The sequence below is a fragment of the Streptomyces sp. NPDC030021 genome (genome assembly GCF_055574035.1).
In genome coordinates this window covers 245,915-301,192 of sequence record NZ_JBVIAH010000001.1, presented here as the reverse complement: position 1 = coordinate 301,192, position 55,278 = coordinate 245,915, and the positions used below count along the sequence as shown (strand labels likewise).

Here is a 55,278-nt window from a genome sequence, read left to right as displayed (position 1 = left end):
GCGACGACCGATCGCAGGAGCGGGTCGCGCCAGTTGTGCCGCAGGGCCGGCAGCTTGAAGGCGAGTGAGACCGCCATCGCGGCCGCCGGTATGTAGTAGTCCTTACCGTTCAACGTTCGTTCCTGTGCCCCCGGTAGCCCAGCGAAGCCTCGATCCGGCCCGCCAATTGATCACGCTGGACCGGAGCGCGGTGGCCGGCCGATCCGGCGAGCCAGTTCCGACACCGACTACCCAGCAGTAAGCCGAAGGTCTCGGCCTCGGTCTCCTCCCGGACGTCGGCGCGCGTGCGCGCGGCGACGCGGCGCACGGTCTCGCCGATGTCGGCCTCGTCGGTCAGCAGCCGCGCGGCGACGGCGGCGCCGTCGACGTGGTGACTGCAGTGGCCGGCCTTCATGTGCCACAGCTCGTGGCCCAGGATCACCAGTTGGTGGTCCGGCGCGGTGCGCTCCTCGATGACCACGAGATCGCGATCCGCCATGTCGAGCCACAGGCCGCTGGCCGTCCGCGGCGGGAACGAGGCCATCCGGAAGTCCACCCGGCGGCCTCGGTGTCTGCTCATGCCCTCGCAGAGGGCAGCGTAGAGGTCCACGGGCTCCACGGGCGCGGTCAGCCGGATCCCGGCCACCAGCTCCCCGCACAACCGCCGCTGCTCTCTGCCTATGCTCACCGTTCTCCCCGTCGGCGCGGATCCGGATCAGGACTCAAGGATCAGACCCAGACTTTCGACTGGGTCAGGATTCGTTCGGTTTGACGCTTTCGAGGAGCATGTCCAGCCATTCGGTCACCTTGTCCCGGTGCTTGTCGCTGGGCAGTTGGGCGGCGCGCCAGGCGATGCCCCGTACACCGTGGTTCTGGAGGAGTCTTGCCAGTGGATCGCCCGCCGATGCGGCCGAGGCCGGTACGGTTTCCCGCGCCCGCCCCGCGAAGTCCTGGAGCAGCTGTTGCTCGGTCCGCTGGAGCGCGTCGGTGAGGGCGTCGGAGTCGTGCGCCGTGAGGAACCCCGCGTGCACTCCGAAGAACCGCTGGATCGCGTCGCAGTGTTCCATGGTGGGCCGCCGGTCGCCGTTGATCAGTGCTCCGGCCTGCTGCCGGGACATGCCGGCGCCGTCCGCGATCTCCTGCTGCGTGTAGCGGCGGCCGTTCGGTTTGACACGTGTCCGCCGGAGCAGGTCGAGACGCTGGAGGAACCGGGTCTGCAGATCGGGTTCGCCGGCCGGCCTGCCGTCGAGCAGGTTCCTGACCACGTCCGTGGGTACGCCGGAGGCCTCGGAGAGCCGCCGCAGGTCGAAGACCTGGTTCAGGTCGCGGCCCATCTTGCCCGCGAGTTCGGCGACCCGCGTGATGGTGGCTGCCATGGGTGCGTCGGCCACCGCGACGGGAGCCGGGAAGCCGTCTGTCACCAGTGGTTCTCCTAGATCGCGCGAAGTCGGTATGGGCACATGGTCGGCTTCTGGAATCTAGCCGCTCTCGCCCGGAAGGGCTAGAACGTGCCACAGCTGTGGCGGGAATGAGCTGTCAAGAGGCTGGAATTGCCACAATAGTTGACACTCGAATGAAGTCGGTAGCAGGATCGCCACACGGAAATGAAGATCCAGACCGGAGGAGGGGGAGCTCTCAGTGCCACATCTCGCAGCGGTGGGCCCGTCCGATGGACTCGCCCGAGCCGGTGAAGAGCGTCTGGCGGGCGAGGAACCCGCCCGTGGCGCCGTGCGGTCGGAGCGACGCAAGGAGATTTTGCGCCAGCGCCGCGAGGAGCTGGGCCTGAGCCAGGAAGACCTCGCCGCCCGGCTGCGCATCAGCGTCCGCGCGTACGGGAACTGGGAAAGAGGTCTGGTCAAGGAGTGGACGGATCGCAAACTCCTCGCCCTGGCCGAGGCCTTGGAGATGAGCGAACGCCAGTGCTTCTGGCTGTTCCGCGTCATGGTCGACCGCGATCCGCCGCCCACGTGGCGGGCCGCCGAGGAGAACCGGCTGCCCGAGGACCCGGCGCACCGCGACTACCTGTGCGACTACGCGGCCCTCATGGAGTCCGTGCCGTACCCGAGCTTCCTGGTGGACCACCGCTGGGACGTCGCCCTGACCAACTCGGCCTTCGACCAGCTCTTCCAGTCGGTGAGACCGCACCCGACGGCCCTGCCGGACGACAACTTCCTGCGCTTCGTGCTGTTCCACCCGGACGCGGCCGCCGTGCTGGAGGACCACGAACCGGCCTGGTGCGTACCGCTGCTGGCCCAGTTCGCGACCGCGCTGGCCGGGGCTCCCGAGGACGAGGGGCTGCGCAGCATCCGCCAGGAGGTGGCCCGTGACCCGTTCATGGAGGCGGCCTACCGGTACGGGGTGCCGCACTGGCTGAGCACGCACGGGATCGACGCAGCCGAGCTCGACGGGGCGGTGCGCACCGTGCGCCACCCCGACCCGCGGTGGGGGCTGGTGCGGTGCCGGATGGTGGCCGAGACCAGCCGGATGCTGGGCGAGATGGGGCTGACCCGGATCACCCTGATCCTGTCGACGCCCACGGGCGCACCGAGGGGCCCCGTCCGCGGCGGTGCCGGCTTCACGCAGCAGCAGGGCGCCAGGCTGCGCGCCGTGCCGTCGCCGGTGGAGTGACCGACCGGGGCAGACTGGTGCCGGCGGACGTGTGCCGTGGCTTTTCGTGTCACCGATCGTGTCATCGATCGTGGCACCGGCCGTCACGGTGGCGCCGGCAACGGGATCTGCACTGGCGAAAGGCGGTAGGGGCGTGCGGCTGACGATCCTCGGCGGGGGCGGCTTCCGGGTACCGCTCGTCTACGGAGCTCTGCTCGGCGACCGAGCCGAGGGCAGGGTGTCCCATGTGACGCTGTACGACGAGGACCCTGCGCGGCTCACCGCCATGGCCCGTGTGCTCCGGGATCAGGCCGCGGCCGCGTCTGCGGCCGATCCGGCGGTGGACGCCCCGGCCGTCACGGTCACCGGGGACCTCGACGAGGCCCTGCGCGGGGCCGATTTCGTGTTCTCCGCCATCCGCGTCGGCGGCCTGGACGGGCGCGCCGCGGACGAGCGGATCGCCTTGGCCGAGGGAGTCCTGGGCCAGGAGACGGTGGGCGCGGGCGGGATCGCGTACGGCCTGCGGACCGTGCCGGTGGCGCGCGCGATCGCCCGCAGGATCGCCCGTACCGCCCCTGAGGCGTGGGTCATCAACTTCACCAACCCGGCCGGGCTGGTCACCGAGGCCATGGCCGAGGAGCTCGGCGAGCGGGTGATCGGCATCTGCGATTCCCCCGTGGGCCTCGGCCGGCGCATCGCCCGGCTGCTGGGCGCCCGCCCGCAGGAGGCCTGGATCGACTACGTCGGCCTCAACCACCTGGGCTGGGTACGCGGGCTGCGCATCGGCGGCCGTGACGAGCTGCCCCGGCTGCTGGCCGACACCGAGGCCCTGGAGTCCTTCGAGGAGGGCCGGCTCTTCGGGGCCGAATGGCTGCGCTCGCTCGGTGCGATCCCCAACGAGTACCTGCACTACTACTACTTCAACCGTGACACGGTACGGGCGTACCAGGAGGCCAAGCAGACGCGCGGGGCCTTCCTGCGCGACCAGCAGCGCGGCTTCTACACCGAGGCCGGCCGGTCCGGCGCGCCGGCCGGGGCGGCGCTGGCCGCCTGGGACCGTACCCGGGCCGAGCGCGAGGCCACGTACATGGCCGAGAACCGCGAGGCGGCCGGTGCCCCGGAGCGCGAGGAGAGCGACCTCGAATCCGGGGGCTACGAGAAGGTCGCGCTCGCGCTCATGCGGGCCATCGCCCGCGACGAGCGGGCCACGCTGATCCTGAACGTCCGGAACCGCTCGACGCTGTCCGTCCTCGACGCCGAGGCCGTCATCGAGGTGCCCTGCCTGGTCGACGCGAACGGCGCCCACCCGGTGGGCGTCGCACAGCTGCCCCTGCACGCGGTGGGGCTGGTGACGGCGGTCAAGGCGGTCGAGCGGGAGATCCTGGCGGCGGCCGCGAGCGGTTCGCGGGCGGCCGCGGTCAAGGCCTTCGCACTCCATCCGCTGGTCGACTCGGTGGGGGTGGCCCGGCGGCTGCTCGACGGATACGCGGCGGAGCACCCGGGCCTGGCCTACCTGCGCTGATCCCGGCGCGTGCGGCCCGCCCGGCCGGGGCGGCGGGGATCCTCGGTTCGGCCCGGCGCGCGTCCCCCGTTCGGCTCGGCGCCGCATGCGCCCCGGCGGGCGCGCTGTGACAGTGCGAGGGTGACCACTGCCCCCGCCACGGCCCCCGCACCCCCCGAGATCGACCGGCGGCGGCGCAACGTCATCTTCGGCACGATCATGCTCGGCGTGCTGCTGGCGGCGCTCGACCAGACGATCGTCGGGACCGCGCTGCCCACCATCGTGGGGGATCTGGGCGGCGGCGACCACATGTCGTGGGTGGTGACCTCCTACCTGCTCGCCGAGACCGTGGCGACGGTCCTGGTCGGCAAGTTCGGCGACCTCTTCGGCCGGAAACTGATCTTCCAGATCTCCGCCATCGTCTTCATCAGCGGCTCCTTCCTGTGCGGCCTGTCCGGCAACATGACCTTCCTGATCGTGTGGCGCGGCGTCCAGGGCATCGGGGCGGGCGGCCTGATGGTCACCGCGATGGCACTGATCGCCGATGTGGTGCCCCTGCGCGAACGCGGCAAGTACCAGGGCATGATCGGCGCCGTCTTCGGGGTCGCCACCGTGATCGGCCCGCTGCTCGGCGGGTTCTTCACCGACCAGCTGACGTGGCGCTGGTGCTTCTACGTCAACGTCCCGATCGCGATCCTCGTCGTCATCGCGGCGGCCAGGACGATCCCGGCGGTCCGGGCCTCGGGCAAGCCGGTGATCGACTACCTGGGCATCGCGCTGGTCGCCGTCGGCGCCAGCGCGCTGATCCTGGCCACCAGCTGGGGCGGGAACGAGTACGCCTGGACCTCGCCGGTCATCATCGGCCTGTTCGCGGGCGGCGCGGTCGCGCTGGCGCTGTTCTGCCTGGCCGAGACCCGCGCCGCTGAACCGATGCTGCCGATGCGGCTCTTCCGCAATCCGGTCTTCTCCGTGTGCTCCGTACTGAGCTTCGTCGTCGGATTCGCGATGCTCGGCGCGATGACCTTCCTGCCGACCTACCTCCAGTACGTGGACGGGGACTCGGCCACGATCTCGGGCGTCCGGACCCTGCCCATGGTCATCGGCCTGCTCATCGCCTCGGTCTTCAGCGGCAACGTCGTGAGCAAGACCGGCCGGTACCGGATCTTCCCGATCGTCGGCAACGCCGTCATGGGCGTCGGCCTGTACCTGCTGTCGAGGATGGGGCCGGGGACCAGCACCCTGCTCGAATCGCTGTACATGTTCGTGCTCGGTGCGGGCATCGGCCTGTCCATGCAGGTGCTGACCATCGCCGTGCAGAACACCGTCGACTACGCCGACCTGGGCACGGCCACCTCCGGCGTCACCTTCTTCCGTACGCTCGGAAGCGCCTTCGGGACGGCGGTCTTCGGGACGATCTACGCGAACCACCTGGGGCCCGGACTGGAGGCGGCGTACGTGGAGGCGGCACGGCTCTCCGGGCAGGATCCGGAGCAGCTGGCCAGGGCTGCGTCCACCCCGGAAGGGGTGCACCAGCTCGATCCGGCGGTCGCGGCCCCGGTGATCGACGCGTACGCGCAGGCCCTGCAGACCGTGTTCCTGTACACCGTTCCGGTCGCCGTGTTCGGCTTCGTCGTGGCGCTCTTCCTCAAGCAGGTGCGGCTGCGTGACAGCGCCCGGGCCGGGTCCACGGACATGGGCGACGGGTTCGGCTCACCGGCCACGGCCTCCGGGGATTCGGCCAAGCTGCTGGAGCTGGCCGTCGGCAAACTCGTACGGAACATGGGCACGGACACGGCGCGGGGGATCGTCGAGGGCTCCGACACCCGGCTGGACATCGCGGGCGCCTGGGCGGTGATGCAGGTGGAGCTGATGACCCGGACCGTCGGCCACGCCAGCATCGGACTGATCGCCGGCCGCCGGTCCCTGCCACCGGAGGTGCTGATCCCGGTCTACGAGCGGATGGCGGACGAGGGCTTCGTCAGCCGCGAGGACGGCTTCGTCACCCTCACCGCGGCCGGGCAGCGGGAGGCCGGCGTCATCTCGAAGGCGTGGGCCCGGTGGCTCGGGGACCAGTTGGAGAAGGACCGGGGGCGGCCGCGGAGCGCCGAGCTGAGGGTGGCGGCGGACGCGATCGCCAAGCGGTTGCTCGCGGAGGACCTGGGGGAGGGCAACTTCGCGCCAAAGGTGGTGGTGCGGCGGTAGACCCGGGCCCGGAAGGGAACCTCGCGGGTCGGTCGCTCGTCATCCCCTGCGAGGCAGTAGGACAGCCGGACCGGCAGACGGACGACGGGGGGCCGCTCGTGAGGATCACACTGGCCGAGGAGATCATGCTGCTGTCCCTGGACGACGAGTCCGGGGCGGCGCGGCAGCGGCAGTCGGCGGGCTGGGCCGTGGCGGGCGCGCTCCTGCTCGAACTCGTCATGGCGGAGCGGGTGTCGGTGTCGGGCAAGTACCTGGAGCTCAGGAACACCGAGTCCACCGGGGAAGAACTGCTCGACGGCCGGATCCGGTTGATGGAGGCCTGGCTGCGGGGCCGCGGCAAGCGCCGGGTGACGGACTGGCTGACGAAGGACCAGCCCAAGGCGGTCGGTGCCGCCCTGGAGAGACTGGGCGAGCGCGGGCTGGTGGTGGCGCAGGTGCACAAGGTGTTCGGGGTGTTCCCGCAGCGCCGCTACCCGGAGGCGGACGGCACGGTCGAGCGCGCCCTGCGCGAGCGGCTCCGCGACGTCGTGCTCGGCGGCGCCGAGCCGGACGAGCGCACGGCGGGCCTCATCGCCCTGATCCACTCGGCCAAGCTGCACCGGCTTGCCTTCCCCGGCCGGCGCTCCGACGAGGTGACCGCGAGGACGGCGGAGATAGCCGCCGGCCAGTGGGCGGCCGAGAGCGTCCGGGCGGCCATCCGGGACATGCAGGCCGCGATGGTGGCCGTGACCGCGGTGACGGTCCTCACCGCCACCAGCTAGCGAGGCCGGGAAGGCCCGTCGGCCACGGCACCGGGCCGTCCGGGCGGGCGGGCGCGCGGCGGACGTTCAGGCGGTCGGTGCCGGGCCCGAGATCGGGTAGTCGTACGAGGGGACGTGCGGCAGCGTGGTGAGGTCCGGGCGCCAGGCGCGCAGCACGGCCGCCGACGGGGCGTAGAGGGCCGAGGGGATCTCGGCGGGGGCGAACCACTGCCAGCGGGTGATCTTGTGGGGCTCGGTGACGGCCGGGACGCCCTCCGCCGAGGTGGTGACGGCGGCTGCCGTCAGCCGGGTCAGGCCGGACTGCGCCTGGATCTGCACGGACAGGACCCGGATCGCCTCGGGGGCCGCCCTCAGGTCCGTCTCCTCGGCGAGTTCCCGGGCGGCGGCCTGCTCGAAGCCCTCCCCGGGGTCGACCTTGCCGCCAGGCAGCTCCCAGCGGCCGTCGTGCGCCTGGCCGAGCAGCACCCGGCCGTCCGCCGCCAGGACGACCAGTCCGACGCCGACCACGGCATGGGGCTGCGGCACGGCCCGCTCGGGGCGTTCGTGGGTGGTGCTCATGGACGTCCTTCCGATGGAGGGGTGGGCCGGGCCCGGACATGGATCCGCTCGCCCTGGGGACCGAAGAGGCTGAGGAACTCCGCAGGCTGCGGACCCGCGTTGAAGAAGGCGTGCGGGGTGCGCGTGTCGAACTCGGCGGCCTCGCCGGGGCCGAGGACGAGGTCGTGCCTGCCGAGCAGCAGCCGGATGCGTCCGGAGAGCACGTACAGCCACTCGTAGCCCTCGTGGACCTGCAGCTCGGGCTCGGGCGGCGGACCGTCGAGGGGCGGGAGGATCTGCTTGAAGGCGTGCACCCCGCTGAAGTTCCGCGTCAGCGGCACATATGTGCTGCCGTGCCGGACGAAGGGGCGCGGGCGGATCCGGGGGTCCCCGGTCTCCGGGGCGCCGACCAGCTCGTCGAGCGCCACCCGGTGCGCCCTGGCCAGCGGCAGCAGCAGCTCCAGCGTCGGCCTGCGCTGCCCGGACTCCAGCCGGGAGAGGGTCGAGAGCGAGATGCCGGTGGTCTCGCTGAGCTGGGCCAGCGTGGTGCCGCGCTGCCGGCGCAGGGCGCGCAGCCGCGGACCCACGGCGGTGAGCACGCCGGCGAGTTCCTCGTCCTGCTCCTCGGTGGCCATGGATCCATTTGCCACTTCGGCAACAACATTTGTCAAGCGGGCCGCCGTGGGCTGACCCTCGCAGATATGGACAACGCAAGGGACAGCTCCTTCGACGTGGTGGTCGTGGGCGGTGGGGCCGCAGGGCTGGCCGGGGCACTCACCCTGGTCCGGGCCCGCCGTTCGGTACTGGTCATCGACTCCGGCAGCCCGCGCAACGCCCCGGCCGCGCACATGCACGGGTACCTGGGGCAGGACGGGGAGAGCCCCGCCGCACTGCTGGCCAGGGGGCGCGCGGAGGTGACCGGCTACGGCGGGGAGATCCGGCCGGGCACGGCCGTCGCCGCGGACCGGCTGCCCGACGGGAGTTTCCTGGTCCGCTGCGGGGACGGCAGGACCGTCCGGGCGGGCCGGCTGCTGGTCGCCACCGGCCTGGTGGACGAGCTTCCCGCCGTGCCGGGACTCGGGGCGCGCTGGGGGCGGGACGTGCTGCACTGCCCGTACTGCCACGGCTGGGAGGTCCGGGACTGGCCGATCGCGGTGCTGGCTGACGGGCCCCTCGCCGTGCACCAGGCGCAGCTCTGGCGGCAGTGGAGCGGGCGGACCACCCTGCTCGCCCACACCTGGCGGCTCACCGCCGAGGACCGGGAACTGCTGGCCGCCCTCGGCGTCCGGGTCGTCGAGGGCGAGGTGACCGGGCTCGGGGTCCAGGGCGACCGGCTGACCGGCGTGACCCTGGCGGGCGGCGCCGTGGTGGAGTGCCGGGCCCTGGTGGTCGCCCCGCGGTTCACCGCCCGTTCGGGTGTCCTGACCGGCCTCGGCCTGCCGACCACGGTGGTGGAACGGGACGGCCGGACGATCGGCACCTGCGTTGGGTCGGATCCCGACACCGGAGCCACCGCCCTGCACGGCGTCTGGGTCGCGGGCAATGTGACCTCACCGCTGGAGAAGGTCCCGGGCGCGGCCGCCCAGGGGGTGCGGGCGGCGATGGCCATCAATACCGACCTGATCGAGGCGGAGACCCGGCGGGCTGTTCAGGCCCACCGCGCAGGCGCCGGCGTGTGAGCGGGTGCGCGCGCTGAGCGGGACGAGCGGGGACGGGGACGGGGCATCTGGGGCGTCTGGGGAGTCGGGGGAGTCTGGGGCGTCGGGGACGAGCGCTGGAGCGATTCTCGGACATCTGTGCGGGTTTCGGTCGGCTTCCGTTCGCGCAGGCTCTGGGCGGTGTGATCGTCGTACGGTCCAACGGCTCGGGGGGACGCTCCATGGCACATGTGCTGGTCATCGGCGGAGGTGTCGCGGGGGCCGCCACCGCGCTGCTCACGGCGCGGCGCGGACACACGGCGGAGGTCTTCGAGCGCGATACACGGGCCCCGGGCACGGCGCTCGACCGTGACTTCTTCGGCTGGCGGCGGCCGACCGTACCGCAGGCGGCCCAGCCGCACGTGCTGCTCGGAGCCGCCCGCAACGTCCTGCGCGGTGATCTGCCCGACGTCCACGAGGAGATGCTCCGGCTCGGCGCCCGCGAACGGCACGAGCTGGACTGGTTCGACGTACGTCCGCCCGCGCGGCCGGGCGACGAGGACCTCGTGATGCTGCAGGCCCGCCGCATCGTGCTGGAGAGCGCGCTGGCCACGGCGCTGCGCGCGGAACCGGGGGTCGTCGTCCGGTACGGGGAGCCGGTCACCGGGCTGATCACGGTCCCGGAGGCGGCCGAGGGTGCCGGGATCCAGGTGACGGGAGTGACCACCGAGAGCGGGAGCTACCCCGGGGACCTCGTCGTGGACGCCGGCGGGCGGCGCGGCGGCACCGAGCGCAGGCTGGCCGAGGCGGGCTGCCGGGCGCCCGTCGTGGAACGGCACCGCACCGGGCTCGCGTACTTCTGCCGCTGGTACCGGCTGCCCGCGGGCATGGACGAGGGGCCGCGCAGGCCGTGGGCGGTGACCGGCGGGCCCTTCGCCGGATGTGCCGTCTTCCCGGCCGACAACCGGGTGTTCGCCGTGACGCTGTTCGTGCACACCGCCGACTCCACACGGTCGGCGCTGCGCGACCCCGCCGTCTTCGAGGCGGCGGCGCGCGCCTTCCCGCCCGGCGCGGCCTGGCTGGGACTGGGCGCCGAGCCGCTGTCGGGCGTCCTGGCCACGGCGAGCCTGGACAACCGGTGGAGCGCGCTGGTCGACGAAGCGGGCCCGGTGGTGAGCGGGCTGGTGCCGGTCGGGGACTCGATCACGCACACCAACCCGACCCTCGGGCAGGGCACCTCGCTCGCGCTGTGGGCCGCGCGCAGGGTGGCCCGTACGGCGCACCTGGACCCGGGATCGGCGCGGTACGCCGCCGATCACCACGCCTGGGCGGAGCGCATCCTGAAGCCGTGGTTCGACTTCCAGGTCGTCGCGGATGCGGCCATCGGGGAGCGCTTCGCGACCCGGGCGGTCCGCGGCGGGACGGCGCGCGAGGTGTCCGCGCTGTTCGACTGCGCGCTGGAGGATCCGGAGGTGATGCGGGCGCGGGCGAGGGTCCGGCACCTGGCGGATCCGCCGGAGCGCGCGTACGCGGATCCGGAGATCCGCGCCAGGGTGGCGCGCTGGCTGGCGGCCCGGCCGCACTACGCGCCGAACGCGACGGGGCCGGACCGGGAGGAGTGGGAGAAGCTGACGGCGGGCTGAGGCGGGCTGAGGCGGGCTGAGGCGGGGTGGTGCCTGCGTGGTGTCTGCGTGGTGGTGGCCGCTCAGCCGGGGGCGCCGTCGGTATCGGCGGCGCCGGCGGTGGGGCCGAGCACCTCGGCGAGGTCGTAGCCGACGACCTCCTCCAACTGGGCGTAGGTGCAGCTCTCGGGCGTCCGGTCGGCGCGCCAGCGGTGGAACTGGGCGGTGTGCCGGAAGCGGTCGCCCTCCATGTGGTCGTACTTCACCTCGACGACCCGTTCGGGGCGCAGCGGCACCCAGGACAGGTCCTTCTTGCCGGTCCAGCGGCTCTGCGCGCCGGGCAGCCGGGCACTCTCGTGGGCGGACTCCTCGGCCCAGGCGGCCCAGGGGTGGCCGGTCGGGTCGGGCATCCGCAGGGGTTCGAGTTCCTCCACCAGCTCGGCGCGACGCTTCATGGGGAAGGCGGCGCACACGCCCACGTGCTGGAGGGTGCCGTGGGTGTCGTACAGGCCGAGCAGCAGTGATCCGACAATCGGACCGCTCTTGTGGAAACGGAAACCCGCGACGACGACGTCGGCGGTACGTTCGTGTTTGACCTTGAACATGAGGCGGGCATCGGGCCGGTAGAGGAGATCGAGGGGTTTGGCGATCACCCCGTCGAGCCCGGCGCCCTCGAATCGCTCGAACCACTCCTGCGCGAGCGCGGGATCGGTGGTCGCGGGCGCGAGATGAACGGGGGGCCGAGCGGTGGAGAGGGAGCGGACGAGGGCGGCACGGCGGTCGGCGAGCGGGGTGTCGAGCAGCGCGTCGTCGCCCAGGGCGAGCAGGTCGAAGGCGACGAAGCTGGCGGGGGTCGTCTCTGCCAGCAGGGCGACGCGGGACTGCGCAGGATGGATCCGCTCGGTCAGCCGGTCGAAATCGAGGCGCCCGCCATGGACGATGACGATCTCACCGTCCATGACGCAACGGGCGGGCAGGTTGTTCTTGAGAGCCGTGACCAGCTCGGGAAAATACCTGGTCAGGGACTTACCCGTGCGGCTGCCGAGCTCGACCTCGTCGCCGTCGCGATGCACGATGGCCCGGAAGCCGTCCCATTTGGCCTCGTACTGCATCCCGGGCGGGATCTTTGCGACGGACTTGGCGAGCATCGGTTTCACGGGCGGCATCACTGGCAGATCCATGCCTTCGATTCTGCGGTGGTACGTCCGGACCTGCCCGGTATGCGCACATGACCGGGCCCGCCTACCGTGGCGCACATGGGTGCTGCCGGTAATGCGATCGAGCTGGACGCGGGCGGGCGGAAGGTACGGCTGTCCAGCCCGGACAAGGTGTACTTCCCGGAGCGCGGCCTCACCAAGCGGCACGTGGCCGAGTACTACCTGGCGGTCGCGCCCGGCATCACGCGCGCCCTGCGCAACCGGCCGACGACGCTGGAGCGCTTCCCGGACGGGGTGGAGGGCGAGTCCTTCTTCCAGAAGCGGGCACCGAAGAACCTTCCCGACTGGATCCCCACCGCCCACATCGCCTTCCCGAGCGGCCGCACGGCCGACGAGATCTGCCCCACCGAACCGGCCGCCGTCCTGTGGGCGGCCAACCTGGGGTGCCTCACCTTCCATCCCTGGCCGGTGCGGCGCGAGGACACCGACCGTCCCGACGAGCTCCGGATCGACCTGGACCCGCAGCCGGGCACCGACTACCACCACGCCGTGGCGGCCGCCCATGAACTGCGAGCCCTGCTGGAGGAGTTGGGCCTGCGTGGCTGGCCCAAGACCTCGGGCGGCCGCGGACTGCACGTCTTCGTGCCGATCGAGCCGCGCTGGACCTTCACCGAGGTCCGGCGCTGCGCCATCGCCCTCGGCCGGGAACTGGAACGCCGCATGCCGGGCAAGGTCACGACGGCCTGGTGGAAGGAGGAACGCGGCGAGCGGATCTTCGTCGACTACAACCAGACGGCACGCGACCGCACGATCGCCTCCGCCTACTCCGTACGCCCCCGCCCGCACGCGCCGGTATCGGCGCCGCTGCGCTGGGACGAGGTGGACGACGCGGAGCCCCGCGACTTCGACATCGTGACGATGCCGGCCCGCTTCGCCGAACTGGGCGATCTGCACGCGGACATGGACGAGCACGCCTTCTCCCTGGACGCGGTGCTGGAACTCGCGGCCCGCGATGAACACGAGCACGGCCTGGGGGACATGCCCTACCCCCCGGACTACCCGAAGATGCCGGGCGAGCCCAAGCGCGTCCAGCCCAGCCGGGCGAAGCACGAGGACTGACACGGGAGGCGGGTGTTACGCGGCGGCGTCCTGCCCGGGGAAGGGGGCGAGGTCGGGTTCCACCCAGCCGTCCTTCGCCCGCGGGGCGGCGAGCGTGGCCGGACGGTAGTAGTGCGTCAGCAGGCGCTTGTCGAGCAGGGCGGGGTGGTGGTCGACGAAGGCGGCGTAGTCGTCGCCGCCGGACTCGGCCGCGTGGTACCCGACCAGCTCCACCCAGGCGCGGCTGACGGTCGCGTGGTACTTCTGCGGCGCACCCGCGTAGCGGGCGGTCCGTCGGATGCCGTCGCTGACCATGCCGATCGCCGCGGGTATGCCGCAGCGGCGCACGGCCAGCCAGGTCAGGTGGACATGCTCCCGGTGGCCGAACCGCCCGGCGGTCGCCATCACTTCGGCCATCAATGTGTCAAAGGTGGGTTCAGTCATCGGGTCACCTCGGTCAGCGCTTGCAGCGCTGCGCGCAGCCCGGCGACGGCCTTGGCGGACAGATCGCCGAGCGCGCGGCGCTCCAGGTCGGCGATCGCCCGCCGGATCGTCGCGGCGGCCAGCTGCCCGGAATCGGTGAGCTCGACGAGCACCGCCCGGCGGTCTCCGGGACGGGCGCTCCGGGTGATGTGCCCACGCCGCTCCAGGCGGTCCAGCACGCTGGTCAGCGTGCTCGGCCGGGTCCCCACGGCCGTTCCCAGCTCGGACACGGTACGCCCGCGGCCGTCGGCGAGATTGGCCAGCGCGTTGATCTCGGAGGCCGTGAGATCCAGGTCGACCAGCTCGGTGGCGAGCACCTGGAGGGTGGCATGGGTGGCCCGCTGGAGCGCCAGCAGGGCCGACCATTCGGATGGCACGCTTTCGGACTTCACGCTTTCGAACTATACGATTTCGTTGTATCTGCTGCAAGCAGCCAGGTCTGGCGTCAGGCGACCTGCTGCCGCTCGGGCGCTTTCCGCGTCTTCACTCCGCCGGCGATGAGCGCCAGCCCCACGGCGATGACGCCGAGGTAAGCGGTGGACGGAAGGTCGACGACCTTGTGCATCCAGCCCCACTCCGTGCCGAAGAAGGTCTGCGAAGCGAAGCTGACGAGCCCCTGGGCTCCTATGACGTAGCCGATGCTTTCGACGGTGTATCCGATGGTTGTTCGCACGGATCAACCCTCTCGCGGCGGTGCCGCAGGATCGTCCTCCGCAGGACCGAAAACGCAGTAGGCCAAAGGATGCAGTCGCTTGCGTCGCTTGGCGCGCACTTCGCTGAGGCAGGCCGCGAAGGGTGCTGCCCGGGGAGGGGGTTGGCTCATGAAATAACACGAACGGTCGTGCTAATATCCCCTCATTGGCTCGCCATCGGCATCTGGCTGCCCTGAGGAGAATTCCGGAGAACCCGCACATGCACCCCATGGCTTCACTCCTGAGCACCACCCTCAACATCACCAGCCGGCTAGCCCCGGGACTGGCCGGGCCCCGGGCCTTCGCGCTCTTCGTCCGCCCCCTCGGACGCGCGCGACTACGGCCCGAGGAGGCGGAGGTGATGGCGCGGGCGGAGAGCGGGCGGATGGTCGTACACGGCACGGCCGTGACCACTTACCGCTGGGGGGACGGGGACCGGCCCGTGCTGCTCGTGCACGGCTGGTCCTCGCGGGCCTCGCGGTTCGCCGGCTTCGTCGAGGCCCTGCGCGCCCAGGGGCGTACCGTGATCGCCTTCGACGCGCCGGGGCACGGGGAGTCGGACGGCCGGGCCTCCACCATCCGCGACTACCGCGCCATCATCGGCCGACTGCACGCGGAGCACGGCGACTTCTCGGCCGTCGTGGCCCACTCCTTCGGCGTGCTCGCCACCTTCTCCATGCTGCACGACGGCATGCAGGCCGACCGCGTCGTCGGCATCGGGGGCGTGGCCCACTTCGACTACCTGGTGGAGCGGTTCCGGGCCGGGCTGAACCTCGGCGAGGGAGTCGGGCGCGCCCTGCGCACCCATGTCGAGCGCCGCCTCTTCCCCGGCGACCCCGACATCTGGCGCCGCCTCGACGCCCGCCGTCGCCTCCCCGGCACGCGGGCGCCGATCCTCCTCTTCCACGACACGGAGGACGATGTGATCGACCCCGCCCAGTCCCGCGCGATCGCCGCCGCCTACGGCCCGCAGGCCCGCCTGATCGAGACCACGGGCCTCGGCCACCGCCGCATCCTGTCCGACCCCGACATCATCGCGAAAACAGTCGATTTCGCACTTTCCGAACCCGAACCCGAACCCGAGCCCGTGTCCGCGCCCGCGACCGTGCGACGGGCGTGAGGATCCGGGTCAGGAAGGCGAGCTGAACGCAGGCGGTCGTTCCGGGAGTTCGTCCGGAGCGGCCGCCACCGCGCGCAGTCGGCGCAGGATCCCCCGGCCGGCCCGCTCGTACGCCAGAGGGTCGCCGTGCAGGACGGAGTGCGCGTTGGCCAGTTCCATCAGGGCCGTCAACTCGAAGGCGACCTGCGGTACCTCGTCCGCGTCGGACGCGTCCCGGAACCCGCCCGTCAGCCGCGCCTCGTCCAGCAGCCGCTCGATGTAGCGCGTCCAGTCGGACCGCGCCTTGGCGATCTCGTCCCGTACAGGGCCGGGGCGGGCATCGAACTCCGCGGAGACGGAGTAGAAGAAGCATCCGCCGGGGAAGACCCGGCGCCCGGAGTAGTCGAGCCAGCGCTCGCACAGCCGCCACACCTTGGCGAGACCCTCGGGGTCACGGTGTACGGGCCGCACCACTTCGTCCTTGAACACGTCCACGGCGGCACGGACAGTGGCGAGCTGCAGATCCTCCTTGGAGCCGAAGAGCGCGAACACCCCGCTCTTGCTCAGGCCGAGATCCGCGGCGATCTTCCCCAGGGACAGACCTTCCAGACCGTCCACGGAGGCGATGCTCATCGTCCGGTCGAGAACCGCCCGCCGCGTCTGGTTGCCGCGTTCCACGCGTCCGTCAGCCATGGCGCCATCTTACCGAACGCACGGTCGTTCACTCGGTGGAGGAAGGGGTCCGCTGTCAGTGACGGGTGCGATGCTCGAAGAGGAAGGACAGCCCTCGAAGAACCGAAGAACCGGGGCCGGAAGGAGTGCGGACCATGCTCACCACTGACTACAAGGACGGCTCCCCGAACTGGGTGGACCTCGGCACACCCGACATCGGAGGCGCAGCCGACTTCTACGGGGCACTGTTCGGCTGGGACTTCCAGGCGGGCAGCGAGGAGGTCGGCGGGTACGGGATGTTCCACCTCGGCGGCAAGACCGTCGCGGGCGGTATGACCGTTCCGGCGGAGCAGGGCCCCTGCGCCTGGCAGGTGTACTTCCAGAGCGCGGACGCGGACGCGACGGCCGCGGCCGTGACGAAGGCCGGCGGCACGGTGACGTTCGAGCCGATGAGCGTCCTGGACTACGGCCGGATGGCGATATGCGCCGACCCGGCGGGCGTGGGCTTCGGGGTGTGGCAGCCGAGGGCGAACGCCGGCCTGGGCGCGGTGACGGACGTGGGCACCCTGTGCTGGACGGAGCTGTACACGGGCGACGTGGCCGGCGCCGCCGAGTTCTACCGCGCGGTCTTCGGCTGGGAGACCGGCGAGATGGCCTACGAGGGCGGTACGTACACGACGGCCAAGCCGGCCGGCACGTCGGACGAGGAGGCCTTCGCCGGCCTGGTGCCGATCTCGACGGACCCGGTGGAGGATGCCGAACGGCCCTACTGGACGCCGTACTTCGAGGTGGCCGACTGTGACGCGGCGGCGGCGAAGGCGGAAGAGGCGGGCGGCAAGGTGCGCCTCACCCCGGAGTCCATGGAAGGAGTCGGCCGGTTCGCCAAGCTGGCGGACCCCTTCGGGGCGCGGTTCGCGGTCATAGCCAGCGCACCCGCACCCGGGTCATGACGAGCTGTTGATCAGTCGTTGATCGGACGTCCATCGGCGACGGTCAGGATCTCCGGCATGTCGATTAATACCACTGCCGCAACCACTGACACCGCTTGGTACGACCTCGCCCTGTGCGCCCAGACAGGCCCCGGCTTCTTCTTCCCGGAGCCCGGCTCCTCACTGCGCGACGCGAAGCGGCTCTGCGGGGCCTGCGAGGGGCGGACGTCGTGCTTGGAGTACGCCCTGGCCAACGACGAGCGCTTCGGAGTCTGGGGCGGCCTCTCGGAGGCCGAGCGCCAGGCCTTGCGTTCCCGCCGCAGCTGATCAGGTGCGCGTCCCCTTCCCGCTCCCACGGACCAGCCCCACACGCCGCGCGAGGTCGAACCCCTCACCACCGCACTCCTCCCGGCGCGGCGTGTGGGGCACGACGCGCACGGGATAGTGCCCCCCGACGGGAGATACGACGCCACCGAAGCGGGGGTCTCCGGCGAACCAGATCCGGTCCGGGTGTTTGTCTTCCAACGTTGCGAGGGGTACGGGGAACGGGATGATCCGGAACATGGCTGTGAAGTCCTCCCGGAAGGGGATGGCGATGGTCCGGGGGCTTCCGGGCGGCCTGCGCGGGTGTCGGCACGGCAACTCGCGCCAGGGGTAGGCCTGGAGGACGGCAGCGACCCGGCGTCGGCGGAAGTAGGCGACGATCACCCAGGGCAAGTAGGGGATGACGAGAATGATCATGAGGGCGAGGGCCATTCCCGCGTAGGGAACGAAGCCGATGCAGGCGAGGGCGGCCAGTGGAGGACCACCGAGGCTGAGCACCCAATTGAAGCGGCGGACAGCCAGCCGTTTGTAGCCGACCACCGTCGGAGGGTGGTCCCAGGCCGCCTCGGTGAGCGTGACACTCATAGGAGTACCTCCAGGATGCGTGAGGTCCCGGAGGCCTTCGGGACACTCGGGTCGGGGTCGGTGAACTGGAGGGTGTGCGCGACCGCTTCGAGGATGTCCGTATAGCTGGCGGCATGCTCGGTGCACGCGCTCGTCAGATCGAGGACGAGCAAGTGGAGTCCATCCGGATGCACCGTCGCGACCCTGGCCTGAAACAGGTGATGCTCGATATCTGGAACGGAAATGATCCCGGCGACGAGACAGCACGGAAGAGCCGACGGCAGGTCGATGAACCTGCGGACTGCGCTGGTCCACAGCGTTGAGCGGGCGATGGCCAAAGCCGTACGTGCCACGGTAAGTCGGGGGTTGGGCTGCTCGACCCGCCGGATCGTCAGGGAGAACAGTGAGGTCGTGACCCCGACCGGCTCCTCAGGATGGAAGCCGAGGGCGGTGTGTACGACGTCGTGCCCCGCCAGTTCCTCAAGGCTGTCCACGAGCTCGGACAGTTCCCGTTGGGCGGCCGAGCTGTCCAAGACTTCCGCGAACGCCTCCAAGGATGCTGCGTCGCCAGGGCCGATGTCATGGAAGCCCGGGGGCAGGCGGAACCAGACCGGCGGGGAGTTACTGTCCTTTGTCATGGCCGCAGCGCCGACCAGACGTGGCCCGTTTTCCTGATGGCCGAGGGAGCATCGTCGAGAACCCCTCGGGCGCCGTCCACTGCTGTTGAGCCTTGTTCGACTGCTTCGCTGTCTGAGCCGTAGTCTCCTGCGGCGGTCAGCGCACCGGTACCCGCCACTGCCACGCCCACCCGGTCTCTGGCGTCCTGGCTCGATGAACGCATGGCCCATCCGGTGAGTGGACTGTCCAGTTGCCGCAGGTCGTCCGAGGTGCTCCATGCCGCCTGCCTGAACGCGGTGGCCCCGGGAGCCAGCCCCACCACCGCGCTGCCTTCCGGAGCGGCGGCCATCGCCGCTCGGGCGGCTGCCGTGCCCGCCTTGGCGCCGGAGGCGACCGCTGCGACACCCGGTACCGCGCCGACCGTGTCTCCGAGGAGCGTCACGCTGCTCTTCCAGAAGTCCGCGTCGAACTGGCCCTTCGTGAAGCCGTCGGACAGGGACTTGCGGAACTTCGGGTCCGAGGTGTGCATCGCCAGAGCCGCCAAGGACAGGCCGCTCCCGACGAGCATGATCGCGAGTCCCGCCGGCGGGCAGACGAGGGCCACGCCCGCCCCGATCGCGCCCAGGATTGCCGACGCGTTCGACATCGCGTCCGCCGGGTCGTCGACGATCTTGTTCCAGATGGAGGCCAGCAGGCCTGGTTCCTTCGGGGCCAGTCGGTCCGTCGCCGCGTTCAGGGTCTGGGCCACTGGGCGGGCGGCCGCGCCGTGCTCGGCGGCGAGTTCGCGGGCCAGGCGGCGGGCATCGGTGAGGGCCTCCTCCGTCTTCGCCGCCGCGGCCTGTGCCTCGTACCGGGTGGCCAGTGCGCGGTGGGAGACCAGGGTGTCGTGCCACCCCGTGAGCCGGCGGGCCGCCTCCGCGAGGGAGGTATGGGCCGCGCCGAGGTAGCGGGGGAGGTCATGCGAGAGGGAGGCGCGGAAGGCGGTGGCGGCCTCGCCCTGCCAGGACGAGCTGTGGGAGACCAGGTCCTTCACCACCCGGGAGGCCTCCCCGAGTGAGGTGGCCGAGGCGCTGAGCTTCTTGGCCAGGGCCAGGACCGTCGCGGGATTTCCGGGGGCCGGGTCGAAGCCCAGCGCCGCGTGCTCAGTCACGCGCGGCCGCCGCCCGGAGGAAGGCCGCACGGACGGCCTGATCGAGCTCCGCGTACTCCGCGGCGCTGCGGTCCACGCCTTCCCGTACGTCCTTGACGCGTTTGGTCAGCTCCTGCGTGCCGTAGGCCCAGCGTTCCTGGAAGCCGTCACACGCCGCGTCGAGGTCCGCGGTGCCCAGCTGGTCGGGCCGTACGTGGTCCAGTGCGCGCCGGGCCTCCCGCAGGGAGACCAGGGAGGAGTCTAGGGCGCGTGTCAGACGGGTCAGCTGGTCGATGTCCACCTGGAGCGAGGTCATGACGCGAAACCCTGGCAGAGCGCGGCTCTGCCAGGGCAATCGGCATCACTCGCCCGAGCGAGCGGAAATCGGTCAGCCCTTGCGGGCGGCGAGGCGGGCCGCGCGGGCGGCCAGCTTCTCGTCGAACTTGCGGGCCTCGGAGTCCAGGCCGTTCATGAACAGCCCGAGCTCCTCCTGGGCCTTCTGGCCCTCGGGGCCGAGGCCGTCGATGTCCATGATCTTGAGGAAGCGGATCACGGGGCTCAGTACGTCGTCGTGGTGGATCCGCAGGTTGTAGACCCCGCCGATGGCCATCTGCGCGGCCATCCGCTCGAAGCCGGGCATGCCGTGTCCGGGCATCCGGAAGTTGACGACGACGTCCCGCACGGCCTGCATGGTCAGGTCCGGGGCGAGCTCGAAGGCCGCGCCGAGCAGGTTGCGGTAGAAGACCATGTGCAGGTTCTCGTCCTGCGCGATGCGTGCCAGCATCCGGTCGCAGACCGGGTCACCGGACTGGTGGCCGGTGTTGCGGTGCGAGATGCGGGTCGCGAGCTCCTGGAAGGCCACGTACGCCACCGAGTGCAGCATCGAGTGGCGGTTGTCGGACTCGAACCCCTCCGACATGTGCTGCATGCGGAAGGCTTCCAGCTTGTCCGGGTCCACGGCGCGCGAGGCCAGCAGGTAGTCGCGCATCACGATGCCGTGGCGGCCCTCCTCGGCGGTCCAGCGGTGCACCCACGTGCCCCAGGCGCCGTTGCGGCCGAAGAGCGACGCGATCTCGTGGTGGTAGCTGGGGAGGTTGTCCTCGGTCAGCAGGTTCACGACCAGCGCGATCTTGCCGATGTCGGTGACCTTGGACTGCTGCGGGTCCCAGGCTTCGCCGTCCTCGAAGAAGCCCGGGAAGTTCCGGCCCTCGCTCCACGGGACGTACTCGTGGGGCATCCAGTCCTTGGTGACCTTCAGATGGCGGTTGAGCTCCTTTTCGACCACCTCTTCCAGCGCGAACAGCAGCTTGGCGTCCGTCCACGCCTCCGAGCTGCCGAGGTGGGGAGAGGTGATCGTCACGGGTACTCCTGGGTGTAAAGCGAACTACCTACGGTTCCGTAGCCTACGGAGTCGTAGGTTAAGCGTGACATCAAGGCCAGCCAACCCCCCGGCAGGTGTATGTCCGGTTACATCCAGTTATCTATGCAGTTTACGGCGGGCGTGAGAGGGGTTTGAGGGGCCAAAATCACGCCGACAGGTGGTTTGCCGCCCCCGTTTTTGACGGAAGAAATCGGTTCCGCTTCACCCGGGGGCGCGGCGATCCGGCCCTCGCCGCTCACGCGCAGGCAGGCCGATGGGGGTCGAGCCCGGGTGCGGGACCCAGCTCGAATGCGCAGATCTCCATCCCCGCGAACGAGGTGTGCCCGTGGTCGAGCTGCAGCCGGACGAGTGGGGTGTCCCTCTCGTCGAGATGGATCCAGGCGTTGTCGGCGCGGTCCGCGGGTGCGGTGCGGAGGTGGTTGCAGGTCCGGCTGCATGTGCACCAGCCGTGGAACCGCAACCGCGCCACCGCCTGTGCCAGGGCCGGCTCGCCCTCGGCCGCCAGCTGCGAAGCCAGGAACGACACCAGCGCGGGACAGACGTCCGCGAGCAGCGGCAGCGGCAGCGGTGCCCCCGCCCCCGCCCCCGCCGCCGGGGCCGGTACCGGCCCCGGCACCGGCCCCGGCACCGGCCCGGTCTCACTCACTCGACCACAGCCTCTCCCGGACCTCCTCGGCCGTCGTCGGCCGCAGCTCGCCGTCCAGCAGGAGCCATCGGGTGATGCCGATCGACTCCAGGAACGGCACGTCGTGGCTCGCCACCACGAGTGCGCCCTCGTACGACTCCAGCGCATCGGTCAGCTGCCGCACGCTCGACAGGTCCAGGTTGTTCGTCGGCTCGTCCAGCATGAGCAGTTGCGGAGCCGGCTCCGCCAGCAGCAGGGCCGCCAGTGCCGCCCGGAAGCGTTCGCCGCCCGACAGCGTGCCGGCCGGGCGGTCCGCCCGGGCGCCGCGGAACAGGAAGTGCGCGAGCCGGGCCCGGATCAGGTTGTTGGTGGCCTGCGGGGCGAACCGCGCCACGTTCTCCACCACCGAACGGCTCTCGTCCAGTACGTCGAGGCGCTGCGGCAGGAACCGCGTCGTCACATGCGCCACCACCGCCCCGGACACCGGCGGCAGCTGCCCGGCGATCGTGCGCAGCAGCGTGGTCTTGCCCGAGCCGTTGCGGCCCACCAGGGCGATCCGCTCCGGCCCCCGCAGTTCCCACTCACCCGGTACGGCGGCTCCGTGGGCCAGGCGCAGATCGCTCAGGGTCAGGACCTGCCGCCCCGGCGGGACCTGGGTGGCGGGCAGCTGGATCCGGATCTCGTCGTCGTCGCGCACCGCCTCCACCGCCTGGTCCAGGCGTTCCTTCGCCTGCGCCAGCTTCTCGGTGTGCATGATCCGGTGCTTGCCCGCCGATTCCTGGGCTGCGCGCTTGCGCGCACCCATCACGATCTTCGGTTCGCGCTTGTTGTCGTACATCTTCTGCCCGTACCGCTTGCGCCGCGCCAATTTGACCTGCGCGTCCGCCAGTTCGCGCTTCTGCCGCTGTACGTCGGCCTCCGCGACCCGGACCATCCGCTCGGCGGACTCCTGCTCGGCGGCGAGCATGTCCTCGTACGCCGTGAAGTTGCCCCCGTACCAGCGGACTTCGCCGTCGCGCAGGTCTGCGATCTGGTCGACCCGCTCCAGCAGTTCCCGGTCGTGGCTGACCAGGAGCATCACCCCGGACCAGGACTCGACCGCCGCGTACAGGCGGCTGCGGGCCCGCAGGTCCAGGTTGTTGGTGGGTTCGTCCAGCAGCAGGACGTCGGGGCGGGCGAGCAGCAGGGCGGCCAGCCGAAGCAGCACGGACTCGCCGCCCGAGAGCTCGCCGACGGTACGCTCCAGGCCGATCCGGGCGAGTCCGAGCTGGTCGAGCGTGGCCAGGGCCCGCTCCTCCACGTCCCAGTCGTCGCCGACGGCGGTGAAGTTCGCCTCGGTGGCCTCGCCCGCCTCGATGGCGTGCAGCGCGGCCCGGGTGGTGTGGATGCCGAGCGCCTCGTCCACGCGCAGCGCGGTGTCGAGGGTGACGTTCTGCGGGAGGTAGCCGACCGAGCCGGCGACGGAGGACTGGCCCTCGGTCGGGGTCAGTTCGCCGGCGATCAGCTTCAGCAGGGTGGATTTCCCGCAGCCGTTGAGCCCGATCAGGCCGGTGCGGCCGGGGCCGACGGCGAGTTGGAACCCGTCGAAGACGGGAGTGCCGTCGGGCCAGTCGAAGGACAGTGCGGAGCAGGTGATGAAAGAAGGGGCGTTACTCATGGAGGCCTCCAGGTTGCGTGAGTGGTGCGTGCAACGCGGGGAGACAGCCGACGGCTCAGCCGTGGGGCGTGGTGGTCGGTGTCTCGAACCTCAGACGAGCAATGTCCTGCTCCGTTTCGACGGTGATGGGCCGTCTTCGAAGCTACGGGCGGCCGCAGCCGCCCGCAAACGAATTAACTCAGCAGGTGTCGCGCATCAGCTCGGCCAGGCTGTGGTCCATGTCCAGGTAGAGGTGTTCGAGGCCGGGCGGCACCACGGTCGCCGCCCGCTCCAGGAAGCGGTGCAGCTCGGCCGTCAGCATCAGCACGATCGCGACACCCTCCGTCGCGTGGAACTCGATGGTGGTCCGGTCGCCGTCGTACGGGCGTACGCGTACGTCGCCACAGCCCGACGGGCGGTCCAGCCCGGACTCCAGCAGCTCGCGCGAGAAGGTCCACGAGACCTCGACGCCCTCCAGCGTGGCCGGGGCGGGGAATGCCATGCGCACGGCGAACGGATCCGCGCGGTCGTAGCAGAGGGTGACGGGCACGGTCTCGACCTTCGGCGCGGTGGCGACCAGACGGGCCTGTGCGGCCTGCTCGATGACAGTGATCAAGGCTCACTCCCTTGCGGCGGATCTGCTGCCGGACTGTGGGGTGGGCCCGGCAACCCGATAGACGCCGGAATCGGCAAATCCGTGCATGGGCCGTTGAGTGAGCTGTGTCACCGATTGGCTTGAACCGATCCGTGTGATCGCACAGAGTGACCGGACGGTGGATGTGCCCGAAGGCGGCCCCGATCCGCAGCGGGTTCCGGGCGCCTCGGAGAAGGGCTGGTTACCGATCACTCCACAGGCGTAAGGGTGCGCATCAAGGCCGCGTAGAAGGCGGCGGAGACGACCATGCCGACGGGCAGGGAGAGGTCGAGGCCGCCCAGGGCCGAGGCGATCGGCCCGGTGTAGAGCGTGTCGACGCAGAGGGCGGCCGCGCCCACCCCGGCCGCGAGCGCGAGGGCGCCCGCCGGGCTGACGCCGCCGGTGTACCGGAAGGGGCTGCCGGGGGACTCGTCCGCCAGCGCCCGGCCGTCGTAGCGGAACCGGCGCAGCAGGATGTCGGTCGCGTAGATCGCCATCCAGCCGGCCGCGCCAGCCGGCCGCGCCAGCCGGCCGCGCCAGCCGGCCTCCTGTTCGGCGACCCGGTCGCGCAGGAGGGGCCGGTAGCGGCTGAGGTGGCGGGCGTTGATCCAGAGCCGGGCCCCGAGCAGGCCCGCACCGCCCTGCAGGCACTCCAGGGCATGACCGTCAACGCCGCCCGTGCGGCGGGCGAGGAGCACATCGCGGGCCGGATCGCCCTCGGCCACCGCGCCGGCCTGACGGTCCTCGCCGACAATCCGCTCACCGTCGCCGCCACCGAACTGCCGGACCTGCCCGTGCTCCTCACCGCCCTCGACGGCGGCATGACCCACCGCGACGCGAGCCTGTGACCTGAGAACGAGGGCGGTGGCGGGTGTGGTGGCAGGGGCCGGAAGGCGCTCTGGACGGCGTATCCGGGGTGCGTTAGCTTCCGGCGCCATGAGACTTCTGGAACTCGGAATCGGCATGTGCGCGGCAGCCCTGGTCGTGGGTGTACTGGCGGCCCCCGCCCAGGCCGATGCGGCCCCGGCCCCCGACCCGGCCCCGGTGGCACAGGACTTACGCGGCGCCGGCTGGGCGCTGAAGGACACCGGGAAGGACGTACGCTTCCGCGGGCTCGCGGCGGTCGGCCGGACCACGGCCTGGGTGGCCGGTTCCAAGGGGACCGTGCTGCGCACGGTGGACGGCGGCCGCAGCTGGCGTGACGTTTCGCCGCCCGGCGCGGTCGCGGAGGCCCTGGAGTTCCGCGACATCGAGGCCTTCGACGCGCGGCGCGCGGTGGCCCTGTCCATCGGGGAGGGCGAGGCCTCCAGGGTGCTGCGCACCGAGGACGGCGGAGCCACCTGGACCGAGCCCTTCCGCAACCCCGACCCGCGCGCCTTCTACGACTGCCTCACCTTCTCCGACGCCCGGCACGGCCTGGCGATGAGCGATCCGGTGGACGGGAAGTTCCGCATCCTGGCCACCGACGACGGCGGACGGAACTGGCGGGTCCTGCCGAACGCGGGCATGCCCGAGGCGCTGCCCGGCGAGGCGGGCTTCGCCGCGAGCGGCCAGTGCCTGGTCAGCTCCGGCCCGCGCGACGTCTGGCTGGCCACCGGCGGAGGGGCGCAGGCCCGGATCCTGCACTCCGCGGACCGCGGTCTGACCTGGCGGGTCGCCGAATCCACCGTCCCGGCGGGCGATCCGGCGCGCGGGGTCTTCGCCCTGGCCTTCCGGGACCGTACGAGGGGACTCGCGGTCGGCGGTGACTACCGCACCGGGCAGGCCTCCCCGCAGGCCGCGGCCGTGTCCGCCGACGGAGGACGCACCTGGCGCCAGGCGGCGACGCCGCCGCCGGCCTACCGATCGGGCGCGGCCTGGTTCCCGTACGGCGGGGGGACGGCGCTCGCGGTGGGGCCCACGGGCACCGATGTGACCACGGACGGCGGCCGCAGCTGGCGGTCCCTGGACGCGGGATCCTTCGACACGGTCGACTGCGCGGCCGACACGGGATGCTGGGCGGCGGGGGAGAAGGGACGGGTGGCGCGGCTGGAACGTCGGCGCTGATCAGCCTGCGGGAGCGGGCGGAGCGGCCGGGGGCGCCGGGGCGGTGACGAGGTCCATGCCCGGGTAGCGCCCGGCCGTGAAGCCCGCGGCCCGGTAGACGGGCTCGCCGTCGGGGCTGGCGTGCAGCTGGACGTAGTGGATGCCGATGCCGTCGAGCCAGGCGACCAGCGCGTCGACGATCCGGCGGCCGTGGCCGCGCCCGCGGGCGGGCGCGTCGGTGACGATCCCGTCGAGGTAGCCGCGCCGGCCGTCGGTCCACCGGGGGCCGGGCAGGTGGTGGGTGACCCAGGCCATGCCGGTGGCGAGCAGCGGTTCGCCGGGAGCCCCGCCGACGACCAGGCAGTGCATGTCGGGACGGTCGCCGACGCGTTCGAGGAACCAGGCGCGGGCGACCTGCCGCCAGGCGGCGTCGACGGGCCCGGGATCGACCCCGAGGGCGTCGAGGGCGACGGCGCGCAGGCGTATGAGCTCGGGGACATCGGCGGGAACGGCGAGGCGGGGCTGCATGAACACTCCGGCGGGCAGGGGTGGTCGAGCGGGTCGAGGGAGGCGGGCGGGTCGAGCCCGCCGAACGGGTCGGACGAGGGCGGAGGAGGGCGGGCCTGCCAGGGCCGGCGCCGTCCCCGCGCGGCCGGTGCTGTGGCCGGTGCGGTGGCCGGAAGGGTGCCGGTCGCGGCGTCCGGTGCGGTGCGGTGCGTCTTCCCCGGCCACCGCTGGGAGGGGCCCCGGGCGGAGGGCCACGGCTCGTACGGGACGTACGCGCATGGCGGCGCCGTTCCCGTGCGGCTACGCGACCGGGTTCTCCCGCACCGTCGACAGGTCCGCCGAGGTCTTCGTGGCGATGAACTCGGTGATGGTGTAGGCGCACACGCCCGCCACGGTGAAGGGGTCCTCGGCCGCGATCCGCTCGATCTCGGCCCGGGACACCCCGCCGGCCAGGATCACGCCCCCGTCGCGCGGGACCTTGCGCCCCGACGCGAGGAAGACGCCGGCGGCGTAGTAGCCGTCCAGCCAGGCGATGTGAGCGTCCATCTGCTCTTCGACGGACTCGACGGGGGCGGTGTAGGTGAGCTCCATGACGAACATGATCGCCAGGCTACTCTCGCTCCATCATGACGAGTGTGAAGACCCCCGCCGACGAGGCCGAGGCCCGGGCGATACAGGACGAACTGCGCCATCAGGTCGTGCTCACCGAGCCCGGCCCGCCACCCGGCCGCGGCCTTGTCGCGGGCGTGGACGTCGCCTACGACGACGCGCGCGACCTGGTCGCCGCCGCGGCCGTGGTGCTCGACGCCGCCACCCTGGAGGTCGTCGAGGAGGCCACCGCCGTCGGGCACGTCAGCTTCCCCTACGTGCCCGGGCTGCTCGCCTTCCGCGAGCTGCCGACCGTACTGGCCGCCCTCGACTCCCTGAAGAACGAGCCCGGCCTCGTCGTCTGCGACGGCTACGGCCTCGCGCACCCCCGCGGCTTCGGCCTCGCCTGCCACCTCGGGGTGGTCACCGGGCTCCCGGCCATCGGCGTCGCGAAGAATCCGTTCACCTTCACCTACGAGGAACCGGGCGCCCGGCGGGGCGACGCCGCCGCCCTGCTCGCGGCCGACGGGGCCGAGGTCGGGCGGGCGCTGCGCACGCAGGACGGGATCAAGCCGGTCTACGTCTCCGTCGGGCACCGGGTCTCGCTGGACAACGCCTGCGCGCACGCCCTGGCGCTGAGCCCCCGCTTCCGGATCCCCGAGACCACCCGCCACGCCGACTCCCTGTGCCGCAGGGCGCTGCGGGAGGCCTCCTGAGGCACCCGGCCGGCGGGCCCGCCCGTCAGCGGGCGTCCGCCACCCGGAAGGTGATCCCCGCCTTCTGGAGGCGGGCGATCAGGGCGTCGCCCATCGCCACGGCCGTGGTCAGCTGACCGGCCGCCTCCGGCAGGGCGTCGTGGGCCAGGCAGAGCGCCGACTCGGCCAGCATCTTCGCCGTCTCGCCGTAGCCGGGGTCGCCGCCCGCCACCTCGGTGAGCACGCGCCGGCCGCCGCCCTCGCCCACGAACCGCACGGTGAACCAGCTGCGCGCGCGGCGTTCCGCGTCCGGCCCCTGGCCCGGCTCCCAGCGGTTCATCAGCCACCGCCGGGCCGGCGGCACCTGGGCCAGGGCCACCGTCGCACCCAGCGCCGCCGTACCGCCCACCGCGACGGGCAGGTGCTTGACGGAGGCGTAGTGCCGGTAGCGGAAGTCCGGGCCGTACCGCTCCAGCGCGGCCGCCGACCGGGCCACGATCCGCGGGTCCAGCGAGGGCAGCGGCAGCGCCCAGGTCCCGGTCTCCCGGCTGAACCGCGGCGCCCCCACCGGCCCGCGGGCCCGCCGCCCCAGCAGACGGGGCTCGTGCAGCCGGCGGGCGTGCGCGGCCGCCAGGGTCTGGGGGCCGCGGCTCAGCGCGGTCAGCGCGGAGGCCAGGGTGCCGCCGGAGAAGAAGGCGTTGGACCGCATGAACCCGTCGACCGCCAGCGGGACCCCCTGCGGCAGCTGCCGGACCGTGAAGTACGCCCCGAGGTCGGCCGGGATCGAGTCGAAGCCGCAGGCGTGCACGATCCGGGCCCCGGTCTCCCGCGCCCGTGCGTCGTGCTCGACGTACATGCGGTCCACGAACTCCGGCTCGCCGGTGAGGTCCACGTAGTCCGTGCCCGCCTCGGCGCAGGCGGCCACGAGCTCCGCCCCATACCAGATGTACGGGCCCACCGTCGTGGCCAGCACCCGGGTGGACGCGGCCAGCTCGCGCACGGCCGCGGGGTCCTGGGCGTCGGCCCGCAGCAGCGGCAGCCGCGCGCACGCCGGATCGATCGAGGCCAGCCGTTCGCGCAGCCGCTCCAGCTTCGCGGTGTCCCGGCCGGCGAGGGCCCACCGGCAGCCGGCGGGCGCGTGCGCGGCGAGGTACTCGGCGGTGAGCGCGCCCACGAACCCGGTGGCGCCGAACAGTACGACGTCGTAGGCGCGTTCCGGCCGGTCGTGCGGGACAGTTGCGTTCATGAACGGCTCCTCCCAGGGGGTTTCGGTGGCCGAGGCTAGCGTGATGCCCGGCCGTCAGTGCGAGCGGGTGCGGCGCGCCGCCCCGGGGAGCACGGTGCCCCGGCGACAGTCCGCAGGTCCCTCCGGGGACGCCGCGCGGGCCGCCCGCGCCACCTGCGGACGGCCGGGGCGGCACCCCACCCGATCGCGCGGAGCCGGACACTCCGGGGCCGGGCGATCCGCCGGGAGCCCCGCACGGGGGCTTGTGTTCGATGGAACACGTTCCTAGCATCACTGGTGTTACATCAGTTGTGTCACATAGCCGCACACCACGCACACCATGCACACCAGAGCCGCTGGGGGCCCGATGGCAGTGACAGGGAACGGGAACCGGGACGCGAGCGGGCCCGGCCCGCTCGCCGGGGTGCGCGTCGTCGAACTGGCGGGCATCGGCCCCGGACCGTTCGCCGCCATGCTCCTCGCCGACCTGGGCGCCGACGTCGTACGGGTGGACCGGCCCGGCGGCGGCGGACTCGCGGTCGATCCGGCCTACGACCTCACCAATCGCGGCAAACGCTCCGTCCTGGTCGACCTCAAGTCCGCCGACGGGCCCGCCCGCGTCCTGGACCTGGTCGAGCGGGCCGACGTACTCGTCGAGGGGTTCCGGCCCGGGGTGGCCGAGCGCCTCGGCGTCGGACCGGCCGAGTGCCACGCCCGCAATCCGAAGCTCGTCTACGGCCGGATGACCGGCTGGGGCCAGGACGGTCCGCTCGCCGAGACCGCCGGGCACGACATCGCGTACATCGCCGTCACCGGCGCCCTCGGCATGATCGGGAAGCCGGGAGAGCCGCCGGCCGTCCCCGCCAACCTGATCGGGGACTACGCGGGAGGCTCGCTCTACCTGGTCATCGGGGTCCTCGCCGCCCTGCACCACGCCCGCGCCACCGGCACCGGCCAGGTCGTCGACGCGGCCATCGTCGACGGCACCGCCCACCTCACCGCCATGATCCACGGAATGATGGCGGCGGGCGGCTGGCAGGACCGCCGCGGGGCCAACCTCCTCGACGGAGGCTGCCCCTTCTACGGCACCTACGAGACCTCCGACGGCCAGTACATGGCGGTCGGCGCGCTGGAGCAGCAGTTCTACGACACCTTCGTGGAGCTCCTCGGCATCCGCGACCAGGCCCCGGCCCGCAAGGACCTCGCCCGCTGGGGCGAGCTGCGGGAGGCCGTCGCCGCGCGCTTCAGGACCCGTACCCGCGCGCAGTGGACGGCCGTCTTCGAGGGGAGCGACGCCTGCGTGGCGCCCGTGCTCTCGCTGCGCGAGGCCCCGGACCACCCGCACCTGGCCGCCCGCGGGACCTTCACCGACTTCGGCGGGATCGTCCAGCCCGCGCCCGCGCCGCGCTTCTCGGCGACCCCGGGCGCCGTCACCACGGGCCCGGCGCAGCCCGGAGCGCACGCCGAGTCGGTCGCGGCCGACTGGGACGTGCCGGCCCTGCTCGGGAAGGAGAGGGAGAACTGATGGAACTGTCCATGATGCTCGACTACGCCGGGGACCCGCGCCGGGCCGCCGACCAGGCCGCCGCGCTGGAGTCGGCCGGGCTCGACGCCGTGTGGGTGGCCGAGGCCTGGGGGTTCGACTCCCCGACGATCATGGGCTATCTCGCCGCCCGCACCGAGCGGCTGAGGATCGGCTCGGCCATCCTCAACGTCTACTCGCGCACCCCCGGCCTCATCGCCCAGACGGCCGCCGGCCTGGACGCGCTCTCGGGCGGCCGGGCGCTGCTCGGCCTCGGCGCCTCCGGCCCGCAGGTCGTCGAGGGCTGGCACGGGATGCCGTACGACAAGCCGCTCGGCCGCACGCGCGAGACGGTCGAACTGTGCCGGCGCATCTGGCGCCGCGAGACGATCGACCACCACGGCATCACCGACATGCCGCTGCCGCCCGGGAAGGGCGGCCGGCACGGCAAGCCGCTGAAGATCCTCACCCGCCCGGTCCGCCCCGGGATCCCCGTCTACATCGCCTCGCTCGGCCCGGCCAACGTCCGGATGACCGCCGAGATCGCGGACGGCTGGCTGCCCACGCTGTTCATCCCGGAGAAGGCCGCCGCCGTGTGGGGCGGCCCGCTCGCCGAGGGGACGGCCAAGCGCGCGCCGGAGCTCGGCCCGCTGCAGACCGTCGCGGGCGGCCTGCTCGCCATCGGCCCGGACGCGGCCGCGGCACGGGACCTCGCGCGCCCGCAGATCGCCCTGTACGTCGGGGGGATGGGCGCGGCCGACAAGAACTTCTACAACGACCTGGCCGTCGCCTACGGCTACGGGGAAGAGGCCCGCCGGATCCAGGAGCTGTACCTCGCCGGGCGCAAGCGCGACGCCGCTGCCGCCGTCCCGGACGAGTTCTGCGAGCTGATGACGCTCTGCGGGCCCGAGGGCTACGTACGCGAGCGCGTCGAGGCCTTCCGCGAGGCGGGCGTCACCATGCTCAACGTCACCCCGGTCGGCCCCGACCCGGCCAAGCTGATCGAAACCGTCAAGAGCTGGCTCTGAGCGGGCCGGGGCGTGCCCGGCTCCGTCCCCGGCCCGCCCCCTCACCCACCCGGATCCACCCCGACCCGCTTAAGGGGCCCCGATGCAACGACGCATCTTCGACGCCGACCACGAGGCGTTCCGCGAGACCGTACGCACCTTCCTCGGCAAGGAGGTGCTGCCGCACTACGAGCAGTGGGAGAAGGACGGCATCGTCAGCCGCGAGGCCTGGCGGGCCGCGGGCCGGCAGGGGCTGCTGGGCCTCGCCGTGCCGGAGGAGTACGGCGGCGGCGGGAACACCGACTTCCGCTACGCCGCCGTGATCGCCGAGGAGTTCACCCGCGCGGGCGCCCCCGGGCTGGCCATCGGCCTGCACAACGACATCATCGGGCCCTACCTGACCTCGCTCGCCACCGAGGAGCAGAAGCGCCGCTGGCTGCCCGGCTTCTGCTCCGGGGAGACCATCACCGCCATCGCGATGACCGAGCCGGGCGCGGGCTCCGACCTCCAGGGGATCCGGACCACCGCCGAGGACCACGGCGACCACTGGGTGCTGAACGGCTCCAAGACCTTCATCTCCAACGGCATCCTCGCCGACCTGGTGATCGTGGTCGCCAGGACCACCCCCGAGGGCGGGGCGCACGGCCTGTCGCTGCTGGTCGTCGAGCGCGGCGCGGAGGGCTTCGAGCGCGGCCGAAACCTCGACAAGATCGGCCAGAAGTCCCAGGACACCGCCGAGCTGTTCTTCAACGACGTCCGCGTCCCGAAGGAGAACCTGCTCGGCGAGCTGAACGGCGCCTTCGTCCACCTGATGACCAATCTCGCACAGGAGCGGATGGGCATCGCGATGGCCGGCATCGCCGCCGCGGAGCACCTGCTGGAGATCACCACGCAGTACGTCAAGGAGCGCGAGGCCTTCGGCCGGCCGCTGGCCAAGCTGCAGCACATCCGGTTCGAGATAGCGGAGATGGCCACCGAGGTCGCCGTCACCCGGACCTTCCTCGACCGCTGCATCACGGACCACGCGAACGGCGAACTGGACCACGTGCACGCCTCCATGGCCAAGTGGTGGGCCACCGAGCTGCAGAAACGCGTCGCCGACCGCTGCCTGCAACTCCACGGCGGCTACGGCTACATGACCGAATACCGGGTCGCCCGGGCCTTCACCGACGGCCGCATCCAGACCATCTACGGCGGCACGACCGAGATCATGAAGGAGATCATCGGCCGTTCGCTGCTCGGCTGACCTCTCCCGGACACCTCTCCCGGAGACCTCTCCCGGACACCTCCCCCTGGACACCTTCCCCTTGGACACTTCCGAAAGGCTTGACCAGTGAGCACCGAAGCTTACGTATACGACGCGATCCGCACCCCGCGCGGCCGCGGCAAGGCCAATGGCGCCCTGCACGGCACCAAGCCGATCGACCTGGTCGTCGGACTCATCGACGCCCTGCGCGAGCGCAACCCCGGCCTGGACCCCGCCACCATCGACGACATCGTGCTCGGCGTCGTCGGCCCGGTCGGCGACCAGGGCTCCGACATCGCCCGTATCGCGGCCATCGCCGCCGGGCTCCCGGACACCGTGGCCGGTGTCCAGGAGAACCGCTTCTGCGCCTCGGGCCTGGAGGCCGTCAACCTGGCCGCCGCGAAGGTCCGCTCCGGCTGGGAGGACCTGGTCCTGGCGGGCGGCGTGGAGTCCATGTCCCGCGTCCCCATGGCCTCCGACGGCGGCGCCTGGTTCGCCGACCCGATGACCAACTGGGACACCGGCTTCGTCCCGCAGGGCATCGGCGCCGACCTGATCGCCACCATCGAGGGCTTCTCCCGGCGCGACGTCGACGAGTACGCGGCCCTGTCGCAGGAGCGCGCCGCCGCGGCCATCAAGGACGGCCGCTTCGCGAAGTCCGTGGTCCCGGTCACCGACCGCAACGGCCTGATCGTCCTGGACCACGACGAGTTCGTCCGCCCCGGCACCACCGCCGACACCCTCGCCAAGCTCAAGCCCTCCTTCGCGGACATCGGCGAGCTCGGCGGCTTCGACGCGGTGGCGCTGCAGAAGTACCACTGGGTCGAGAAGATCGACCACGTCCACCACGCTGGCAACTCCTCCGGCATCGTCGACGGCGCCTCGCTCGTCGCCATCGGCTCCCGCGAGGCGGGGGAGCGCAACGGGCTGACCCCGCGCGCCCGGATCGTCTCGGCGGCCGTCTCCGGCTCCGAGCCCACCATCATGCTCACCGGTCCCGCCCCCGCCACCCGCAAGGCCCTCGCCAAGGCCGGGCTGACCATCGACGACATCGACCTCGTCGAGATCAACGAGGCCTTCGCGGGCGTCGTCCTGCGCTTCGTCAAGGACATGGGCCTGTCCCTCGACAAGGTCAACGTCAACGGCGGCGCCATCGCGCTCGGCCACCCGCTCGGCGCCACCGGCGCGATGATCCTCGGCACGATCGTCGACGAGCTGGAACGCCAGGACAAGCGCTACGGGCTCGTCACCCTCTGCGTCGGCGGCGGCATGGGCGTCGCCACCATCGTCGAACGCCTCTGATCAGCCCTGTTCCCCTGCCCACCGGACCTTCCGAAACGAAAGCAGTGACCATGAGCGAGTCCACCACGATCCGCTGGGAACAGGACGAGACCGGCGTCGTCACCCTGATCCTCGACGACCCCGACCAGTCCGCCAACACGATGAACCAGGCCTTCAAGGACTCGATCGCGGCGATCGCCGACCGCGCCGAGGCCGAGAAGGACTCCATCCGCGGCATCATCTACACCTCCGCCAAGAAGACCTTCTTCGCGGGCGGCGACCTCAAGGACATGATCCGGCTCCGCCCCGAGCACGCGCAGATCGCCTTCGACACCGGCACCGAGATCAAGCGCTCCCTGCGCCGGATCGAGACCCTCGGCAAGCCCGTCGTCGCCGCCGTCAACGGCGCGGCCCTCGGAGGCGGTTACGAGATCTGCCTCGCCTCCCACCACCGCGTCGCCCTCGACGCGCCCGGCTCCAAGATCGGCCTGCCCGAGGTCACCCTCGGCCTGCTTCCGGCCGGTGGCGGTGTCACCCGTACCGTGCGCCTGATGGGCATCGCCGACGCGCTGCTCAAGGTGCTGCTCCAGGGGACCCAGTACACCCCGCAGCGCGCCCTGGAAAACGGCCTGGTGCACGAACTGGCCGCCACCCCCGAGGAGATGCTGGCCAAGGCCCGCGCCTTCATCGACGCGAACCCCGAGTCGAAGCAGCCCTGGGACGTACCCGGTTACAAGATCCCGGGCGGTACGCCGTCCAACGCGCGGTTCGCCGCCAACCTCCCGGCCTTCCCGGCCAACCTGAAGAAGCAGCTGAACGGGGCCCCGTACCCGGCCCCGCGCAACATCCTGGCCTGCGCCGTCGAGGGCTCCCAGGTGGACTTCGAGACCGCCCTGACCATCGAGGCCCGCTACTTCACCGAGCTGGTCACCGGGCAGACCGCGAAGAACATGATCCAGGCGTTCTTCTTCGACCTCCAGGCCGTCAACGCGGGCCGCAGCCGCCCGCAGGGCGTGGAGCCCCGCAAGGTCCGCAAGGTCGCCGTCCTCGGCGCCGGGATGATGGGCGCGGGCATCGCCTACTCCTGCGCCCGCGCGGGCATCGAGGTGGTCCTGAAGGACGTCACCGCCGAGGCCGCCGCCAAGGGCAAGGCGTACTCCGAGAAGCTGCTCGACAAGGCGCTCTCCCGGGGCCGGACCACCGAGGTCAAGCGCGCCGAGTTGCTCGCCCGGATCACCCCGACCGCCGACGCGGCCGACCTCGCGGGCTGCGACGCCGTCATCGAGGCCGTCTTCGAGGACACCTCCCTCAAGCACAAGGTGTTCCAGGAGATCCAGGACGTCATCGAGCCGGACGCGCTGCTGTGCTCCAACACCTCCACGCTGCCCATCACGGGCCTCGCGGAAGGGGTGTCGCGGCCGGCCGACTTCATCGGGCTGCACTTCTTCTCGCCCGTGGACAAGATGCCGCTGGTGGAGATCATCAAGGGGGAGCGGACCGGCGACGAGGCGATCGCCCGCGCCTTCGACCTGGTCCGCCAGATCAACAAGACCCCGATCGTGGTCAACGACTCGCGCGGCTTCTTCACCTCCCGCGTCATCGGCCAGTTCATCAACGAGGGCGTCGCGATGATCGGCGAGGGCGCCGAGCCCGCCTCGATCGAGCAGGCCGCCGCCCAGGCCGGTTACCCGGCCAAGGTGCTCTCGCTGATGGACGAGCTCACCCTCACCCTGCCGCGCAAGATCCGCAACGAGAGCCGCAAGGCCTTCGAGGCCGAGGGCAAGGCGTGGACCGAGCACCCCGCGGACGCGGTCATCGACCGCATGGTGGACGAGTTCGGCCGCCCCGGGCGCAGCGGCGGGGCCGGCTTCTACGAGTACGACGAGTCCGGCAAGCGCGCCCGCATCTGGCCGGGCCTGCGCGAGCACTTCGCCAAGCCGGGGTACGAGATCCCGTTCGAGGACATGAAGGAGCGGATGCTCTTCTCCGAGGCCCTGGACACCGTCCGCTGCCTCGACGAGGGCGTGCTCACCTCGATCGCCGACGCCAACATCGGCTCCATCATGGGCATCGGCTTCCCGGCCTGGACGGGCGGCGTGATCCAGTACATCAACGGCTACGAGGGCGGCCTGGCCGGCTTCGTGGCCCGTGCCCGCGAGCTCGCCGGCACCTACGGCGCGCGCTTCACCCCGCCGGCCTCGCTGATCGCGAAGGCCGAGCGCGGCGAGACCTACGCCGACTGATCCGGTGACGGCCCCGGGCCCGCCCGCGAGCGGGCCCGGGGCGTCCCTCCGATCAGGCCTCGGACACGGCCAGGTGGGCGAACAGCCCGTGCTGCCGGGCGCCGTCCGGCGCGGACCAGCCGGCCAGCACCCGTCGCCCCGCGCCGTCACCCGCGGGACCGGGGCGCAGTACCCGGCACACGGTCAGGGTCGACACGGAACCCTCCTCCATCATCGGGCCCACGGTGACGAGGCTCGCGTCGGCGGTGTCCGTCACGGTCCCGGGGCCGGTCAGGCCCGCCGGCACCCCCGCCCCCTCGGTACGGACCTCGACCGTCGGGTCGGGGGTGTCGCTCTCGCTCTGGGCCTGGGCCGTCGTACGGCCCGCCAGCAGGGCCAGCAACTGCTCGACCAGGACGAAGTCGTGGGCCCCGTCGTAGATCCAGCGACGGCCCAGCACACCGTGCTCGCAGCTGCCGATCAGCCCGTCCTCGGCGCCCTTCAGCGGAGCCCCGCGGTAGGTCAGCGGGACCAGGTAGGTCACCGGCTCGTCCCCGGCGGCGTCGGTGACCACCATGAACTCGATGCCCACCTCTCCCTCGGGGTCGTCGAGCCGGAACCCGCCAGCCCTGGCGAGACCGGTGGTGCCCGTGGCCCCCTGGTACCAGGGCCGCGACGGGAGCCATTCGGCGAGGAGTTCCAGCTTGGTCGGGGTCAGCGTGGTGCGGTGGATGACTGCCATGACACGAAGCTACCCGGCCGCTGTCAGGGCAGCGTCCAGAACACCTCCGTCACGAGGTAGAAGACGACGACCCAAAACAGGAGCAGCGCGGCGACGACGGCGCCGCCGACCAGGTTGGTCCTGGCGGGCGGATCGTCCGGTGAGGGCCACAGCCACCGCCTGAGCAGCCGGTTCACGTAGTGGGGCATCGTGAAGAAGCTCATGATGAAGCTCGACAGCAGGTTGCCCACGAGCAGCCCGAACCAGAGCGGCATGCCCAGCGGATGCAGGGCGAGGCTCAATACCACGACGGTCGGGTAGAGCCCGACCCAGACCGCGACGGCGGTCTTGGTCTCCGAGGGCGGCGGCGCTTCCTTGCCGTTCTCCTCGAAGGCGAACCAACTGCCGAACGAGTTGTCGATCGTGCGCAGTTTGAAGTCGTTGAACTTCTCCCCCTCGGCGAGCACCTCCTGCCGCTTCGCCGACGTCAGCCACGCGTCCAGGTGTTCGGCGTTGTCATAGCGGTACAGGGTGGTCCACTCGTCCTGAATGCCCTCGATGGGGCGGAAGATCTCAGTGCCGCGAAACCCTTCGAACTTGCTCTCCTCCTGGCTCATGTGACGCTGCCACGCGAGGAAGTCGTCGACGTGGTCGGGGTGGACGCGGTGGGTCACCACCACGGTCACGAGCGGGTCCGTCGGCTGCGAGCCACCGCTGATCACCTGCTGGGTCGCGGGACCGTCGAAGTACGGCTCGCCGGCGTCGAGGAGCCGTTGCCGGGTCGCGCCGTTCATCCAGGCCTGCAGGTGGGCCACCGAGTCGAACCGGTAGACGATCACCCAGTCGGGCTGCACGGTGGTCGGCGGGGACACCTGGACGCCGAGGTGTCCGGCGTACCGGGCGGCGGCGGCGTTGACCTCGTCCTGCCACTTCTCGTACTCCCGGTCCATGCCGGGGCGGACCCTGCGGCCGAGGATGACCGTCGCCGCGGCGTCCGTCTGCCGTTCGGCCGTCATCGTCGCGTGCCCGTCCGCGCCGACCGGCTCTCGACGAGCCGGCCGTAGATCCGCTCCGGAGTGAGCGGCAGCTCGCGGTAGCGGACGCCGGTGGCATCGCGGAGCGCGTTCGCCAGCGCGGGGGCCACCGGGTTGATGCAGCACTCCGCCATGCCCTTGGACCGCATGGCCCCGACGGAGTCCGACGAGCCCACCAGGAGCACGTCGGTGCGCGGCACGTCGGCGTAGGTGGGGATGCGGTAGTTGCGGAGGTTCGGGTTGGCCATGACGCCGTCCGCGTCGATCTGGAAGTTCTCGGTCAGCGCGAACCCGATGCCCTGGGCGACACCGCCCTCTACCTGTCCCCGGACCTGTTCCGGGTTGATGAGCACACCGGCGTCGGTCGCCTGGACGCTGTACAGGACACGGATCTCACCCGTCACCTGGTGGACGGCGATGCGGAAGCCCTGCGTATTGGAGGTGATGCTGCGGGGCGAGCCGTACGCCTTGCGGGCGGCCGTGAACCGTATGCCGCGTGCCCGGGCCTCGGCGACGAGCGTGGCCAGCGAGACGCGCTCGTCCCCGCAGACGACGCCGTCGTCGTCCATCGAGCACATCACGACGTGGACGCCCGTCTGTGTGGCGGCGAAGTCCATGATGCGGTCGCGTACCGCGTTGGCCGCCCGGAGGACCGCGTTGCCCGCCACGAAGAGTCCGGCACTCGCGAAGGCGCCGGTGTCGAATCCCGTGCGGTCGGTGTCGGACTGCACCAGGCGGATCCGCGACGGTGTCGTACCCAGCTGGTTGGCCGCGATCTGGACGTGCGCGGTCGAGGTGCCCTCCCCGAATTCCACGGTGCCGACGGCCAGTTCGTACACGAGGTCGTCGCCGAGCGTGAGCCAGGCTTCGGAGACGTGCTCGGTCGGGGGCGCGGTCTCGTGCATGGAACTGGCGACGCCGACCCCGACGACCCATCCGGGGCCGGGGGAGGGCTGGTCGGCCGTACGGGCCAGCTCGCCGGCCACGAGGTCGATGCACTCGCCGAGCCCGTTCTCGTGGAACACCACGTCGTCGGGCCCGTCGTGCAGGGCGACGAGCGGCTCGCCCGGGCGCACGATGTTGCGGCGTCGCAGTTCGAGCGGATCCATGTGCAGGGCGAGGGCCAGTTCGTCCATCGCCGATTCCACGGCGAAGGCAGGCTGGGTCATTCCGTAACCGCGCAGGGCGCCGCTCGGGACGGTGTTCGTGTAGACGGAGAAGGCGTCGTACTTCTTGTTGGGGCAGCGGTAGATCATGACGGCGGAGCCGCCCGCGTACAAGGTCTCGCCGCCGTGGTTGCCGTAGGCGCCCGTGTTCGAAAGATTGCGGACCTGGAAGGCGGTGAGCGTGCCGTCGGCCTTCGCGCCGAGCTTGACCGTCAGCTTCATCGGATGCCGGGGCGAAGCCGTGGTGAACTCCTCCTCGCGCGTGTACTCGAAGCAGACGGGCCGGCCGGTGTCGAGGGCGGCGAGCGCGGCCAGGTCCTCCGAGATGACCTCCTGCTTGCCGCCGAAACCGCCGCCGACGCGCTTGCAGAACACGCGGAGCTGGTCCGGGCGCAGCGCGAACAGGTAGGCCAGCTTGACCTTCGCGATCGACGGGGACTGCGAACTGGTGCGGACGTTCAGCCGCCCGTCCTCCATCCAGGCGATCGAACCGTGGGTCTCCAGGTGTGCGTGCTGTACGCGCGGTGAGAAGTACGTGCCCTCGTGGATCACGTCGGCCGCGGCGAAGCCCGCGTCGACGTCGCCGATGTGCGAGTGGATCTCCAGCAGGAGGTTGTGGACGTAGTCGCGGGCGAACGGATCCTCCGAGCCGTGCAGTTGCGGTGCCCCGTCGGCCATGGCCTTCTCGGGGTCGAAGACCGCCGGCAGCACCTCGTACTCCACGGCCACCTTCCGGCAGCCCTCTTCGGCCGCCCCGACCGTGTCGGCGAGCACCGCGACGACGCGCTGGCCGACGAAGCGGACCGTGCGGTCGAGGATGTAGGTGTCGTCCGGATCGACGAGGTGGTCGGTGTGGATCGCCGTGGTGAAGCGCCTGCGCGGCACGTCCTCCCAGGTGTAGACGCGATGCACGCCGGGCACCGCGAGCGCGGCGGTCTTGTCGATGGAGACGATGCGGGCGTGCGCGTGGGGTGAGCGCAGCACCTTCAGGTGCAGCATCCCTTCCATGTGGGTGTCCATCGTGTACTCGGCGCGACCGGTCACCACGTCGTCGGCCGCCGGCGCACCGACGCTCGTTCCGACGGCCCGTCCCGGCGCGGCCCTCTGCACGCCGGTGACGCCCTTCACCGCGTCCTCGATCGCCCGATAGCCGGTGCAACGGCAGAGATTGCCCTTCAACGCCCGGGGCAGGTCCGCCTTCTGGGCCTCGGTGAACGTCGCCGAGGTCATGATCATCCCTGCGGTGCAGAATCCGCACTGGAATCCCGGGGCGTCCCGGAACCGGCGCTGCGCGGGATGCAGGTCGCCGGGTGATCCGAGACCCTCGATCGTGGTCACCTCATGCCCTTCCGCGCGGAACGCGGGCGTGATGCAGCTGTGGACCGGAGTGCCGTCCAGCCACACGGTGCACGCGCCGCAGTCGCCGGCGTCGCAGCCCTTCTTGACGCCGAAGTGGCCGAGCGCGCGCAGGAAGGTACGCAGACACTGGCCGGGGTCCGGTTCCTCGGAGAAGCTCCTGCCGTTCACGGAGTACGTCATGCCGGGCCCCCAGCCATGAGTTCGTGGCGGATCTCTTCGGCGAAGTGGAGGGTGAGGTGGTGGCGGTGGTCCGGGGTTCCGTTGGGGTCGGCGAACCAGACGTCGGCGGGGATGGCGTTGATGCTCTGCTGCAGGGTGCGGGCATCGGGAACGGTGTCGAAAGCGATGCGCAGCGGGCGCGTGGTGCCGGCGGTGACGGTGAGCAGCAGGTCGCTCCTCCCCGCCGTTTGCGTACCGACGAGGAAGACCGTCGAACGGCCCAGGTGGGTCAGCGTGAAGAGGCGGTGGGCGGTGCGCCCCCGCAGGGCGCGCGCCGGAACACGGATGCGCCGCAGCAGTTCCCCAGGGGCGAGGATGTTCCGGTTGTTCCCGGTCACGAAGTCGAGGGCATCGACTGTGCGCACGGACCCGTCGGGAGCCCACAGCTCGTACTCGGCCTCGAGCGCGACCGTGAGCGTGATCATGGGCCCGGCCGGCAGGGACATGCAGATGTTTCCGCCGACGGTCGCCGAGTTCCAGACCTTGAACGAGGACAGGAACGCCTCGCAGCTCCGCGCGAAGAGGGGGCCCGCGGTCCAGTCGGCCGGGGGCGTGAAGGCGTACAGGTCCCGGATGGTGCACGTGGCGCCGATCTCCAGGCCCGCGCCGCTCGGCACGAGGGGATCCCAGCCCAGGGCGGTCAGGTCGACCAGGCGGCGCAGGCCCGGCTGCTCGGCGGAGAAAAGCCACGTCCCGCCGGCGAGCCATGCGTCGCCCTCGCGCCAGTCGGCGCCCGGCCGGTCGGACGGTCGCCGGACGACTTCGCTGATGGTGTTGAGGTCCATGGAACACCTGCCCGTTACGTGCAGGGGTTGCCGCCACCTTGAGCGGCGGAATCCGCTGGGGCCGCTGGGGCCGACCCGCTCAGGGCACAGGCCGGCGGGCGCAAAGACTCCTTTCCAGCGTACTGAGAACGGGCCTGCCCCGCCAAAGCAGGTCTTCGGTCTGCGGCTATGGCCCGCCGGGTGCCTCGCCGGACACGAACGCCGCCCGCAGTTCCTCCCGTAGCGACCGCTGGAAAGCCGTCACCAGCGCCTGGACCACCATCGGCTGCATGTGCGCCGACAGCGCCTTCATCGACTCCACCCGCTCCGGATCGCTCTCGCCCTCCGTGAACGGCCCCCACACCTCGTCCCGGAACAGCGCCGTCAGCTCGTGCGCCGCCGACCTGGCGTGTTCCATCAGCACCCTGCGCGCCGCCAGGATCGTCTCGTGGGCGATCGGCACGTCGAGCAGTGCGACCCCCAGCCGCAGCAGCCCTATGTCCACCCGGAACCCGTCCCCCGAGGCGGCGAGCACGTTCATCGCCGTAAGCCGCCGGACATCGGTGTCCGACAGGCTCCGCCCCGCCCGCTTCTCCAGCTCCTCCCGCGACACCTCCTGGGCCGCGTCCGGAGCCCAACTGGACACCATCGCGCGGTGGATCGCCAGGTCGTGGGCGCTCAGGTCGTCCGGCAGCGCGTCCAGATAGCGCTCGATGGCGGACAGGGTCATGCCCTGGTGCTGCAGCTCCTCGATCAGTGCCAGCCGGGACAGGTGTTCCGGCCCGTAGTGCCCCACCCGGCGAGGGCCGATCACGGGAGGGGGCAAAAGCCCGCGGGTGCTGTAGAAACGAACGGTGCGCACGGTGACGCCCGCCCTGGCCGCCAGCTCGTCGACGGTGAGCATCGGCTCGGGTGCCTGGTCGGCCATCGTCTGCGCCTCGCTCTCTGCTCCACAGCTTGGGTTCAACAGTATTGCTGTCGCACCAACGATGTGAAACGGCCAGGAGCTGCCCATGACCACGAACCTGCGACTGCCCGGACGACCCGAAGAGATCACCCTGCCGGCCCTGCTGGCCCGCAACGCCGCCGAGTACGGGGAGCTCCCCGCCCTCTCCTGGCGGGCCGGCCCGGACGCCGCCGAGTGGACGACCCTCACCTGGAGCGAGGCGCGCCGCCAGGTCGCCGTCCTCGCCTCCGGATACACCGCCCTCGGCGTCGAGCGCGGCGAACACGTGCTGATGATGATGGGCAACCGCCCCGAGCACTGGCTCAGCGACCTCGCCCTCGTCCACCTCGGCGCCGTGCCCGTCACCGTGTACGGGACCTCCGCGCCCGAGCAGATCGCCCACATCGCCCGCCACAGCCGGGCCCGGATCGCCGTCGTCGAGGGCGCCCGCGAACTCCTGCGGTGGGAGCCGCTGCTGGCGGACCCGGACGTGCCGCTGGAGCGTCTCGTCGTGGCCGAGGCCGCCGAGGCCGGCGGGCACTCCACCTACGGCTCCCTGTACGCCGGCGGGGCCCGGCTCCACCGCGCCGACGCCTTCGAGAAGGCATGGCGCGAGACCCGCCCCGAGGACCCGCTGACCGTCGTCTACACCTCCGGCACCACCGGCGACCCGAAGGGCGTGCGGCTGACCCACCGCAACCTGATGCTCCAGGCGATCCGCCTCGACCGGCACGTGGAACTGCCCGAGCACGCCGAGCACATCTGCTACCTGCCCTTCGCGCACATAGCCGAGCGGGTCCTCGGCATCTACCTGCCCCTGCTGCGGGCCTCGCACGTCCGGCTCTGCGCCGACCCCGCCGCCGTGTCGGGGGCGGTCCGCGAGCTGCACCCGGTGCAGTTCTTCGGCGTACCCCGGGTCTGGGAGAAGCTCGCCGCCTCGGTACGCGCGGTCCTCGCGCAGCTCCCCGAGGCGCAGCGCACGGCCATCGAGGCCGCCAACGACCTGGCCCGCGCCCGGGCCGCCCACCGGGAGCGCGGCGAGGAGGTGCCGGCCGCACTCGAAGCCTCGTACGCCGGGGCCAAGGAACAGGTGCTGGACCCGTTGCTGCGGCTCGCGGGCATGGACCGGCTGATGTGGACGGCCAGCGCCACCGCGCCGATGCCGATCGACGTGGTCCGCTTCTGGGCCGGCTGGGGCATCACCATCATGGACGCCTGGGGGCTCACCGAGACCTCGGGCGTGTGCACGGTCAACAGCCCGGACGGCTTCCGGCTCGGCTCGGTGGGCCGCCCGATCGAGGGGCTGGAGCTGAGGCTGGCCGAGGACGGGGAGATCCTCACCCGCGGGGCGACCGTCTTCGGCGGCTACCTGCGGCCGGACGGCTCGGTGGAGAGCGCCGCGGACACCGAGGGCTGGTTCCCGACGGGGGACATCGGCCGGGTCGACGAGGACGGCTTCCTCTGGCTGACCGACCGCAAGAAGGAACTGATCATCACCTCGAACGGCAAGAACGTCTCGCCCGCCCTGGTGGAGAACACGGTCAAGGAACACCCGCTGATCGGCCAGGCCCTGGTGTACGGCGACGGCCGCTCCTACCTCGTCGCCCTGCTGGTCCTGGACCCGGAACTGGCCCCGGTCTGGGCCGCCGCCCGGGGCATCGAGGCCGCCTCCCCGTCCGAACTCGCCGCGCACCCCGCCGTCCGGGAGGAGATCACCCGCGCGGTGGCGGCGGCCAACGCCCGGCTCAACCGGACCGAGCAGATCAAGCGCTACCGGCTGCTGACCGAGGAGTGGGGCCCCGAGACCGGGGAACTCACCCCCTCGCTCAAGCTCCGCCGCCGCGTGGTCCGCGACAAGTACGGCGCACTGATCGACGGCCTGTATGAGGAGCCCCACGAGACGGCGTGACGGATCGCCCCGGCCCGGTGAGCGGGATCCCCGCTCACCTGACCGGGGCGGTGACGACAGGCCTAGCGTCCGATCAGCGGGTAGTGGTCGGAGAGGTTGGTGTAGGTGTAGGCGGTGCCCCAGCTGGAGACCGTCCAGGGCGCCGACTGCTCCTTGACCACGTTGTTCTCCCAGCCCGCCGGGCGGGCGTTGCCCTTGCGGTAGAGGACGTAGTCCAGGTCCTCGCGCGGGTCGGTCGGGTAGCGGTAGTTCGCTATCGAGTTCAGCGCGGTGTCGAAGGAGTACGGGTGCCCCGTACGGCTGTCGGAGCCGGCGAGGTCGGCGTTCGCGAGCAGGCTCGCGTACTCGGGGGTGCGCGAGTCGACGTTGAGGTCGCCCGCCACGATGACCTGCTCGTTCGCCGGGATGTTCTTCCCGTCCAGGAAGGCGTCCACGGCCCGGAACTGACGGGCGCGCATCTCCGCCGCCTCGCCCGCGCCGCAGCCGGGGTCGGTGGACTGCGCGTGCGTGCCGACCACGTGCACCTTGGTGCCGTTCACGTTCAGGACGACGTAGGCGAAGCCCTTGTTGGACCACCAGTCGGCGCCGCAGGCGTCCTTGTAGACGACCTGCTCCTTGCGGACGATCGGCCACTTGCTCAGGATCGTGACGCCGCCGTCCTCCGGGGTGGTGGCGGAGTACGCGCCGCCCGTGGCGTCCCAGCCGCTCTTGCTGCGGCCGACGACCGGGGTCTGGTACGGGTACTGCGCGGCGGAGTTCGCCTTCAGCGCGTCCGAGGCGCCGTTGTCGAAGGCCTCCTGGAGCACGACCACGTCGTGGCCCTGGTAGAAGGACGCCTTGGGGATCTCGGCGGCCCGGTGGTCCTGGCCCCAGTTCGGGTACAGGTTCTTGCTCATCAGGAACACGTTGTACGACAGGACGCTGAGCCGCGGGGCGGCGGCGGTCTCCGCGGCCGTGGCGGCAGGCGCGGTGGTGGCGGCCAGCGCGCCTGCGGCGACCGCGGCGACGGCCGTGGCGGCGGCGCGGCGCGAGCGGGGCGTGGAAAGCAGCATGAAGGTCTCCGTCATTCCTGCGGGGGAAGATCGACGCCGTCATACAAGCAGCAGCAGTTACCTCTGGGTAACACCCGTGCAGCGACTTTCTGTCCGTGAGACGGCCGTCCGGTGCTCGCATACTTGTCATATGACGAAGACGTACTCGGCACACCCCGCCGGACGTGCGGCCACGCGCCGCACCGACCCCGAGCCGCCCCCGCCCGGCGGGGTGCTGTGGACCATCGCCGGTGACGTCAGGGCCCTGCTGATGCTGCCCGCCGCCTTCACCATGCAGGTCGCCCACCCCGCGATCGCGGCCGGTGTCGACGAGTACTCCGTCTTCCGCACCGACCCCTGGGGCCGCGGCGAGCGCTCCCTGCGCTCGGTCCAGCTGTGGGTGTACGGCGGCGAGGAGGCGGCCGAGGAGGGTCGCCGGGTGCGCCGCCTGCACAAGGACATCCAGGGCACCGACACCCGAGGCCGCCGCTACCACTCCCTCGACCCCGCCTGCTACGCCTGGGTGCACGCCACCGGCTTCCCGGTCTACCTCTACGCCGGGCGCTACCTGCTGCGCCGCTTCACCCCCGCCCAGGAGCGGCAGCTCTACCAGGAGTGGCTCCAGGTGGGGCGGATCCTCGGCCTGCACGACCGGGACATGCCGCAGAGCATCGAGGAGTACTGGACCTACTGGGGCCGGATGCTGGCCGAGGAGATCGAGCCCACCGCCGTCGCCCGTGAGCTGATCTCCACCGAGGTGCGGCTGCCCCGGCCGGAGGCCGGCTCGCCCGCCGCCCGCCTGCTGCTGCGGCTCACCTGGCCGGTGCTGCGGGCCGCGTTCCTGCGCCTGCGGGCCTTCGTCACCGTCGGCTACATGCCGCCCGAGGCGCGCGCCGCGATCGGGCTGGAGTGGAGCCCGGCCCAGGAGCGCAGGCTACGGCGGTTCAGCACGGCCGTACGGATCCTCGTACCGCTGCTGCCGGAGCGGCTGCGGTACCTGCCCATCGCCTACCGGGCGCGAGCCGCGTGGCATGCGGGAGGCCGCTGACTGCCATGGGACACACGGGCCCCCGCCGGATGCGGGAGCCCGTGCGCGGTGCGCGGGGCCGGCGCGGACTCAGTGCCGGTGGCCGGGCCCGGAGCCGTGCTCGGTGTCGTGGATCGTGTCGGTCTCCGCGATCTTCTTCCAGGACCTGGGCTCCGCGGCGGGCTTCGCCGGGGCGGACTGCTGCAGTGAGCGGGCCGCGGGTTTGGCCGCCGACGGGTTGAGGGCCGAGGCCTCCGGCTTGCCCGGGGTGTAGAGCCAGGTCTCGAAGAGCTGCGCGAGGGGCTTCTTCGAGACCTTCTCGGCGTACCGGACGAAGTCCCCGACCTTGGCGTTGCCGTAGGCCCGCTCGGTCGGCCAGCCCTTGAGGATCTCGAAGAACTTCTCGTCGCCGATCTCGTTGCGCAGCGCCTGCAGGGCGATGGCCCCGCGGTCGTAGACAGCGCCGTGGAACTGGTTCTCCGGACCCGGGTCACCCGGCTTGACCTGCCAGAACGCGTCCTCGGCCGGGCGCAGGGCATAGGCCCAGTCGGCCAGCTCCTGCGCCGTGCCCTCGCCCTCCTTCTCCGACCACAGCCACTGGCTGTAGCGGGCGAAGCCCTCGTTGATCCAGATGTCCTTCCAGCCCTCGACGGACACGCTGTCGCCGTACCACTGGTGCGCCAGCTCGTGCACGACCACCGAGACGTTGGCCCCGCCCCGGAACTGCCCCGGGCCGTAGAACGGCCGCGTCTGGGTCTCCAGCGCGAAGCCGGCGGTCACGTTCGGCACGTAGCCGCCCAGCGCGTTGAAGGGGTACGGCCCGAAGACCCCCTCCAGCCACTCGGCGACCTCGCCGGTACGCTCCACGCTCGCGCGGGCCGCGCCCGCGTTGTCGCCGAGGTCCTTGCTGTACGCGTTGAGGATCGGCAGCCCGCTCGCCGTCTTGTCGGTGGTGATGTCGAACTTGCCGACGGCGAGGGTGGCGAGGTAGGTCGCCTGCGGCTTGTTGGAACGCCAGTTGTACCGGGTCCAGCCGAGCCGCGAGGTCTGGGACTGCAGCACGCCGTTGCTGATCGCCTGGGTGCCGTCGGGCACGTTGATCGAGACGTCGAAGGTGGCCTTGTCCAGCGGGTGGTCGTTGCTCGGGAACCACCAGACCGCCGAGTCGGGCTCCTGCGCCGCGACCCCGCCGTCGGGCGTGCGCTGCCAGGCTGTCCAGCCGTCCACCTTCAGCTCGGAGGGCTTCCCGGCGTACTTGACGACGACGGACAGCGGGGTGTTGCGCGCCAGCGGCTTCGCCGGGGTGACCTCCAGCTCGTGGGAGCCGGACGTGGCGAACTTCGCCTTGACCCCGTTGACCCGGATCTCGCTGACCTGGAGGCCGAAGTCCAGGTTGAAGCGGGACAGGTCCTGCTTGGCGGTGGCCAGCAGGGTGGCCGTGCCTTCCAGCAGGTCCGTCTTCGGCTGGTACTGCAGGCGCAGGTCGTAGTGCGACACGTCGTATCCGCCGTTGCCGCTGGCCGGGTAGTAGGGATCGCCGATACCCGGGGCGCCCGAACCCGAACCCGCCGCCGACGCCGGGATCACCAGCAGGAGGGAAGCGGCGAGCACGCTCGGGGCGATGACTTTGCGGTGCACGAATGGCTCCAAGTGGTAGGGGAGACAGATCGGTTCACAGAGTGGTCCAAGGCCTTGTGGCTCGACCGTATTCACCCTTGACCGCTCAGGTCATGTCCATGGCCCCTGCTGTCACACGATCGCCATTCGGCCGTCACGCGGACGCGCGCGGGACGGTGCCGCGGCCGACCGCGGGGGTACGGCCCGCCCCGGCACACCCGCTCCGGCCTGCGCTCCGACCGTCCGGAGCCCCGGTCCCGACGCCGCCGCCGAACGCCCGGCCCCGCCCGCGGGAACGTCCGGATCGACACGACGCCCCCTTGCCGCACACCCGCCCCTGCGGGCGCGCGGTCGCCCCCGCGCCCGGTCGGCGGTGTGGGGCGACCCCGAGCGGGGAACGGGGGATCGTGAGTGTCGGCCGGAGGGGGCTAAATGGAGATCGCGGCGTTGGCGGTGTCATTGGTGGCGCTCGGAATATCGGGCGCGGTGTCGTGGCGACAGCTGCGGCTCACGGAGCATGCCAACACGCTGCCCGTGGTGGTGGACCTGTTCAGAGAACACCGCAGCGTACGGCTGGCAAGGGCGCGCAGCTTCGTGTATGAGGAACTGCCCGCCTGCGACCTGTCGCTGGGGCTGGCAGGCCTTCCCGTCGAAGGGCAGGAACTCGTCCGCGAACTGGCTTGGTACTACGACAACCTCGGGGCTCTCGTGACGCACGGCGTGGTGGAGATCGAGCCCGTCTCCGGATACCTGGGCGGATCGGTGATCACGGTGTGGGAGAAGATGGAGCCGCTGGTGGCGGTGGAGCGGGCCCGGCGCGCACAGAACTCCCTGCCGGACCCCAACCGGTGGCAGGAGTATTTCGAGAACCTCTACCACCTCGTCCGGGAGGTGCCCGCCGAGCAGGCGCGGGCGGGGAGCCGGTCATGGCGGCTGCCCGGCCGTTGACACACCCCCTGCTCGACGGGCCCCAGGGGCAGCCCTGTCCGGCGTACCGAATAGTCGGTACCGTGCCGCGCATGACCCTTCATCCGCTCGCCGCGCGACGCTGCTGGCACGCCGCCGTCAACCCGCTGCACGCCACCGTCTACTTCTCGCCGGAGATCGCCTCGGAGTTCGCCGCCCTCGGGATAGCCGACCCCGTCGCCGTCAACCTGGCGCACCGCTCCGCCGCGATGGGTGCCGTCGGGGCCGGCGCGGTCACCGCCACCTTCTACAACTACCGGCACGACCTCGTCGCCCGGCACCTGCCCGCCGTCTGGGACACCGTCGCCCCCGAGCAGGCCCTCGCCGCCCGGCTGCGCGCCGCCGACGCCGCCCTGACCCGGCTCCTCGGCGCCGAGACCGTGAAGTCCCCGGAGGTGGCCGAGGCCGCCGACCTCGCGATGCGGGCCACCGAGGGCTGTACCCGGCACGCCCGCACCCTGTACGCGGCCCACGCCGACCTCCCCGTACCCGAGGAGCCGCACCTGCGGCTGTGGCACGCCACCACCCTGCTGCGCGAGCACCGCGGCGACGGACACCTCGCCGCCCTGCTCCTCGCGGGCCTGGACCCGGTGGAGGCTCTGGTCAGCCACACCGCCACCGGCAAGGGCATGACCCCGAAGTGGCTCAAGGCCATGCGCGGCTGGACGCAGGACGACCTCGACGCCGCGGCCGGCAGGCTGCGCGAGCGCGGCGTCCTCGACGCCGCCGGCGAGCTGACCGAGGAGGGCACGGCCCTGCGCGAGCGACTGGAGAGCGACACCGACCGCCTCGACGCCGCGCCCTACGAGCACCTCGGCGCGGACGGCCTGGCCCGCCTCACCGAGCTCGGCGGCGCCCTCGTCCTCAAGGCCGTGACCGCCGGGGCCTTCCCGAGGGACCTCATGGGCAGGGCCTGACGGGCAGGGTTCCCGCCGTCCGCCACCGCCACCTGCCACAATTGGCAGCCTTCCAGTGCAAACGAAGGCAGGCGGGACCCGATCGTGACGACGTCCATCGAAGGCAGGATCGCCGAGGAGCTCGGCGTACGGGAGCGGCAGGTCAAGGCCGCCGTCGAGCTCCTCGACGGCGGCTCCACCGTGCCGTTCATCGCGCGCTACCGCAAGGAAGCGACCGAGATGCTCGACGACGCCCAGCTGCGCACCCTTGAGGAGCGGCTGCGGTATCTGCGGGAGCTGGAGGACCGCCGCGCGGCGGTCCTGGACTCCGTACGGGAGCAGGGCAAGCTCACCGACGAACTGGCGGCGCGGATCGCCGCGGCCGACACCAAGGCCCGGCTGGAGGACATCTACCTGCCCTTCAAGCCCAAGCGGCGCACCAAGGCGCAGATCGCCCGCGAGGCCGGCCTGGAGCCGCTCGCCGAGGGCCTGCTGGCCGACCCCTCGGTGGAACCGGCAGCCGCCGCGGCCGCGTTCGTCGACGCCGACAAGGGCGTCGCCGACCCGGCGGCCGCCCTGGAGGGCGCCCGATCCATCCTCACCGAGCGGTTCGGCGAGGACGCCGACCTGATCGGTGAGCTGCGCGAGCGCATGTGGGGCCGCGGCCGGCTCGCGGCGAAGGTCCGTGAGGGCAAGGAGGAGGCGGGCGCCAAGTTCGCCGACTACTTCGACTTCGCCGAGCCCTTCACCGCGCTGCCCTCGCACCGCGTCCTCGCCATGCTGCGCGGCGAGAAGGAGGACGTCCTCGACCTCACCCTGGAGCCGGAGGAGCCTGGCGAGGTCCCCGGCCCGTCCACGTACGAGGGCATGATCGCCCGCCGCTTCGGCGTCGGCGACCGCGGCCGTCCCGGCGACAAGTGGCTGGCCGACACCGTCCGCTGGGCCTGGCGTACGAAGATCCAGGTGCACCTCGGCATCGACCTGCGGATGCGGCTGCGCCAGGCCGCCGAGGACGAGGCGGTACGGGTCTTCGCGTCGAACCTGCGCGACCTGCTGCTCGCGGCGCCCGCCGGCACCCGGGCGACGCTCGGCCTGGACCCGGGCTTCCGTACCGGCGTGAAGGTCGCCGTCGTGGACGCGACCGGCAAGGTCGTGGCCACGGACGTGATCTACCCGCACGTGCCCGCGAACAAGTGGGACGAGTCCCTCGCCAAGCTCGCCCGGCTGGCGAAGGAGCACGCCGTCGAGCTGGTCGCCATCGGCAACGGCACGGCCTCCCGCGAGACCGACAAGCTGGCCGGGGACCTCATCACGCGCCACCCGGAGCTGACGCTCACCAAGGTGATGGTCTCGGAGGCGGGCGCCTCCGTGTACTCGGCCTCCGCCTTCGCCTCGCAGGAACTGCCGGACATGGACGTGTCGCTGCGCGGCGCGGTCTCCATCGCCCGCCGCCTGCAGGACCCGCTCGCCGAGCTCGTCAAGATCGACCCCAAGTCGATCGGCGTCGGCCAGTACCAGCACGACCTGTCCGAGGTGAAGCTCTCGCGCTCGCTCGACGCGGTCGTCGAGGACTGTGTGAACGGCGTCGGCGTGGACGTCAACACCGCCTCCGCGCCCCTGCTTTCGCGGGTGTCGGGCATCAGCGGCGGCCTCGCCGAGAACATCGTGGCCCACCGCGACGCCAACGGCCCCTTCCGCAGCCGCAAGGGGCTGAAGGACGTGGCCCGGCTCGGCCCGAAGGCGTACGAGCAGTGCGCGGGCTTCCTGCGGATCCGCGGCGGGGACGACCCGCTGGACTTCTCCAGCGTGCACCCCGAGGCCTACCCGGTGGTCCGGGGCATGGCCAAGACGGCGGGCAGCGAGGTGGCGGCCCTGATCGGCAACTCCGGCGTGCTGCGCTCGCTGCGGCCCGAGCAGTTCGTCACCGAGGCCTTCGGTCTGCCCACCGTCACGGACATCCTGCGCGAGCTGGAGAAGCCGGGCCGTGACCCGCGTCCCGCCTTCAAGACGGCCACCTTCAAGGAGGGCGTCGAGAAGATCGGCGACCTGGCCCCCGGGATGATCCTGGAGGGCGTGGTCACCAACGTGGCCGCCTTCGGCGCCTTCATCGACATCGGCGTCCACCAGGACGGGCTGGCCCACGTCTCGGCGCTGTCGAAGAACTTCGTCAAGGACCCCCGGGACGTGGTCAAGCCGGGCGACATCGTCCGTGTGAAGGTCATGGACGTGGACATCCCGCGCAAGCGGATCTCGCTGACCCTGCGGCTGGAGGACGAGGCCGGGGCGGAGCGCGGCGCGGGCGCTCCCCGCCAGCGCGAGGACCGGCGGGGCGGCGGCGGTGGCGGCGGCGGCCGTCCGCCGCAGCAGCGCGGCGGGTCCGGTACCCGCGAGGGCGGCCGCAACCAGGGCCAGGGCGAACGCGGCCAGGCCGGTCAGGGCGAACGCGGCCAGGGCCGTCGGCAGGGCGGCGGCAGCGCCCCCGCCCCCGCCAACAGCGCGATGGCCGACGCCCTGCGCCGTGCGGGCCTCACCGCCCCCGAGGAGCGCCGCAAGAAGTAGGAGCCGTCAAGGGTGTCTTGCAGCCACCCGGCGCGTGTCGGTCTTCGTGCGGAGTGGCTGAATACCTTCCCCACCTGGGGACTTGCCTTGCCAACTCCCGTACAAGATCTGTAGGCATGGTGGAACGCCCGTTCGTCACTCGGCGGACGGGCTTCCGCGTTTTCCCCTCAGGACCGCATTCCCCGAGGCCGCCTCGAAGGCACAGGACGTCATGCCCATGCCCACACACGCCTACCACCGTTGCCCCGGAAAGGGTCCGAAGAGGGATCACATGCCCCACCGGCAACTCAGCATCCGCAAGAGGTGCGAGCAGATTCTCGGCCATCTGGATCTGACCCACCCCTTCTCCCTCGACGACCTGTGCCGACGGATAGCCGAGCGGCGCGGCCGCCCCATCCGGCTCCATCCGCTCCCCAAGGAAGCGGCGGAGTCCGGAGTCTGCGGACTGTGGGTGGGTACGGCCAGCGTCGACTACGTCTTCTACGAGGCGCAGACCACCCCGCTGCACCGGGAGCACATCGTCCTCCACGAGCTGGGCCACATCCTGTTCGGCCACCACTCCCTCGAAGGGGAGGAGACCGACGGGAACGCCCCCGTGGTGCTCGGGCGCACCAACTACACCACCCGGCAGGAGCAGGAGGCGGAGATGCTCGCCAGCATGATCCGCATCCGCACGGCGAACGCCGGCCCGCGGTCCGCGAACGGCGCGCGCGGCACCCTGGCCCGGCTGGAGTCCGCCATGGGATACGAGCGGGGCAACGATGGCCGCTGACCTGACCGCCTTCGGCAACTGGCTCGCCGTCCCCAGCGTGGTGTGCCTGTGGATCGCCGTCCTGCTCCGCGCCCCCGGAGCCCTGCGCTCCCCCCAGCAGCGCGGCCTGTGGCTGGCCGTCGCCACCGCCGCCGCCGCGATGACCCTCAACCTCCCGGACGTCGTCTCGTACGCGATGAGCCAGGGCCCGGGCTACGCCCACACCATCGGCCTCGTCCGCAACCTCATCGGGGTGCTGTCGGCCGGCGCCGTCCTCTACTTCGTGGCCGCCACCACCCGCGGCCGCCGGCTCCAGCTCACCGCCTGCGTCGCCACCGTGGCCTGGCTCGGCGCCCTCCTCGCCCTGGACGCGGCCGCGCCCGGCCACGGCACGCACACCATGCCGCCGGCCGGCGACCCGGTGCCCTCCCTCGCGTACTGGCTCGTGCTGATCTCCGCGCACGTGACCGCCAACATCGTCTGCGTGGCCCTGTGCTCGCGCTACAGCCGCCGTACCGAGAGCCGGGGCCTGGCCGCCGGGCTGCGGCTCTTCGGCCTCGGCACCGCGCTCGCCGGACTGTTCTGGCTGGCGTACCTGCTCAAGGCCCTGTTCGGCAGCACCTGGGCGATGCCCGCCCTCCCGCTGCTCATGAACCTGCACGGCCTGCTGCGCGCCGCAGCGATCCTCGTGCCCACCCTGTTCACCCTCCGGCGCACCTGCGCCGACATCGCCACCGCCTGGCGGCTGTGGCCGCTGTGGCGCGACCTGGTGGAAGCGGTGCCGCACGTGGCGCTCAACAAGCCGCGCGCCTGGCGGGTGATGGAGCTGCTGTGGCCGCCGGTGCCTCGCAACCTGCTCGTGTACCGCAAGGTCATCGAGACGCGCGACGCGATCCTGATCCTGGGCGAGTACGTGGCCCCGGGCGCCCTGGAACAGGCCCGCGGCCAGGTCACCGGACACGGGGTCCCCGAGCAGCGGGCCACCGCCGCCGCGCTGGCCCGCGTACTGAAGGAGGCCCGGCAGGCCAAGCTCGACGGAGCGCCCGGGCAGCCGGGCGAGGCGGCCGCGCTGGAACTGCCCGCCGCGATCCACACCTCGCATGAGGGCGGGGACCTGGCGGACGAGGCCCGGTTCCTCGTCGACGTCGCCCAGGCGTACGCCGTGCCCGCCACCACAAGGAAGTGAAAGAGTCTTGACCACCGTACTGATCACCGGCGCCAGTGCCGGCCTGGGCGCGGCCTTCGCCCGCGGCTTCGCCGCAAAGGGCTGCGACCTGGTCCTCGTCGCCCGCGACAAGGACCGGCTCGACGCCGTCGCCGCCGGACTGGCCCGGGAGTACGGCACCGCGTCCGAGGTACTGCCCGCCGACCTGCTGGACCCGGCCGACTGCGCGGCCGTCACGGAGCGGCTCGCCGACCCGGTGCGGCCCGTGGACATCCTGGTCAACAATGCGGGCTTCGGGCTGCCCGCACCCTTCCCGTACAGCCCGGTCGAGGACGAGGAACGGATGCTCGACCTGCTGGTCAAGGTCCCGCTGCGGCTCACCCACGCCGTACTGCCGGGCCTGCGCGCACGCCGCCGGGGCGCGGTCCTCAACGTCTCCTCGGTGGCCGGACTCCTGCCGACCGGGACCTACGGGGCCGCCAAGGCCTGGATCACCGCCTTCAGCGAGTCGCTGCGGGTGGACATGGCGCCGTACGGGGTCCGGGTGCTCGCCGTGGTCCCCGGCTTCACCCGCACCGAGTTCCAGGAGCGCGCCGGGATGGACGTCAGCGCGCTGCGCGACGCGGTCTGGCTGGAGCCGGAGGCCGTGGTGGCGCAGGCCCTGAAGGACCTCGCCCTGCGCCGCCCGGTCAGCATCACCGGCCGCCGCTACCAGGCGTACGCCCTGGCGGCCCGGCACCTCCCGCGTACCTTCGTGGCCCGCAGAATGGCCCGCACCCGCCGGGCCCCGGCCGACCGGCCGGGGCCCGGCGGGCGCTGAGGCTGTCGCGGCAGCCCCGTGGGGGGGGGGGGGGGAGGGGGGAGGGGGGGGGGGGGGGGGGGGGGGGGGGAAACAGGGGTCATGGGCGGGGGAGGGATAGATACCTGGGCGGTCGGGGGGATC

54 protein-coding genes and 2 pseudogenes (1 of these 56 running past the window's edge) are annotated in these 55,278 nt (G+C 71.9%); 26 read left to right on the top strand and 30 right to left on the bottom strand.

The annotated features are described in order from the left end of the window. The 3 genes from ACZ4YL_RS01310 to ACZ4YL_RS01300 all read right to left on the bottom strand — a co-directional run. Positions 1-113 carry the start of an MAB_1171c family putative transporter gene (locus ACZ4YL_RS01310; protein ID WP_468113166.1) on the bottom strand. The gene continues 1,057 nt to the left of window position 1, outside the view, so only the first 113 of its 1,170 coding nucleotides appear in the window; its start codon is at positions 111-113; its stop codon lies off the left edge, out of view. After that, positions 110-667, bottom strand: coding sequence for a toxin-antitoxin system, toxin component (locus ACZ4YL_RS01305; RefSeq protein WP_468113165.1), 558 nt, complete (start codon positions 665-667; stop codon positions 110-112). Before ACZ4YL_RS01305 ends, ACZ4YL_RS01310 begins: the two co-directional genes overlap by 4 nt. Positions 668-731: 64 nt before the next feature. Beyond that, positions 732-1,400, bottom strand: a complete 669-nt coding sequence (locus tag ACZ4YL_RS01300) for a helix-turn-helix domain-containing protein (RefSeq protein ID WP_468113164.1) — start codon at positions 1,398-1,400, stop codon at positions 732-734. A 334-nt stretch (positions 1,401-1,734) separates the two neighbouring features. Here ACZ4YL_RS01300 and ACZ4YL_RS01295 point away from each other — a divergent pair, with 334 nt between their 5' ends. The 4 genes from ACZ4YL_RS01295 (at position 1,735) to ACZ4YL_RS01280 (ending at position 7,050) form a co-directional block, all read left to right on the top strand. Continuing rightward, a complete protein-coding gene (locus tag ACZ4YL_RS01295) occupies positions 1,735-2,607 on the top strand; it encodes a helix-turn-helix domain-containing protein (protein ID WP_468113163.1) in 873 nt (290 codons plus the stop codon). Positions 2,608-2,740: 133 nt separating this feature from the next. Then, entirely contained in the window at positions 2,741-4,108 is a 1,368-nt protein-coding gene (locus ACZ4YL_RS01290; RefSeq protein ID WP_468113162.1) for a family 4 glycosyl hydrolase, read from the top strand. A gap of 120 nt (positions 4,109-4,228) precedes the next feature. Continuing rightward, on the top strand, positions 4,229-6,289 hold the full coding sequence (locus tag ACZ4YL_RS01285; RefSeq protein ID WP_468113161.1) for an MDR family MFS transporter: 2,061 nt from the start codon (positions 4,229-4,231) through the stop codon (positions 6,287-6,289). Between the two features lie 98 nt (positions 6,290-6,387). Further along, entirely contained in the window at positions 6,388-7,050 is a 663-nt protein-coding gene (locus ACZ4YL_RS01280; protein ID WP_468113160.1) for a GOLPH3/VPS74 family protein, read from the top strand. A gap of 66 nt (positions 7,051-7,116) precedes the next feature. Here the strand turns inward: ACZ4YL_RS01280 and ACZ4YL_RS01275 are convergent, their stop codons facing one another. Both ACZ4YL_RS01275 and ACZ4YL_RS01270 read right to left on the bottom strand, forming a co-directional pair. Continuing rightward, positions 7,117-7,608 (bottom strand): nucleotide triphosphate diphosphatase NUDT15, encoded by a 492-nt coding sequence (locus tag ACZ4YL_RS01275; protein WP_468113159.1) that lies wholly within the window; start codon positions 7,606-7,608, stop codon positions 7,117-7,119. Then, positions 7,605-8,222 carry a helix-turn-helix domain-containing protein gene (locus tag ACZ4YL_RS01270; protein ID WP_468113158.1) on the bottom strand — a complete coding sequence of 206 codons (618 nt, stop codon included), beginning with the start codon at positions 8,220-8,222 and terminating at the stop codon, positions 7,605-7,607. Before ACZ4YL_RS01270 ends, ACZ4YL_RS01275 begins: the two co-directional genes overlap by 4 nt. A gap of 66 nt (positions 8,223-8,288) precedes the next feature. Between ACZ4YL_RS01270 and ACZ4YL_RS01265 the strand changes: the two genes are divergently transcribed. Continuing rightward, a complete protein-coding gene (locus ACZ4YL_RS01265; protein WP_468113157.1) occupies positions 8,289-9,266 on the top strand; it encodes an NAD(P)/FAD-dependent oxidoreductase in 978 nt (325 codons plus the stop codon). Between the two features lie 200 nt (positions 9,267-9,466). Then, positions 9,467-10,867, top strand: coding sequence for an NAD(P)-binding protein (locus tag ACZ4YL_RS01260; protein ID WP_468113156.1), 1,401 nt, complete (start codon positions 9,467-9,469; stop codon positions 10,865-10,867). A gap of 62 nt (positions 10,868-10,929) precedes the next feature. On the opposite strand, the gene ACZ4YL_RS01255 is transcribed toward ACZ4YL_RS01260, so the two are convergent. After that, positions 10,930-12,027: an ATP-dependent DNA ligase gene (locus ACZ4YL_RS01255; protein WP_468113155.1), complete on the bottom strand. Its 1,098-nt coding sequence runs from the start codon at positions 12,025-12,027 to the stop codon at positions 10,930-10,932. Between the two features lie 75 nt (positions 12,028-12,102). Here ACZ4YL_RS01255 and ligD point away from each other — a divergent pair, with 75 nt between their 5' ends. Continuing rightward, positions 12,103-13,122, top strand: coding sequence for a non-homologous end-joining DNA ligase (ligD, locus tag ACZ4YL_RS01250; protein ID WP_468113154.1), 1,020 nt, complete (start codon positions 12,103-12,105; stop codon positions 13,120-13,122). Positions 13,123-13,137: 15 nt separating this feature from the next. Here ligD and ACZ4YL_RS01245 read toward each other — a convergent pair whose 3' ends face one another. From ACZ4YL_RS01245 to ACZ4YL_RS01235, 3 genes are read right to left on the bottom strand one after another with little or no spacing between them, the layout of a single operon-like run. Continuing rightward, positions 13,138-13,545, bottom strand: coding sequence for a hypothetical protein (locus ACZ4YL_RS01245; protein WP_468113153.1), 408 nt, complete (start codon positions 13,543-13,545; stop codon positions 13,138-13,140). Then, entirely contained in the window at positions 13,542-13,976 is a 435-nt protein-coding gene (locus ACZ4YL_RS01240; RefSeq protein WP_468113152.1) for a MarR family winged helix-turn-helix transcriptional regulator, read from the bottom strand. The genes ACZ4YL_RS01245 and ACZ4YL_RS01240 overlap by 4 nt, the downstream gene beginning before the upstream one ends. 53 nt (positions 13,977-14,029) lie before the next feature. Further along, positions 14,030-14,257, bottom strand: a complete 228-nt coding sequence (locus ACZ4YL_RS01235; RefSeq protein WP_468113151.1) for a hypothetical protein — start codon at positions 14,255-14,257, stop codon at positions 14,030-14,032. A gap of 248 nt (positions 14,258-14,505) precedes the next feature. Between ACZ4YL_RS01235 and ACZ4YL_RS01230 the strand changes: the two genes are divergently transcribed. Further along, on the top strand, positions 14,506-15,396 hold the full coding sequence (locus ACZ4YL_RS01230; protein ID WP_468113150.1) for an alpha/beta hydrolase: 891 nt from the start codon (positions 14,506-14,508) through the stop codon (positions 15,394-15,396). A 9-nt stretch (positions 15,397-15,405) separates the two neighbouring features. Here ACZ4YL_RS01230 and ACZ4YL_RS01225 read toward each other — a convergent pair whose 3' ends face one another. Then, the gene (locus ACZ4YL_RS01225; protein ID WP_468113149.1) at positions 15,406-16,068 is read right to left on the bottom strand and encodes a TetR/AcrR family transcriptional regulator; all 663 of its coding nucleotides are present in this window, start codon (positions 16,066-16,068) and stop codon (positions 15,406-15,408) included. Positions 16,069-16,202: 134 nt separating this feature from the next. Here ACZ4YL_RS01225 and ACZ4YL_RS01220 point away from each other — a divergent pair, with 134 nt between their 5' ends. Beyond that, positions 16,203-16,997 carry a VOC family protein gene (locus ACZ4YL_RS01220; protein ID WP_468113148.1) on the top strand — a complete coding sequence of 265 codons (795 nt, stop codon included), beginning with the start codon at positions 16,203-16,205 and terminating at the stop codon, positions 16,995-16,997. Between the two features lie 57 nt (positions 16,998-17,054). Beyond that, positions 17,055-17,303, top strand: coding sequence for a WhiB family transcriptional regulator (locus tag ACZ4YL_RS01215; RefSeq protein WP_468113147.1), 249 nt, complete (start codon positions 17,055-17,057; stop codon positions 17,301-17,303). Here the strand turns inward: ACZ4YL_RS01215 and ACZ4YL_RS01210 are convergent, their stop codons facing one another. From ACZ4YL_RS01210 to ACZ4YL_RS01165, 10 genes and pseudogenes are all read right to left on the bottom strand, one after another. Continuing rightward, entirely contained in the window at positions 17,304-17,885 is a 582-nt protein-coding gene (locus tag ACZ4YL_RS01210; protein WP_468113146.1) for a hypothetical protein, read from the bottom strand. Continuing rightward, on the bottom strand, positions 17,882-18,502 hold the full coding sequence (locus tag ACZ4YL_RS01205; RefSeq protein ID WP_468113145.1) for a hypothetical protein: 621 nt from the start codon (positions 18,500-18,502) through the stop codon (positions 17,882-17,884). The genes ACZ4YL_RS01210 and ACZ4YL_RS01205 overlap by 4 nt, the downstream gene beginning before the upstream one ends. Beyond that, positions 18,499-19,632 (bottom strand): hypothetical protein, encoded by a 1,134-nt coding sequence (locus tag ACZ4YL_RS01200; protein ID WP_468113144.1) that lies wholly within the window; start codon positions 19,630-19,632, stop codon positions 18,499-18,501. Before ACZ4YL_RS01200 ends, ACZ4YL_RS01205 begins: the two co-directional genes overlap by 4 nt. After that, positions 19,625-19,927: a hypothetical protein gene (locus ACZ4YL_RS01195; protein WP_189741076.1), complete on the bottom strand. Its 303-nt coding sequence runs from the start codon at positions 19,925-19,927 to the stop codon at positions 19,625-19,627. The genes ACZ4YL_RS01200 and ACZ4YL_RS01195 overlap by 8 nt, the downstream gene beginning before the upstream one ends. 72 nt (positions 19,928-19,999) lie before the next feature. Continuing rightward, positions 20,000-20,971: an acyl-ACP desaturase gene (locus ACZ4YL_RS01190; RefSeq protein ID WP_030728836.1), complete on the bottom strand. Its 972-nt coding sequence runs from the start codon at positions 20,969-20,971 to the stop codon at positions 20,000-20,002. Between the two features lie 256 nt (positions 20,972-21,227). Beyond that, a complete protein-coding gene (locus tag ACZ4YL_RS01185) occupies positions 21,228-21,638 on the bottom strand; it encodes a hypothetical protein (RefSeq protein WP_468113143.1) in 411 nt (136 codons plus the stop codon). Continuing rightward, positions 21,631-23,274: an ABC-F family ATP-binding cassette domain-containing protein gene (locus tag ACZ4YL_RS01180; protein WP_468113142.1), complete on the bottom strand. Its 1,644-nt coding sequence runs from the start codon at positions 23,272-23,274 to the stop codon at positions 21,631-21,633. The genes ACZ4YL_RS01185 and ACZ4YL_RS01180 overlap by 8 nt, the downstream gene beginning before the upstream one ends. A 178-nt stretch (positions 23,275-23,452) precedes the next feature. Beyond that, positions 23,453-23,869 carry a spore wall synthesis regulator SsgD gene (ssgD, locus tag ACZ4YL_RS01175; RefSeq protein ID WP_327265335.1) on the bottom strand — a complete coding sequence of 139 codons (417 nt, stop codon included), beginning with the start codon at positions 23,867-23,869 and terminating at the stop codon, positions 23,453-23,455. A gap of 227 nt (positions 23,870-24,096) precedes the next feature. After that, a pseudogene (locus ACZ4YL_RS01170) lies at positions 24,097-24,384 on the bottom strand (nitrate reductase); the annotation flags it as partial. A gap of 27 nt (positions 24,385-24,411) precedes the next feature. Continuing rightward, positions 24,412-24,507, bottom strand: a pseudogene (locus tag ACZ4YL_RS01165) (TetR family transcriptional regulator); the annotation flags it as partial. 39 nt (positions 24,508-24,546) lie between these two features. On the opposite strand from ACZ4YL_RS01165, the gene ACZ4YL_RS01160 reads away from it, so the two are divergent. Continuing rightward, positions 24,547-24,735 carry an amidohydrolase family protein gene (locus ACZ4YL_RS01160; RefSeq protein WP_468113141.1) on the top strand — a complete coding sequence of 63 codons (189 nt, stop codon included), beginning with the start codon at positions 24,547-24,549 and terminating at the stop codon, positions 24,733-24,735. A gap of 88 nt (positions 24,736-24,823) precedes the next feature. Beyond that, the gene (locus tag ACZ4YL_RS01155; protein WP_468113140.1) at positions 24,824-25,933 is read left to right on the top strand and encodes a WD40/YVTN/BNR-like repeat-containing protein; all 1,110 of its coding nucleotides are present in this window, start codon (positions 24,824-24,826) and stop codon (positions 25,931-25,933) included. Here ACZ4YL_RS01155 and ACZ4YL_RS01150 read toward each other — a convergent pair whose 3' ends face one another. Beyond that, on the bottom strand, positions 25,934-26,440 hold the full coding sequence (locus ACZ4YL_RS01150) for a GNAT family N-acetyltransferase (protein WP_468113139.1): 507 nt from the start codon (positions 26,438-26,440) through the stop codon (positions 25,934-25,936). A 279-nt stretch (positions 26,441-26,719) separates the two neighbouring features. Continuing rightward, positions 26,720-27,019, bottom strand: coding sequence for a YciI family protein (locus ACZ4YL_RS01145; protein ID WP_351148799.1), 300 nt, complete (start codon positions 27,017-27,019; stop codon positions 26,720-26,722). Between the two features lie 26 nt (positions 27,020-27,045). Here ACZ4YL_RS01145 and ACZ4YL_RS01140 point away from each other — a divergent pair, with 26 nt between their 5' ends. Further along, positions 27,046-27,723 (top strand): endonuclease V, encoded by a 678-nt coding sequence (locus ACZ4YL_RS01140; RefSeq protein WP_468113138.1) that lies wholly within the window; start codon positions 27,046-27,048, stop codon positions 27,721-27,723. Between the two features lie 25 nt (positions 27,724-27,748). On the opposite strand, the gene ACZ4YL_RS01135 is transcribed toward ACZ4YL_RS01140, so the two are convergent. After that, complete coding sequence (locus ACZ4YL_RS01135; RefSeq protein WP_468113137.1) at positions 27,749-28,948, bottom strand: saccharopine dehydrogenase family protein; 1,200 nt, start codon at positions 28,946-28,948, stop codon at positions 27,749-27,751. Between the two features lie 346 nt (positions 28,949-29,294). Here ACZ4YL_RS01135 and ACZ4YL_RS01130 point away from each other — a divergent pair, with 346 nt between their 5' ends. The 5 genes from ACZ4YL_RS01130 to ACZ4YL_RS01110 all read left to right on the top strand — a co-directional run bounded on the left by ACZ4YL_RS01130 (position 29,295) and on the right by ACZ4YL_RS01110 (position 36,226). Continuing rightward, on the top strand, positions 29,295-30,452 hold the full coding sequence (locus ACZ4YL_RS01130) for a CaiB/BaiF CoA transferase family protein (RefSeq protein ID WP_468113136.1): 1,158 nt from the start codon (positions 29,295-29,297) through the stop codon (positions 30,450-30,452). Then, positions 30,452-31,477, top strand: a complete 1,026-nt coding sequence (locus tag ACZ4YL_RS01125; protein WP_468113135.1) for an LLM class F420-dependent oxidoreductase — start codon at positions 30,452-30,454, stop codon at positions 31,475-31,477. Before ACZ4YL_RS01130 ends, ACZ4YL_RS01125 begins: the two co-directional genes overlap by 1 nt. 82 nt (positions 31,478-31,559) lie before the next feature. Beyond that, positions 31,560-32,702, top strand: coding sequence for an acyl-CoA dehydrogenase family protein (locus ACZ4YL_RS01120; RefSeq protein WP_468113134.1), 1,143 nt, complete (start codon positions 31,560-31,562; stop codon positions 32,700-32,702). Positions 32,703-32,789: 87 nt separating this feature from the next. Continuing rightward, entirely contained in the window at positions 32,790-34,004 is a 1,215-nt protein-coding gene (locus tag ACZ4YL_RS01115; RefSeq protein ID WP_030008979.1) for an acetyl-CoA C-acetyltransferase, read from the top strand. Positions 34,005-34,054: 50 nt separating this feature from the next. Continuing rightward, on the top strand, positions 34,055-36,226 hold the full coding sequence (locus ACZ4YL_RS01110) for a 3-hydroxyacyl-CoA dehydrogenase NAD-binding domain-containing protein (RefSeq protein WP_468113133.1): 2,172 nt from the start codon (positions 34,055-34,057) through the stop codon (positions 36,224-36,226). A gap of 52 nt (positions 36,227-36,278) precedes the next feature. Here ACZ4YL_RS01110 and ACZ4YL_RS01105 read toward each other — a convergent pair whose 3' ends face one another. From ACZ4YL_RS01105 to ACZ4YL_RS01085, 5 genes are all read right to left on the bottom strand, one after another. Next, complete coding sequence (locus ACZ4YL_RS01105; protein ID WP_468113132.1) at positions 36,279-36,947, bottom strand: maltokinase N-terminal cap-like domain-containing protein; 669 nt, start codon at positions 36,945-36,947, stop codon at positions 36,279-36,281. A 23-nt stretch (positions 36,948-36,970) separates the two neighbouring features. Further along, on the bottom strand, positions 36,971-37,942 hold the full coding sequence (locus ACZ4YL_RS01100; RefSeq protein ID WP_468113131.1) for an antibiotic biosynthesis monooxygenase: 972 nt from the start codon (positions 37,940-37,942) through the stop codon (positions 36,971-36,973). Then, complete coding sequence (locus ACZ4YL_RS01095; protein WP_468113130.1) at positions 37,939-40,665, bottom strand: molybdopterin-dependent oxidoreductase; 2,727 nt, start codon at positions 40,663-40,665, stop codon at positions 37,939-37,941. The genes ACZ4YL_RS01100 and ACZ4YL_RS01095 overlap by 4 nt, the downstream gene beginning before the upstream one ends. After that, positions 40,662-41,489 (bottom strand): FAD binding domain-containing protein, encoded by an 828-nt coding sequence (locus ACZ4YL_RS01090; RefSeq protein WP_468113129.1) that lies wholly within the window; start codon positions 41,487-41,489, stop codon positions 40,662-40,664. The genes ACZ4YL_RS01095 and ACZ4YL_RS01090 overlap by 4 nt, the downstream gene beginning before the upstream one ends. Before the next feature lie 166 nt (positions 41,490-41,655). After that, positions 41,656-42,396, bottom strand: a complete 741-nt coding sequence (locus ACZ4YL_RS01085) for a MerR family transcriptional regulator (protein ID WP_468113128.1) — start codon at positions 42,394-42,396, stop codon at positions 41,656-41,658. A gap of 85 nt (positions 42,397-42,481) precedes the next feature. Between ACZ4YL_RS01085 and ACZ4YL_RS01080 the strand changes: the two genes are divergently transcribed. Continuing rightward, complete coding sequence (locus ACZ4YL_RS01080; RefSeq protein ID WP_468113127.1) at positions 42,482-44,323, top strand: AMP-dependent synthetase/ligase; 1,842 nt, start codon at positions 42,482-42,484, stop codon at positions 44,321-44,323. Between the two features lie 62 nt (positions 44,324-44,385). Here ACZ4YL_RS01080 and sph read toward each other — a convergent pair whose 3' ends face one another. Beyond that, positions 44,386-45,375 carry a sphingomyelin phosphodiesterase gene (gene sph / locus ACZ4YL_RS01075; protein ID WP_468113126.1) on the bottom strand — a complete coding sequence of 330 codons (990 nt, stop codon included), beginning with the start codon at positions 45,373-45,375 and terminating at the stop codon, positions 44,386-44,388. Positions 45,376-45,505: 130 nt separating this feature from the next. Here sph and ACZ4YL_RS01070 point away from each other — a divergent pair, with 130 nt between their 5' ends. After that, positions 45,506-46,402, top strand: coding sequence for an oxygenase MpaB family protein (locus ACZ4YL_RS01070; RefSeq protein WP_468113125.1), 897 nt, complete (start codon positions 45,506-45,508; stop codon positions 46,400-46,402). A gap of 69 nt (positions 46,403-46,471) precedes the next feature. On the opposite strand, the gene ACZ4YL_RS01065 is transcribed toward ACZ4YL_RS01070, so the two are convergent. Next, positions 46,472-48,019 (bottom strand): M1 family metallopeptidase, encoded by a 1,548-nt coding sequence (locus ACZ4YL_RS01065; protein WP_468113124.1) that lies wholly within the window; start codon positions 48,017-48,019, stop codon positions 46,472-46,474. A 411-nt stretch (positions 48,020-48,430) separates the two neighbouring features. Between ACZ4YL_RS01065 and ACZ4YL_RS01060 the strand changes: the two genes are divergently transcribed. The 6 genes from ACZ4YL_RS01060 (at position 48,431) to ACZ4YL_RS01035 (ending at position 55,155) form a co-directional block, all read left to right on the top strand. Next, complete coding sequence (locus ACZ4YL_RS01060) at positions 48,431-48,946, top strand: DUF4760 domain-containing protein (protein ID WP_468113123.1); 516 nt, start codon at positions 48,431-48,433, stop codon at positions 48,944-48,946. 71 nt (positions 48,947-49,017) lie between these two features. After that, positions 49,018-49,881, top strand: a complete 864-nt coding sequence (locus tag ACZ4YL_RS01055; protein ID WP_266377167.1) for an SCO6745 family protein — start codon at positions 49,018-49,020, stop codon at positions 49,879-49,881. Positions 49,882-49,965: 84 nt separating this feature from the next. Further along, positions 49,966-52,419: a Tex family protein gene (locus ACZ4YL_RS01050; RefSeq protein ID WP_468113122.1), complete on the top strand. Its 2,454-nt coding sequence runs from the start codon at positions 49,966-49,968 to the stop codon at positions 52,417-52,419. Between the two features lie 271 nt (positions 52,420-52,690). Further along, complete coding sequence (locus ACZ4YL_RS01045; RefSeq protein ID WP_468113121.1) at positions 52,691-53,191, top strand: hypothetical protein; 501 nt, start codon at positions 52,691-52,693, stop codon at positions 53,189-53,191. Beyond that, positions 53,181-54,356, top strand: a complete 1,176-nt coding sequence (locus tag ACZ4YL_RS01040) for an MAB_1171c family putative transporter (RefSeq protein WP_468113120.1) — start codon at positions 53,181-53,183, stop codon at positions 54,354-54,356. The genes ACZ4YL_RS01045 and ACZ4YL_RS01040 overlap by 11 nt, the downstream gene beginning before the upstream one ends. Before the next feature lie 7 nt (positions 54,357-54,363). Next, positions 54,364-55,155 carry an SDR family NAD(P)-dependent oxidoreductase gene (locus tag ACZ4YL_RS01035; RefSeq protein ID WP_468113119.1) on the top strand — a complete coding sequence of 264 codons (792 nt, stop codon included), beginning with the start codon at positions 54,364-54,366 and terminating at the stop codon, positions 55,153-55,155. The last annotated feature ends 123 nt before the right edge of the window (positions 55,156-55,278 follow it).

Excerpts from the sequence above, each read along its gene's own strand:
- ACZ4YL_RS01270 (WP_468113158.1), bottom strand. The coding sequence starts at position 8,222 with ATGGCCACCGAGGAGCAGGACGAGGAACTCGCCGGCGTGCTCACCGCC.
- ACZ4YL_RS01245 (WP_468113153.1), bottom strand. The coding sequence starts at position 13,545 with ATGACTGAACCCACCTTTGACACATTGATGGCCGAAGTGATGGCGACC.
- ACZ4YL_RS01125 (WP_468113135.1), top strand. The coding sequence starts at position 30,452 with ATGGAACTGTCCATGATGCTCGACTACGCCGGGGACCCGCGCCGGGCC.
- ACZ4YL_RS01135 (WP_468113137.1), bottom strand. The coding sequence starts at position 28,948 with ATGAACGCAACTGTCCCGCACGACCGGCCGGAACGCGCCTACGACGTC.
- ACZ4YL_RS01040 (WP_468113120.1), top strand. The coding sequence starts at position 53,181 with ATGGCCGCTGACCTGACCGCCTTCGGCAACTGGCTCGCCGTCCCCAGC.
- ACZ4YL_RS01100 (WP_468113131.1), bottom strand. The coding sequence starts at position 37,942 with ATGACGGCCGAACGGCAGACGGACGCCGCGGCGACGGTCATCCTCGGC.
- ACZ4YL_RS01150 (WP_468113139.1), bottom strand. The coding sequence starts at position 26,440 with ATGCAGCCCCGCCTCGCCGTTCCCGCCGATGTCCCCGAGCTCATACGC.
- ACZ4YL_RS01155 (WP_468113140.1), top strand. The coding sequence starts at position 24,824 with ATGAGACTTCTGGAACTCGGAATCGGCATGTGCGCGGCAGCCCTGGTC.
- ACZ4YL_RS01180 (WP_468113142.1), bottom strand. The coding sequence starts at position 23,274 with ATGAGTAACGCCCCTTCTTTCATCACCTGCTCCGCACTGTCCTTCGAC.
- ligD (WP_468113154.1), top strand. The coding sequence starts at position 12,103 with ATGGGTGCTGCCGGTAATGCGATCGAGCTGGACGCGGGCGGGCGGAAG.
- ACZ4YL_RS01225 (WP_468113149.1), bottom strand. The coding sequence starts at position 16,068 with ATGGCTGACGGACGCGTGGAACGCGGCAACCAGACGCGGCGGGCGGTT.
- ACZ4YL_RS01220 (WP_468113148.1), top strand. The coding sequence starts at position 16,203 with ATGCTCACCACTGACTACAAGGACGGCTCCCCGAACTGGGTGGACCTC.
- ACZ4YL_RS01045 (WP_468113121.1), top strand. The coding sequence starts at position 52,691 with ATGCCCCACCGGCAACTCAGCATCCGCAAGAGGTGCGAGCAGATTCTC.
- ACZ4YL_RS01055 (WP_266377167.1), top strand. The coding sequence starts at position 49,018 with ATGACCCTTCATCCGCTCGCCGCGCGACGCTGCTGGCACGCCGCCGTC.
- ACZ4YL_RS01095 (WP_468113130.1), bottom strand. The coding sequence starts at position 40,665 with ATGACGTACTCCGTGAACGGCAGGAGCTTCTCCGAGGAACCGGACCCC.
- ACZ4YL_RS01265 (WP_468113157.1), top strand. The coding sequence starts at position 8,289 with ATGGACAACGCAAGGGACAGCTCCTTCGACGTGGTGGTCGTGGGCGGT.
- ACZ4YL_RS01230 (WP_468113150.1), top strand. The coding sequence starts at position 14,506 with ATGGCTTCACTCCTGAGCACCACCCTCAACATCACCAGCCGGCTAGCC.
- ACZ4YL_RS01275 (WP_468113159.1), bottom strand. The coding sequence starts at position 7,608 with ATGAGCACCACCCACGAACGCCCCGAGCGGGCCGTGCCGCAGCCCCAT.
- ACZ4YL_RS01195 (WP_189741076.1), bottom strand. The coding sequence starts at position 19,927 with ATGACCTCGCTCCAGGTGGACATCGACCAGCTGACCCGTCTGACACGC.
- ACZ4YL_RS01110 (WP_468113133.1), top strand. The coding sequence starts at position 34,055 with ATGAGCGAGTCCACCACGATCCGCTGGGAACAGGACGAGACCGGCGTC.
- ACZ4YL_RS01060 (WP_468113123.1), top strand. The coding sequence starts at position 48,431 with ATGGAGATCGCGGCGTTGGCGGTGTCATTGGTGGCGCTCGGAATATCG.
- ACZ4YL_RS01255 (WP_468113155.1), bottom strand. The coding sequence starts at position 12,027 with ATGGATCTGCCAGTGATGCCGCCCGTGAAACCGATGCTCGCCAAGTCC.
- ACZ4YL_RS01120 (WP_468113134.1), top strand. The coding sequence starts at position 31,560 with ATGCAACGACGCATCTTCGACGCCGACCACGAGGCGTTCCGCGAGACC.
- ACZ4YL_RS01090 (WP_468113129.1), bottom strand. The coding sequence starts at position 41,489 with ATGGACCTCAACACCATCAGCGAAGTCGTCCGGCGACCGTCCGACCGG.
- ACZ4YL_RS01160 (WP_468113141.1), top strand. The coding sequence starts at position 24,547 with ATGACCGTCAACGCCGCCCGTGCGGCGGGCGAGGAGCACATCGCGGGC.
- ACZ4YL_RS01215 (WP_468113147.1), top strand. The coding sequence starts at position 17,055 with ATGTCGATTAATACCACTGCCGCAACCACTGACACCGCTTGGTACGAC.
- ACZ4YL_RS01085 (WP_468113128.1), bottom strand. The coding sequence starts at position 42,396 with ATGGCCGACCAGGCACCCGAGCCGATGCTCACCGTCGACGAGCTGGCG.
- ACZ4YL_RS01205 (WP_468113145.1), bottom strand. The coding sequence starts at position 18,502 with ATGACAAAGGACAGTAACTCCCCGCCGGTCTGGTTCCGCCTGCCCCCG.
- ACZ4YL_RS01140 (WP_468113138.1), top strand. The coding sequence starts at position 27,046 with ATGACGAGTGTGAAGACCCCCGCCGACGAGGCCGAGGCCCGGGCGATA.
- ACZ4YL_RS01210 (WP_468113146.1), bottom strand. The coding sequence starts at position 17,885 with ATGAGTGTCACGCTCACCGAGGCGGCCTGGGACCACCCTCCGACGGTG.
- ACZ4YL_RS01080 (WP_468113127.1), top strand. The coding sequence starts at position 42,482 with ATGACCACGAACCTGCGACTGCCCGGACGACCCGAAGAGATCACCCTG.
- ACZ4YL_RS01260 (WP_468113156.1), top strand. The coding sequence starts at position 9,467 with ATGGCACATGTGCTGGTCATCGGCGGAGGTGTCGCGGGGGCCGCCACC.
- sph (WP_468113126.1), bottom strand. The coding sequence starts at position 45,375 with ATGCTGCTTTCCACGCCCCGCTCGCGCCGCGCCGCCGCCACGGCCGTC.
- ACZ4YL_RS01145 (WP_351148799.1), bottom strand. The coding sequence starts at position 27,019 with ATGTTCGTCATGGAGCTCACCTACACCGCCCCCGTCGAGTCCGTCGAA.
- ACZ4YL_RS01070 (WP_468113125.1), top strand. The coding sequence starts at position 45,506 with ATGACGAAGACGTACTCGGCACACCCCGCCGGACGTGCGGCCACGCGC.
- ACZ4YL_RS01130 (WP_468113136.1), top strand. The coding sequence starts at position 29,295 with ATGGCAGTGACAGGGAACGGGAACCGGGACGCGAGCGGGCCCGGCCCG.
- ACZ4YL_RS01105 (WP_468113132.1), bottom strand. The coding sequence starts at position 36,947 with ATGGCAGTCATCCACCGCACCACGCTGACCCCGACCAAGCTGGAACTC.